Source organism: Micromonospora sp. CPCC 205561 (assembly GCF_036906775.1).
Classification (GTDB): domain Bacteria; phylum Actinomycetota; class Actinomycetes; order Mycobacteriales; family Micromonosporaceae; genus Micromonospora.
Window position 1 is genome coordinate 1 of record NZ_JBAKHV010000030.1, and the last position, 57671, is coordinate 57671.

At 72.7% G+C, this 57671-nt stretch carries 45 protein-coding genes and 1 pseudogene (1 of these 46 running past the window's edge); 31 read left to right on the forward strand and 15 right to left on the reverse strand.

Annotated features, from left to right (window positions below):
* From V6V16_RS17025 to V6V16_RS17040, 4 genes and pseudogenes are all read right to left on the reverse strand, one after another.
* A pseudogene (locus V6V16_RS17025) lies at nt 1–195 on the reverse strand (glycosyltransferase family 4 protein); the annotation flags it as partial.
* 359 nt (nt 196–554) lie between these two features.
* Nucleotides 555–1241, reverse strand: a complete 687-nt coding sequence (locus tag V6V16_RS17030) for a fasciclin domain-containing protein (protein ID WP_334563224.1) — start codon at nt 1239–1241, stop codon at nt 555–557.
* Between the two features lie 95 nt (nt 1242–1336).
* Nucleotides 1337–3457, reverse strand: a complete 2121-nt coding sequence (locus V6V16_RS17035; protein WP_334563225.1) for a M14 family zinc carboxypeptidase — start codon at nt 3455–3457, stop codon at nt 1337–1339.
* A 152-nt stretch (nt 3458–3609) separates the two neighbouring features.
* Nucleotides 3610–4272: a response regulator transcription factor gene (locus tag V6V16_RS17040; protein WP_334563226.1), complete on the reverse strand. Its 663-nt coding sequence runs from the start codon at nt 4270–4272 to the stop codon at nt 3610–3612.
* Nucleotides 4273–4569: 297 nt separating this feature from the next.
* On the opposite strand from V6V16_RS17040, the gene glgX reads away from it, so the two are divergent.
* From glgX to V6V16_RS17065, 5 genes are all read left to right on the forward strand, one after another.
* Nucleotides 4570–6687, forward strand: a complete 2118-nt coding sequence (glgX, locus tag V6V16_RS17045; protein ID WP_334563228.1) for a glycogen debranching protein GlgX — start codon at nt 4570–4572, stop codon at nt 6685–6687.
* Nucleotide 6688: 1 nt separating this feature from the next.
* Complete coding sequence (treY, locus tag V6V16_RS17050; protein WP_334563229.1) at nt 6689–9013, forward strand: malto-oligosyltrehalose synthase; 2325 nt, start codon at nt 6689–6691, stop codon at nt 9011–9013.
* The gene (treZ, locus tag V6V16_RS17055) at nt 9010–10740 is read left to right on the forward strand and encodes a malto-oligosyltrehalose trehalohydrolase (RefSeq protein WP_334563230.1); all 1731 of its coding nucleotides are present in this window, start codon (nt 9010–9012) and stop codon (nt 10738–10740) included. The genes treY and treZ overlap by 4 nt, the downstream gene beginning before the upstream one ends.
* Before the next feature lie 104 nt (nt 10741–10844).
* Nucleotides 10845–11210 (forward strand): dihydrofolate reductase family protein, encoded by a 366-nt coding sequence (locus tag V6V16_RS17060; protein ID WP_334563232.1) that lies wholly within the window; start codon nt 10845–10847, stop codon nt 11208–11210.
* Nucleotides 11207–11398 (forward strand): dihydrofolate reductase family protein, encoded by a 192-nt coding sequence (locus V6V16_RS17065; protein ID WP_334563234.1) that lies wholly within the window; start codon nt 11207–11209, stop codon nt 11396–11398. Before V6V16_RS17060 ends, V6V16_RS17065 begins: the two co-directional genes overlap by 4 nt.
* A 37-nt stretch (nt 11399–11435) precedes the next feature.
* On the opposite strand, the gene V6V16_RS17070 is transcribed toward V6V16_RS17065, so the two are convergent.
* Entirely contained in the window at nt 11436–12311 is an 876-nt protein-coding gene (locus tag V6V16_RS17070) for an alpha/beta fold hydrolase (RefSeq protein WP_334563235.1), read from the reverse strand.
* A gap of 253 nt (nt 12312–12564) precedes the next feature.
* The gene (locus V6V16_RS17075) at nt 12565–13014 is read right to left on the reverse strand and encodes an NUDIX hydrolase (RefSeq protein ID WP_334563237.1); all 450 of its coding nucleotides are present in this window, start codon (nt 13012–13014) and stop codon (nt 12565–12567) included.
* Nucleotides 13015–13145: 131 nt separating this feature from the next.
* On the opposite strand from V6V16_RS17075, the gene V6V16_RS17080 reads away from it, so the two are divergent.
* From V6V16_RS17080 to V6V16_RS17090, 4 genes are all read left to right on the forward strand, one after another.
* Nucleotides 13146–13307 carry a hypothetical protein gene (locus V6V16_RS17080; protein WP_334563238.1) on the forward strand — a complete coding sequence of 54 codons (162 nt, stop codon included), beginning with the start codon at nt 13146–13148 and terminating at the stop codon, nt 13305–13307.
* The gene (locus V6V16_RS17085) at nt 13294–14037 is read left to right on the forward strand and encodes a helix-turn-helix domain-containing protein (RefSeq protein WP_442934096.1); all 744 of its coding nucleotides are present in this window, start codon (nt 13294–13296) and stop codon (nt 14035–14037) included. The genes V6V16_RS17080 and V6V16_RS17085 overlap by 14 nt, the downstream gene beginning before the upstream one ends.
* Nucleotides 14038–14421, forward strand: a complete 384-nt coding sequence (locus tag V6V16_RS27915; RefSeq protein WP_442934097.1) for a hypothetical protein — start codon at nt 14038–14040, stop codon at nt 14419–14421. It begins immediately after the preceding gene.
* Between the two features lie 254 nt (nt 14422–14675).
* Nucleotides 14676–15746 (forward strand): trypsin-like serine peptidase, encoded by a 1071-nt coding sequence (locus V6V16_RS17090; protein WP_334563239.1) that lies wholly within the window; start codon nt 14676–14678, stop codon nt 15744–15746.
* A gap of 135 nt (nt 15747–15881) precedes the next feature.
* Here V6V16_RS17090 and V6V16_RS17095 read toward each other — a convergent pair whose 3' ends face one another.
* On the reverse strand, nt 15882–16727 hold the full coding sequence (locus V6V16_RS17095) for a CHAP domain-containing protein (RefSeq protein ID WP_334563240.1): 846 nt from the start codon (nt 16725–16727) through the stop codon (nt 15882–15884).
* Nucleotides 16728–17180: 453 nt separating this feature from the next.
* Between V6V16_RS17095 and chvE the strand changes: the two genes are divergently transcribed.
* From chvE to V6V16_RS17160, 13 genes are all read left to right on the forward strand, one after another.
* Nucleotides 17181–18320, forward strand: coding sequence for a multiple monosaccharide ABC transporter substrate-binding protein (gene chvE, locus V6V16_RS17100; protein WP_334563241.1), 1140 nt, complete (start codon nt 17181–17183; stop codon nt 18318–18320).
* An 83-nt stretch (nt 18321–18403) separates the two neighbouring features.
* Complete coding sequence (gene mmsA, locus V6V16_RS17105; RefSeq protein WP_334563244.1) at nt 18404–19942, forward strand: multiple monosaccharide ABC transporter ATP-binding protein; 1539 nt, start codon at nt 18404–18406, stop codon at nt 19940–19942.
* The gene (gene mmsB, locus V6V16_RS17110) at nt 19939–21189 is read left to right on the forward strand and encodes a multiple monosaccharide ABC transporter permease (RefSeq protein ID WP_334563246.1); all 1251 of its coding nucleotides are present in this window, start codon (nt 19939–19941) and stop codon (nt 21187–21189) included. The genes mmsA and mmsB overlap by 4 nt, the downstream gene beginning before the upstream one ends.
* Before the next feature lie 601 nt (nt 21190–21790).
* Nucleotides 21791–23476, forward strand: a complete 1686-nt coding sequence (gene araB / locus V6V16_RS17115) for a ribulokinase (protein ID WP_334563248.1) — start codon at nt 21791–21793, stop codon at nt 23474–23476.
* On the forward strand, nt 23473–24156 hold the full coding sequence (locus V6V16_RS17120; protein ID WP_334563249.1) for an L-ribulose-5-phosphate 4-epimerase: 684 nt from the start codon (nt 23473–23475) through the stop codon (nt 24154–24156). The genes araB and V6V16_RS17120 overlap by 4 nt, the downstream gene beginning before the upstream one ends.
* A gap of 133 nt (nt 24157–24289) precedes the next feature.
* Nucleotides 24290–25282 (forward strand): ABC transporter substrate-binding protein, encoded by a 993-nt coding sequence (locus V6V16_RS17125; protein ID WP_334563250.1) that lies wholly within the window; start codon nt 24290–24292, stop codon nt 25280–25282.
* 88 nt (nt 25283–25370) lie between these two features.
* Nucleotides 25371–26909 carry a sugar ABC transporter ATP-binding protein gene (locus V6V16_RS17130; RefSeq protein ID WP_334563252.1) on the forward strand — a complete coding sequence of 513 codons (1539 nt, stop codon included), beginning with the start codon at nt 25371–25373 and terminating at the stop codon, nt 26907–26909.
* A complete protein-coding gene (locus V6V16_RS17135; protein WP_334563254.1) occupies nt 26906–27973 on the forward strand; it encodes an ABC transporter permease in 1068 nt (355 codons plus the stop codon). Before V6V16_RS17130 ends, V6V16_RS17135 begins: the two co-directional genes overlap by 4 nt.
* The gene (gene yjfF / locus V6V16_RS17140) at nt 27970–28962 is read left to right on the forward strand and encodes a galactofuranose ABC transporter, permease protein YjfF (protein WP_334563257.1); all 993 of its coding nucleotides are present in this window, start codon (nt 27970–27972) and stop codon (nt 28960–28962) included. Before V6V16_RS17135 ends, yjfF begins: the two co-directional genes overlap by 4 nt.
* A gap of 26 nt (nt 28963–28988) precedes the next feature.
* Entirely contained in the window at nt 28989–30491 is a 1503-nt protein-coding gene (gene araA / locus V6V16_RS17145) for an L-arabinose isomerase (RefSeq protein WP_334563258.1), read from the forward strand.
* A gap of 339 nt (nt 30492–30830) precedes the next feature.
* Nucleotides 30831–31820, forward strand: coding sequence for a LacI family DNA-binding transcriptional regulator (locus V6V16_RS17150; RefSeq protein WP_334563260.1), 990 nt, complete (start codon nt 30831–30833; stop codon nt 31818–31820).
* 370 nt (nt 31821–32190) lie between these two features.
* On the forward strand, nt 32191–33666 hold the full coding sequence (locus V6V16_RS17155) for a family 43 glycosylhydrolase (protein ID WP_334563263.1): 1476 nt from the start codon (nt 32191–32193) through the stop codon (nt 33664–33666).
* A gap of 141 nt (nt 33667–33807) precedes the next feature.
* On the forward strand, nt 33808–35217 hold the full coding sequence (locus V6V16_RS17160) for a family 43 glycosylhydrolase (RefSeq protein ID WP_334563312.1): 1410 nt from the start codon (nt 33808–33810) through the stop codon (nt 35215–35217).
* A 105-nt stretch (nt 35218–35322) separates the two neighbouring features.
* Here V6V16_RS17160 and V6V16_RS17165 read toward each other — a convergent pair whose 3' ends face one another.
* Together V6V16_RS17165 and V6V16_RS17170 are read right to left on the reverse strand one after the other, a co-directional pair.
* Entirely contained in the window at nt 35323–38070 is a 2748-nt protein-coding gene (locus tag V6V16_RS17165) for a beta-L-arabinofuranosidase domain-containing protein (RefSeq protein ID WP_334563265.1), read from the reverse strand.
* Nucleotides 38071–38151: 81 nt separating this feature from the next.
* Nucleotides 38152–39537, reverse strand: coding sequence for a glycoside hydrolase family 43 protein (locus V6V16_RS17170; RefSeq protein WP_334563266.1), 1386 nt, complete (start codon nt 39535–39537; stop codon nt 38152–38154).
* A gap of 843 nt (nt 39538–40380) precedes the next feature.
* Here V6V16_RS17170 and V6V16_RS17175 point away from each other — a divergent pair.
* The 3 genes from V6V16_RS17175 (at nt 40381) to V6V16_RS17185 (ending at nt 44566) form a co-directional block, all read left to right on the forward strand.
* Nucleotides 40381–41967: a pectate lyase family protein gene (locus tag V6V16_RS17175; RefSeq protein ID WP_334563268.1), complete on the forward strand. Its 1587-nt coding sequence runs from the start codon at nt 40381–40383 to the stop codon at nt 41965–41967.
* A 452-nt stretch (nt 41968–42419) separates the two neighbouring features.
* Nucleotides 42420–43367 carry an SRPBCC family protein gene (locus V6V16_RS17180; RefSeq protein ID WP_334563270.1) on the forward strand — a complete coding sequence of 316 codons (948 nt, stop codon included), beginning with the start codon at nt 42420–42422 and terminating at the stop codon, nt 43365–43367.
* A 26-nt stretch (nt 43368–43393) separates the two neighbouring features.
* Nucleotides 43394–44566 (forward strand): zinc-dependent alcohol dehydrogenase, encoded by a 1173-nt coding sequence (locus V6V16_RS17185; protein WP_334563272.1) that lies wholly within the window; start codon nt 43394–43396, stop codon nt 44564–44566.
* 80 nt (nt 44567–44646) lie between these two features.
* Here the strand turns inward: V6V16_RS17185 and V6V16_RS17190 are convergent, their stop codons facing one another.
* A complete protein-coding gene (locus V6V16_RS17190; protein WP_334563274.1) occupies nt 44647–45465 on the reverse strand; it encodes a hypothetical protein in 819 nt (272 codons plus the stop codon).
* A gap of 676 nt (nt 45466–46141) precedes the next feature.
* Complete coding sequence (locus tag V6V16_RS17195) at nt 46142–47620, reverse strand: glutamate--cysteine ligase (RefSeq protein WP_334563275.1); 1479 nt, start codon at nt 47618–47620, stop codon at nt 46142–46144.
* Between the two features lie 182 nt (nt 47621–47802).
* Between V6V16_RS17195 and V6V16_RS17200 the strand changes: the two genes are divergently transcribed.
* Entirely contained in the window at nt 47803–48141 is a 339-nt protein-coding gene (locus tag V6V16_RS17200) for a DUF3817 domain-containing protein (RefSeq protein ID WP_334563276.1), read from the forward strand.
* A 65-nt stretch (nt 48142–48206) separates the two neighbouring features.
* Here V6V16_RS17200 and V6V16_RS17205 read toward each other — a convergent pair whose 3' ends face one another.
* Nucleotides 48207–49067, reverse strand: coding sequence for an alpha/beta fold hydrolase (locus V6V16_RS17205; protein WP_334563278.1), 861 nt, complete (start codon nt 49065–49067; stop codon nt 48207–48209).
* Between the two features lie 57 nt (nt 49068–49124).
* Nucleotides 49125–49673 (reverse strand): hypothetical protein, encoded by a 549-nt coding sequence (locus tag V6V16_RS17210; protein WP_334563314.1) that lies wholly within the window; start codon nt 49671–49673, stop codon nt 49125–49127.
* A gap of 140 nt (nt 49674–49813) precedes the next feature.
* Here V6V16_RS17210 and V6V16_RS17215 point away from each other — a divergent pair, with 140 nt between their 5' ends.
* Genes V6V16_RS17215 through V6V16_RS17225 form a run of 3 tightly spaced genes read left to right on the forward strand, consistent with a single transcriptional unit; the run spans nt 49814 to nt 53831 of the window.
* Entirely contained in the window at nt 49814–50938 is a 1125-nt protein-coding gene (locus V6V16_RS17215) for a baeRF2 domain-containing protein (protein WP_334563280.1), read from the forward strand.
* Complete coding sequence (locus V6V16_RS17220; protein ID WP_334563282.1) at nt 50931–52691, forward strand: thiamine pyrophosphate-binding protein; 1761 nt, start codon at nt 50931–50933, stop codon at nt 52689–52691. The genes V6V16_RS17215 and V6V16_RS17220 overlap by 8 nt, the downstream gene beginning before the upstream one ends.
* Nucleotides 52692–52742: 51 nt before the next feature.
* Nucleotides 52743–53831, forward strand: a complete 1089-nt coding sequence (locus tag V6V16_RS17225; RefSeq protein ID WP_334563284.1) for an iron-containing redox enzyme family protein — start codon at nt 52743–52745, stop codon at nt 53829–53831.
* 230 nt (nt 53832–54061) lie between these two features.
* Here V6V16_RS17225 and V6V16_RS17230 read toward each other — a convergent pair whose 3' ends face one another.
* Nucleotides 54062–54289, reverse strand: a complete 228-nt coding sequence (locus tag V6V16_RS17230) for a CDGSH iron-sulfur domain-containing protein (RefSeq protein ID WP_334563286.1) — start codon at nt 54287–54289, stop codon at nt 54062–54064.
* Nucleotides 54290–54499: 210 nt separating this feature from the next.
* Here V6V16_RS17230 and V6V16_RS17235 point away from each other — a divergent pair, with 210 nt between their 5' ends.
* Together V6V16_RS17235 and V6V16_RS17240 are read left to right on the forward strand one after the other, a co-directional pair.
* A complete protein-coding gene (locus V6V16_RS17235; protein ID WP_334563316.1) occupies nt 54500–55912 on the forward strand; it encodes a hypothetical protein in 1413 nt (470 codons plus the stop codon).
* Nucleotides 55913–56136: 224 nt separating this feature from the next.
* Nucleotides 56137–57276: a SigB/SigF/SigG family RNA polymerase sigma factor gene (locus V6V16_RS17240; protein WP_334563288.1), complete on the forward strand. Its 1140-nt coding sequence runs from the start codon at nt 56137–56139 to the stop codon at nt 57274–57276.
* 57 nt (nt 57277–57333) lie between these two features.
* Here the strand turns inward: V6V16_RS17240 and ctaD are convergent, their stop codons facing one another.
* Nucleotides 57334–57671, reverse strand: the 3' end of a protein-coding gene (gene ctaD / locus V6V16_RS17245) for an aa3-type cytochrome oxidase subunit I (protein WP_334563290.1). 1666 nt of this gene lie beyond the right edge of the window; 338 of the gene's 2004 nt are visible here — the last part of the coding sequence; its start codon lies off the right edge, out of view; it ends in the stop codon at nt 57334–57336.

Sequence of the window (57671 nt, forward strand, 5' to 3'; positions counted from 1 at the left end):
CAGGGCGTGCACGTGCCGGCCCAGCCCGCCGACCAGCACCGGCGGGTACTCCCAGGAGAGCATGAGGATGCGGCGAGTCTGCGGGGGCGTGCCGGACCCGGCCTGCGTCGGGACGTGGGGCCGGGAGGTGAGGGTGGGCCGGTGGACCCGACCCGGATTGATGGTGGGCTGCTCGCCGACCCGCAGGGTCGTCACATCGATCTCCGTCCATGCGTGGTGGAACGCGCCGGCAGCGGTGACGGCGGAAGGGTGGCGGGGGGTGGCCGAGGGGCCGGGCGGAGGCACGCGGGCGTGCCCCAGGAACAAGCAAAGGGCATCGCGCCCGATACCGCATCTCGAAAGGGGCCAAGGTGACGGAGGACACCCGAAGGTCCGGGTCGGGTCAGTCAGGCGGATTCCGGGCATCGGCCGATCGGCCGACCGGGCGGCGGGTACGGGCGCGGACGTCACCGGCCGCCGGCCCGGGGTGCGGGGTCGGCGGCCGGTGACGTGGGTCGGCCACCCGCGGGGCGGGTCGGCGGCCGGCGCGTCCGGCTGCGGGGCCGGCGGGCCACTCAGTGGTGGTGCTCCTCCTCGTGTGCGGTCACCGGCAGGTCGCCGAGCACCTCGTCGATGACGTGGATGCGGGCCCCGGCGGCCCGGTAGTCGGCGCAGACCGTCTCGGCCCGGTCGGCCACCCGGGCCCCCGAACCGGCGGCGGTGACGGCGAGGGTGCTGCCCGCCCGGGTGGTGACGGTGCCGGCGGCCACCAGTTCGGCGACCGGGCGGGCCCCGGTCGCCAGGTGCTCCCGCAGCAGGGCGCGCAGCGTGTCGGTCTCCTTGAGCAGCAACTGGTCCAGGTTGGCGGTGGAGAACCTGGCCCGGAAGGCGTCGTCGGTCGGGGCGAGGATGGTCACCCCTGCGGTGGCGGACAACTCGCCGGCCATCCCGGTGGCGCGCACCGCCGCCTCGAACGTGGTGAGCACGGGAATCCAGGTGAGGGCCCGGTCGGGGGGCAGACCCACCAGCGAGCCCGGGCTGCCCGGCTCGGCTCCCGAGGGCAGCGCGGCGCAGAGCGGTCCGGTGACCGCGACCGGGGTGGCGTCGCCGGTGGGCTCCGTCGCGGCGGTCCGCTCCCGCGAGCCGGTGCACCCGGTCGCCGCGACCAGCAGGGCCAGGGCCAGCCCGGCCGCCGCCCACCGACGGCGGACGGCCCGGTACGGGGGCCCGGGGCGCGGCCCCGGGACGAGGGTGTCGGACATGGTCTTCTCCACTCCGTGAACCGGTACGGCAGGCGCCGGCGGGTCGGCGGCGAGACCGGCGCCGCCGGCGCCTCGTTCGGGCGGGACTCAGCAGGTCACAGCCGCGCGCACTGGCCGGTCGCCAGGCCCCGCGCGGAGTTGGCGACCTCCAGGTTCACCGGCGCCGGGGAGTTGCCGGCGCAGGCCAGCGGGCCCCGGACGGTGTTGCCGGCGACGAGCGGGGCCACCCCGCTGCTGGCGACCACGCCGACCGGGCCGGTCACGTCGTTGCCGACCAGGACGACCGGGCCCCGGGTGGCGGTGGCGAGCACCGGACCGGCGACCGTGCTGTCGGTGACGACGACCCCGGCGGCCCCGGTGGCGTTCACCGGTCCGCTGATCGAGCTGCCGTTGACGATCAGCGCGGCGCCGGGTTGTACCTGGACCGGGCCCCGGACGGTGGCCCCGTCCAGGCAGGCGAGGCCCGAGACGACCAGCGGCCCGTTGCGGGTGCCGGTCAGGGTGGGTGCGACCCGCTCGCCGGCGACCAGGCCCTCGACGGCCTGCTCGTCGAGGAGCAGCGGGATCAGGCCCCGCTCCGGCTGGGCGAGCGGGACCAGGTAGCCGTCGGCGACCTTGATCACCTTCCAGCCGTGGGCGGCGAGCCGCCGGGCCACGGTGGTGCGCTGGCCGGTCGGGCCGTCGGTGCGCTCACCGTGGTACTGCTCCTCGGTGAGCCGGTACGCGCACGGCGGCTGCTCCAGGATCCGCTCCGGGGTGGGCGCGTCCACGGGCGGCGGGGCCTCGCCCGGGTGCGGGGCCGGGTACGCCTCGATCTCGCGCGAGCCCCGGAACACGATCCGTCCCTCGTTGGCGGACTGCGACGTGATCCCCTCGGCGCGGGCCCTGGTGATGCTCCCGACGTTGGCGCCGTGGTATCGCAGGAACTCGTGGAACGTCCAGAGCGCGGAGTAGGTCTTGCGCCGGCGGTTGTTCGCGGTGTTGGTCTCGTCGGGCCGCGTCGGGCCGCCGGAGCTGCGCAGCTCCAGCAGGGAGTTGACCACGTTCTTCAGGCCGAGGGTGTTGCGCAGGATGGTCTCCTCGCTCAGCCCCACGGTGGCTCCGGCGGTGCACCCGTACGGGCAGGCCCACCAGCCGTCCCGGGCGCCCTGGGTGTACATGTGGCCCTCGATCATCTTCTGCGACTCGTCGAAGACGCCCTGCGCCACGTTCTGGTGCCGTGGCGGCAGCATCGGCAGGTCGCCGGTGTTGCTGTTGCCGTACTCGTGGCCGTCGTAGCCGGCGACCGGCCGGTAGTCGCGGACCATCTCGACCAGCGAGCGGGTCTCCGGCTGGCGGATCAGCGAGTAGTCCCGGTTCAGGTCCTGACCGGTGGAGTTGCCCCGGGTGTTGGCCGCCCGCCCGTCGCCGTTGAGCGTCGGCACGATCAGCATGGTGGTCCTCGACAGCAGGGCGAGGGTCCTGTCGTCCCTGGTGAAGGCCAGCTGCCGGGCCATGATCAGGCAGGCCTCGCGGTCGCCCGGCTCGTTGCCGTGCACGTTGCAGTTGACCATCAGCGGGTTGGTCGCGGCCACCGCCTGCGGGGTCGCCGGCGGCCTGGGGTAGCCGATGACGAGCATGTTGATCGGCCGGTCCTGGAGGGTACGGCCGATCTCCACGACCCGGACCCGGTCGCTGGCGGCGTCGATCGCGGCGGTGTACGCGTACTCGTCGACGTCGCTGGTGTACTGGGCGCCCAGCGTCTCCTCCCACTGGGTGCGCAGGCTCTCACCCGGGGTCCCCGGGTCGCCCCAGTGGCCCCGCGTGGTGCCGCCGACCGGCGCGGAGTAGGGCCGGGTCTCGGTGCCGGAGCGGGCCCGCACCCGCCACCGGAAGTCGTTGCCCGGGGCGAAGCCGGCGTCGGCGAAGGTCGGCTCGTCGTTGTTGACCTGCCGGTTCGGGCGCCACACTCCGGCGATCACCGGTGTGCCGGGCGTACCGTCCGCGGCGAGAGGGGTCCGCTCGATCTGGTAGTCGGTGGCCCCTTCCACCCGGGTCCAGGCCAGCGTGGCGTACCCGTCACCCTGCACGACCGTGAGGTCCTGCACCTGGTTCGGCTCGGCCTGCTGGCGGGCCGTGCCGGGCTGCCCCTGCGCCTGCGCCGGCACCGCCGTCGCCACGAGGGCGGCGGCGAGCAGCGCGGCGAACACACCGGCCGTTGTCCGTCCGTATCTCAAAGGGATCTCCAAACAGGAGGGATGGCTGGATGCGCCCAGCACACCCGCGCCCGGCCCGCCGTTGGCGCTCAACCCGCGATTCTTGAGGATCACCTGAGATTTCCGCTCCGGGTCGGCCGGCCCGGGTCACCCCGGTCGCCCGCCGCCCGTCGTCAGCCCGCGCGCAGCCGGTAGCCGACGCCGCGGACCGTCTGCACCAGACCGGCGTCGTCGAGCTTGCCGCGCAGGGCCGCCACGTGGACGTCGAGGTTGTGCCGGGTGCCCCAGGTGGTCTGCCAGACGTCCAGTTGCAACCGGTCCCGGGGCACCACCGTTCCGGCCTGCCGGGCCAGCGCCACCAGCAGGTCGAACTCCTTGCGGGCCAGCCCGACCTCCCGGTCGCCCAGCCAGGCCCGCCGGGCGTGCACGTCGATGCGCAGCCGGCCGACCCGCAGCTCGCTGGTGGCCCGGACGCTGCGGGCGGTGCGCCGCAGCACCGCCTCGATGCGGGCCTGCAACTCCACCGAGGAGAACGGCTTGACGACGTAGTCGTCCGCGCCGGCGCGCAGGCCGGCCACCCGGTCGTACGCCTCGGCCCGGGCGCTGAGCGCGATGATGGCCACGTCCTCGTCGGCCTGGCGCAGCCGCCGGCAGACCTCCAGTCCGTCGCCGTCGGGCAGGTCGAGGGCCAGCAGGACCAGGTCGACCGCGTCGGCCCGGACCGCCTCGGCGGCCGTCAGCGCCGGCACCACCTCGTGTCCCCGACGGCGCAGGGCCTTGGCGAGGGCGGACGCCACGCGAAGGTCGTCTTCCACCAGGAGTACCCGCACGTCCATCCCCCCGGACCTCGTCCCAGTCGGATCCTGCGAGTCTGTCCGACGATCATCGACTTGACCAGTGCGGACGCGAGACGGTGTCCGCGGCATGACCCGCTGCGGGCCCGGGGGAGGGCCGAGGTGACGGGCATCGCGGGAGCCTTCCGCCGCTACCAGTCGGGGGTGTCCCGGTCATCCACCGATCGGGTGGATTGGTGGCGGAAGTCGCGGGGCAATACCCGCACGCGCGCGCCGGCCCTCGCCGTGTGGTGCGCTCATGGTGCGGTGTGCGCTCATGATCTTGCACGAAGGAGCGACATGCAGGTCTGGCCGGGAGAGCGGTACCCCCTGGGGGCCACCTACGACGGGATGGGCACCAACTTCGCGATCTTCTCGGAGGTGGCCGAGCGGATCGAGCTGTGCCTGTTCGACGAGTGGGACACCGGGGCGGAACGGCGGATCGAGCTGCGCGAGGTCGACGCGTACGTCTGGCACGCGTACATCCCCGGCATCGAGCCGGGGCAGCGGTACGGCTACCGCGTGCACGGGCCGTACGACCCGGCGAACGGGCCGCGCTGCAACCCGGCGAAGCTGCTGCTCGACCCGTACGCCAAGGCGGTCGACGGCGACGTGCGGTGGGACCCGGCCGTCTACGACTACGAGCACGGCGACCCGGAGCGGATGAACACCGCCGACTCGGCGCCGTTCATGCCGAAGTCGGTGGTCGTCAACCCGTACTTCGACTGGGGCAACGACAAGCCGCCCCGCATCCCCTACCACCACTCGGTGATCTACGAGGCGCACGTGCGCGGCCTGACCATGCGCCACCCCGACATCCCCGAGGAGCTGCGCGGCACGTACGCGGGCCTCGCCTCCCCGCCGATGATCGAGCACCTGACGAAGCTCGGGGTGACCGCCATCGAGCTGATGCCGGTGCACCAGTTCGTGCACGACCACCGCCTGACCGACCTGGGGCTGCGCAACTACTGGGGCTACAACACCATCGCCTTCTTCGCCCCGCACCACGGCTATTCGGCGCTCGGGCACCTCGGCCAGCAGGTGCAGGAGTTCCGGGGCATGGTCAAGGCGCTGCACGCCGCCGGCATCGAGGTCATCCTCGACGTGGTCTACAACCACACCGCCGAGGGCAACCACCTCGGTCCGACGCTGAGCTTCAAGGGTGTCGACAACGCCAGCTACTACCGGCTCAGCGAGGAGGACCGGCGCTACCACGTCGACTACACCGGCACCGGCAACAGCCTCAACGTGCGCAGCCCGCACTCCCTGCAACTGATCATGGATTCGCTGCGCTACTGGGTCACCGAGATGCACGTCGACGGGTTCCGCTTCGACCTCGCCGCCACCCTCGCCCGGGAGTTCTACGAGGTCGACCGCCTCTCCACCTTCTTCGAGGTGGTGCAGCAGGACCCGGTGGTCAGCCAGGTCAAGCTGATCGCCGAGCCGTGGGACGTCGGGCCGGGCGGCTACCAGGTGGGCAACTTCCCGCCGGTGTGGACCGAGTGGAACGGCAAGTACCGCGACACGGTGCGCGACTTCTGGCGCGGCGAGCCGGCCACCCTCGCCGAGTTCGCCTCCCGCATCTCCGGCTCCGCCGACCTCTACCAGGACGACGGGCGCCGCCCGTTCCACAGCATCAACTTCGTCACCTGCCACGACGGGTTCACGCTGCACGACCTGGTGTCGTACAACGACAAACACAACGAGGCCAACGGCGAGGAGAACCGCGACGGCGAGAGCCACAACCGGTCCTGGAACTGCGGCGTCGAGGGCGACACCGACGACGAGGCGGTACGCGCCCTGCGGGCCCGTCAGCGACGCAACTTCCTGGCCACCCTGGTGCTCTCCCAGGGCGTGCCGATGATCGGCCACGGCGACGAACTGGGCCGCACCCAGCGCGGCAACAACAACGCCTACTGCCAGGACAGCGAGCTGGCCTGGATCGACTGGGACGACGCCGACACCGAGCTGCTGGAGTTCACCCGCCGGCTGGTCGACTTCCGCCGCCGCCACCAGGTGTTCCGCCGCCGGCGCTTCTTCACCGGCCTGCCGGTGCGCTCCCGGCTGGTCGACGAGCCGCTGCCGGACCTGGCCTGGTACACCCCCGACGGGCGGGAGATGACCGCCGAGGACTGGGGCAACGACTTCGGCCGCTCGGTCGCGCTCTTCGTCAACGGCGAGGGCATCCGCGAACGCGGCCAGTACGGCCAGCGCCACCTGGACGCCTCGTTCCTGCTCTGTTTCAACGCCCACGACGCGGCGCTGGACTTCACCGTGCCCGGCCCCGATTTCGGCCAGCGCTGGGAACTGGTGATCAGCACCGCGGAACCCGAACCGGAGAAGACCACCGTGGTCGAGGCGGGCGGCACCCTGCGCGTCCCCGACCGGTGCGTCGTGGTGCTGGAGAGGACCGCCTGACATGTCGACCACCCCTCGACCCGACGCGCCCCGGGTGGGTGCCACCTACCGGGTGCAGGTGCGCCCCGGATTCGACCTGGACACCACCGCCGAGCTCGCCGACTACCTGGCCGGCCTCGGCGTCACCCACCTCTACAGCGCGCCCCTGCTGACCGCCACCCCCGGCTCGGCGCACGGCTACGACGTGGTCGACCACCGCGCGGTCAACCCCGAGCTGGGCGGCGAGGCGGCCCGGCAGCGGCTGCTGCGGGCACTGCGCGCCGCCGGCCTCGGCCTGGTCGTGGACATCGTGCCCAATCACGCCGGGGTGGCCGTGCCCGCCGCGAACCCGGCCTGGTGGGACGTGCTGCGTCGCGGCCGCGACTCGGCGTACGCGAGCTGGTTCGACATCGACTGGGACCGCGGCCGGCTGCTGCTGCCGGTGCTGGCCGACTCCCCGGACGCCCTCGACGACCTCAAGCTCGCCGACGGTGAGCTGCGCTACCACGAGCACCGCTTCCCGGTCGCCGACGGCACCGGCGACGGCACTCCCCGCCAGGTGCACGACCGGCAGCACTACGAGCTGGTCTCCTGGCGGCGCGGCGACGCCGAGCTGACGTACCGCCGGTTCTTCGCCGTCTCCGACCTGGCCGGGCTGCGGGTGGAGGACCCGGAGGTCTTCGCCGCCACCCACGAGCAGGTCCTGCGGTGGGCGGCGGCCGGGGAGGTCGACGGCATCCGCGTCGACCACCCGGACGGGCTGCGCGACCCCTCCGCCTACCTGGCCCGGCTGCGCGCCGCCGCGCCCGACGCGTGGCTGGTGGTGGAGAAGATCCTGGAGTACGGCGAGGAGCTGCCGGACTGGCCGGTGGACGGCACCACCGGCTACGACGCCCTCGCCGCCGTCTGCGGGCTCTTCGTCGACCCCGACGCGGAGGGCGACCTCACCGCCCTGGACACCCACCTGGTCGGCCGGCACACCTCCTGGCAGGACCTCACCCACGACACGAAGCTCGCCGCCGCGACCCGGCTGCTCTCGGCCGAGCTGACCCGGCTGGCCGCGCTCGCCGGTGACGTCGAGCGCGACGCGGCCCGGGCGGCGCTGGCCGAGCTGGCCGCCGCCTTCGCCGTTTACCGCGGCTACCCGCCGGAGGGCACCCGCCACCTGGCCGCCGCCCGCGCCGAGGCCGGCCGCCGCCGCCCGGACCTCACCGGCACGCTGGACGCGCTCACCCGCCGGCTGCGTGACCCCGACGACGAGCTGGCGAAGCGCTTCCCGCAGTTCACCGGCGCGGTGATGGCCAAGGGCGTCGAGGACACCGCCTTCTACCGGTGGAGCCGCTTCGTCGCGCTCAACGAGGTTGGCGGCAGCCCCGCGCACTTCGGCGTGCCGCCGGCCGAGTTCCACCGGTTCGCCGCCGGCCGGCAGGCGCGCTGGCCGGCCAGCATGACCACGCTCTCCACCCACGACACCAAGCGCTCCGAGGACGTCCGGGCCCGCCTCGCCGTGCTCAGCGAGCTGCCGGGGCGCTGGGCCGACCTGGTGACCCGGTGGACGACCCGCGCGCCGCTGCCCGACCCGGCCTTCGCGCACCTGCTCTGGCAGACCGCCGTCGGCGCCTGGCCGATCGAGCGGGAGCGGCTGCACGCGTACGTCGAGAAGGCCGCCCGGGAGGCGTCGGTGTCGACGAGCTGGGCCGACCCCGACCCCGGGTTCGAGCGGGCCGTGCACGCCGTGGTCGACGCGATGTACGACGACCCGCAACTGCACGCCGAGCTGACCGCCTTCGCCGACGAGATCGCCCCCGCCGGCTGGTCCAACTCGCTCGGGCAGAAGCTCGTGCAGCTCGCCATGCCCGGCGTACCGGACACCTACCAGGGCACCGAGCTGTGGGACAACTCGCTGGTCGACCCGGACAACCGCCGCCCGGTCGACTTCGCCGTACGCCGGGAGCTGCTGGCCCGCCTCGACGCCGGCCCGCGCCCGCCGGTCGACGCGGGCGGGGCGGCGAAGCTGCTCGTGGTGTCGCGGACCCTGCGGCTGCGTCGCGACCGCCCGCGGCTGTTCACCGGCTACCGGCCCTTGCCAACCCACGGGCCCGCCGGGCGGCACGCGTTCGCCTTCGACCGGGGCGGCGCGGTCGTGGTCGCCACCCGGCTGCCGCTCGGGCTGGCCCGCGCCGGCGGCTGGGGCGACACCACCCTGTCACTTCCCGTTCACGAGGTGACCGACCTGTTCACGGGTCGCGCCTACAGTGGCGGGCAGACCCCGCTGGCCGACCTGCTGGCCACCTATCCCGTCGCGCTGCTGGCTCCCACCACCGAGTCCGTGGAGGCCCCGTCATGACCGAGTTCACGGTGTGGGCGCCGCAGGCCGCCCGCGTCCGGCTGCGCCTGCCGGACATCGCCGACCACGAGATGCGCTCCGGCCCCGACGGCTGGTGGCGGGTCGAGGTGCCCGCCGCCGGCCCCGGCACCGACTACGCCTTCCTGCTCGACGACGAGCGGGCGCTGCCCGACCCCCGCTCGGCCTGGCAGCCGGCGGGCGTGCACGGGCCGAGCCGGCGCTACGACCACGCGGCGTTCGAGTGGACGGACCAGGCCTGGACCGGCCGGCAGCTGCCCGGCAGCGTCCTCTACGAGCTGCACGTCGGCACGTTCACCCCCGAGGGCACCTTCGACGCCGCCATCGGCCGCCTCGACCACCTCGTCGGCCTCGGCGTCGACATGATCGAGCTGCTGCCGGTGAACGCCTTCAACGGCGAGCACAACTGGGGCTACGACGGGGTCTGCTGGTATGCCCCGCACCAGCCCTACGGGGGGCCGGACGGCCTGAAACGGCTGGTCGACGCCGCCCACGCCAAGGGGCTGGGGGTGATCCTCGACGTCGTCTACAACCATTTCGGGCCCTCCGGGGCCTACGCGCCGATGTTCGCGCCGTACCTCACCGAGCAGAGCAACACCTGGGGCCGCACCGTCAACCTCGACGGCCCGCACTCCGACGGCGTACGCCGCTACATCACCGACAGCGTGCTGATGTGGCTGCGCGACTACCACGTCGACGGGCTGCGCCTCGACGCCGTGCACGCGATGCCGGACTCGCGCGCCACGCACCTGCTGGAGGAGGTGGCGGCGGAGGTCGAGTCCCTCTCCACCCACCTCGGCCGGCCGCTGTCGCTGATCGCCGAGTCGGATCTCAACGACCCCCGGCTGATCACACCCCGGGAGGCCGGCGGCTACGGCCTGCACGCCCAGTGGAACGACGACGCCCACCACGCGCTGCACACGCTGCTCACCGGCGAGCGGCAGGGCTACTACGGCGACTTCGGCTCCCTCGACTGCCTCACCGACGTGCTGACCGGCGGCTTCTTCCACGCCGGCACCTGGTCCAGCTTCCGCAACCGGCAGCACGGCCGACCCGTGGACCGGCAGCGCACGCCGGGCCACCGGTTCGTCGCCTACCTGCAGAACCACGACCAGATCGGCAACCGGGCCACCGGCGACCGGATCTCCGCCACCCTCTCCCCGGGGCTGCTGCGGGTCGGCGCGACGCTGCTGTTCACCGCGCCCTTCACCCCCATGCTCTTCATGGGCGAGGAGTGGGCGGCCAGCACCCCGTGGCAGTTCTTCACCAGCCACCCGGAGCCGGAGCTGGCGACCGCCGTGGCCACCGGCCGCCGGCGCGAGTTCGCCGCGCACGGCTGGCCGGAGGGGGACGTGCCGGACCCGCAGGACCCGCAGACCTTCACCCGCTCCCGGCTCGACTGGGCCGAGCTGGACAAGCCCGAACACCGCGAGATGTACGAGTTCCACAAGCGGCTCATCGCGTTGCGCAAGAGCCACCCCGACCTGTCCGACCCGCGGCTGCACGCCGTCGACGTCCGCCACGGCGACCGGTTCCTGGTGATGCGCCGGGGCGGGTGCCTGGTGGCGGCGAACCTGGCCGCCAAGCCGCAGCGGATCACCCTGCCAGGAGTGGCGCGGCGGGTGCTGCTGGCCACGGGGGAGGGGGTCACGGTGACCCGCGACCGGATCGACCTGCCGGCGGAGACCGCGGCGATCGTGTCGCTGTGAGGGCGGCCCCCACCGAGGGGCCGCCCCCATGCACCGCTCCGGCCGCTCAGTCGCGGATACTTCGAGCGCCCGACAGTCCACCCAGGAAGCGGGGTAGCCAGGCGATGAGCAGGTTGCAGTACCAGTGCGCCATGTCTCTCGACGGCTTCATCGCCGGCCCCGACGGCGACATGTCCTGGCTCAGCGGCCGCTACGCGTCCGCTGACACCCCGACCGACGTGTCCGAGGCCGGAACCACCAATCCCCTCGTGGCGCAGGTCGGTGCGGTACTCACCGGAAACCGCACCTACCGTGGCGACGATCCGAACGCCGGCACCGAGAGGGAAGGCGGCTACGACGGTCAGTACGTCGGCCCGACCGTCGTGCTCACCCACCACGTACCGGAGGTCGCCGAAGTCGGCGTCACCTTCGTCAACGACCTCGAACAGGCCATCTCCGTGGCGAAGAGGCCGCCGGGGGCAGGTTGGTGAGCGTGCTCGGCGCCGACGTCGCCCGCCAGTGCATCGAGATCGGCGCGCTCGACGAGATCCTCGTCTACATCACGCCGGTGCTCCTCGGCGACGGCGTGCGGCTCTTCGACCGCCCTGGCGGCTCCCTCGTCCGGCTCGAAGTGCTGGAGGCGGAGAACCTGAGCATCCGCAGCCGCATCGTCTACTGATCCGCCGCCGAGCCGCAGCGGATCAGCCCGGCGACGGTCAGCTGGCGTCCAGCACCTCGCGCAGCCGCGCCGCGAACTCGGCGGGCTTGCCCGCGTAGCCGTACTCGCCGCCGAGGAACCCGCCGTGGTGGCTCGGGAAGACCACGGCCTCCCGGCCGAGCAGCGCCGCGGTGGCGACGGCCGTACGGGCGGTGTACGTCCCCGCCGACTCCTCGCCGACCGCGATCACGATCCGGGTCGGTGCGGCGGTGAGCACCGCCGCGTCGGGGCGGTAGTCGCTCACCGCCCAGGAGACCTTCGACAGCAGCGGGTCGTCGCGGGAGCCGTCGTCGTCGGTCGGCAGACCGAACGCCGCCGGATCGGGCGCGGGCTGGGCGAAGTAGTCGTCGGTGAACTCGCCCTGCCAGGACGTCATCGCGATGAACGCGGCCATGCCGGCACCGGGGCCCTTCGCCTGATACGCCTCGTGGAAGGCCGCGCGGGCGCGCTCGGCCGCCTCGGCGTCGGGGAGCACGGCGTTGATCGGCGGCTCGTGCGCCACCAGCGTGCCGACGTCGCCGGAGTGGGCCGCGACCAGTTCGAGCCCGGTCACCGCACCGCCGCTGCTGCCGAACACGTCGACCGGGCCGGCGCCGAGCGCCTCGATCAGCAGGTGCAGGTCGGCCGCCTGCTGCTGCGGCGTGTGCTCCGACCGGCCGTCGGTGCGCACACTGCGGCCCAGACCCCGCGGGTCGTAGGTGACGACCGCGCGGTCGGTGAAGTGGGCGGCGAGCGCGTCGAAGCCCTCCGCGGTCATCGGCTGACCGATCATGAGCAACGTGCGGTGCCCGGGGGAGCCGGCGAGCGGCTCGCGGACGTCGTAGACCAGGTCGACGCCGGGCGCGGCGAGGGTGCGCGTCTGCTTCTCCGTCATGTCGGCGAGCCTACGGCCGACGGGTGACAGATTGCGCGTCACGCGCCTTCGACGAGCCCAGCTCCCGGATTTGGCGCTCGGCCTCGGCGCGAGGCAGGCCGCCGAGCCGGACGTCAGCCCGGACGAGGACGGACCTGATCGCGTACGGGCCGCTGCGTCCGTCGACGGCGAGAGCGCCCTGACCTGTCCGGCCGAGGACGCCTACGTGGACGTATGCCACGGTGTCGTGGTGGCCGGTCGTTGGTCGTTCGCCTCAACGGTGCGGCGCGGTGCCGCTGGCGAGATACACCGGGGTTTGTCGGGCGCGGGCGCGTATCGCCGCGTGCGCCCGGGGAGCGACGTCGACCGGAAGGCGCCGCTCAGCCTCCTGAAGGGTGAAGAAGCCAACGTCCTCCAGCTCATGTCCGGGCAGGTCGATGCCCTCAAGACCGACGAGTGTCCCGCAGTCGAAGGTGAAGTGGACCAAGGCGCGTGGCCGCTGTCCCGCGGAAGGTGCCCAGTCAACGACGAGCAGGTCACCTGAAGCGACAGCCAGGCCCAGCTCCTCACGGACCTCACGGGTGCAGGCGTGGTGCGGATACTCGTTCTCTTCCACGTATCCGCCCGGGAAGGCCCAGTGGTCGCGGTACGTGGGCTTCACGAGCAGAACGCTTCCTGCCGGGTCGGTGATGAGCGCTCCTGCGGCGGCGTGGAAGGCGGGCACGGCCGCGCCATGGATGAGCCTCCGGGTATCGAGCGACTACCAGCGGTGACGAGCCTATGCGGAGACCGTGGGCGCGGCGACACGGGTGCTTCAGGCCCTGTCGTCGCGCTCCTCGATCGATGGAGGTGCGGATGGGGACCGACGGGTCGGCGAGCCGGGGTGAGCAGGTCGAGGCGGCCGAGCGGGAGGCAGCCAGGCAACGCCTGCGGGAACGGGCCGAGGCGGAGCGCGTACCGGTGGGGGAGATCACCCGGGCGGTGCCGGACCGGCGGTGGCGGCGTGACCAGCGCTGACGGGCCGATCGGCCGCCGCGTGGCGCGCTGGCGGACGCGGCGGCGGATGACCCAGCAGATGTTCGCCGACCGGCTCGGCAGATCGAAGAGCTGGGTGGACAAGACCGAGCGGGGCGTACGGCCGCTGGACCGCTACCCGGTGATCCAGGAGATCGCCCGGGTGCTGCGGGTCGACCCGCTGGTGCTGCTCGGCGAGCACCACCCGACGCCGACCGGGGTCAGCCTGGTGGACGGGGTGGACGGCATCCGGGCCGCCCTCGCCCGCTACGACGATCCCCGGGCGACGGCGTCCGTGGCGGAGACGGGCCGGCACCTCGCGCACGCCTGGCTGGGCTACCAGCACGCGCACTACGCCCAGGTGGTGCGGCTGCTGCCGGGGCTGCTGCACGCCGCGCGGGGCCTGCGGACGGGGAAGCCGGGGCTGTTGGTGCAGGCGTACCGGGTCGCCTCGTCGACGCTGGTGAAACTCGGCGAGCCGGACCTCGGGTGGCTGGCCGCCGATCGTGCGATGGCGGCGGCCGGCGGCGATCCGGCGCTGGCGGGGGCGGCGGCCGTGTCTGTCGGCCAGGCACTGCGGGCGCTGGGCCGGGATCGGCTGGCGACGGTCGCCGCCGCGCGTCGTGTCGCGCCGGCGCCGGTGTACGGGACGCTGCTGCTCCAGGCCGCGCTGGCCGCCGCCGGTTGCGGCGACGGCCACCGGGCCGAGGAACTGACCGAGCGGGCCGTCTAGGTGGCGGCGCGGGTCGCCGGGGACGACCCGCACCGGACGGGCTTCGGGCCGGCCGCCGTCGAGCTGGCCCGGGTGGTGGCGGCGGTCGAGCTGGGGGACGCCGGGGAGGCGGTGCGCCGGCACGAGCGGGCGGTGCGGAGGGAGGAGTGGCGGCGGCTGCCGGCCGAGCACCGGGCCGCCTACCTGGTGGACGCCGCGCGGGCGTACCTCCGGGTCGGCGACCTGCCCGGGGCCGGGCGCGCGTTGGTCGACGCGGACGGCGTCGCGCCGGCCGAGGTCCGGTGCCGGCCGCTGGCGCGTACGGTCCTCGCCGAGGTCGCCCGCGGGAACCCGGCGCCGGCCGGCGTGGCGCGGCTGGCGACGCTGGTCGGCCTGACCCGCTGACGGGTTGCCGGTACGCGGCCGGCCGTCGCGGCCCGTGCCGGAGTTCGCCGGCTGGCGGAAGCGCAATTCCCGCTGCCGACAAGAGAAGCGTTCTCAAGCTGATAAATCGAATTCGCGGGCCATGGGATTTGCGCGTCAATAGCGCCGTCTCTGTTCGATCTGGCCACGGTTTGTCCGTCGCAGTCGTACGGTTGGCGCCTCCGGTCAACGGAAAGGCGGTGTCAGCTACCCGCCAATTCAATGCGTTGCGATGAATGGGAATCTGTCGATACCTTTTTGTGGCCCAGATCGGGCACCTACGACAAGGGGGAACCTTGAGATCATCCCTGCGCTGGTCCGCGATGACCAGCCTGGCGCTGGCGCTGGTCGTGACCGGCCCGGCGGCCGCCGAGGCGAAGCCGGCTCCGGTCGAGAAGAACGGCAACACCACCACGGTCGCCCGCACCAGCGACGGTCGAGCGATCACCAACGAGGCCGTCGCCAGAGAGGTCGCGGCGTTCTGGACGCCGCAACGGATGGCGAGCGCCGTCGACCTGGACATCGCGAAGCCCGCGGGCGCCACCGAGGCGCCGAGCCGGGCGACGAAGCCGGACGGGCCGGCGGGCTCGGTCGCGCCGGTGCAGCCTCGCGTCGCCAGCCGCGACGGAGTCGGCATCCAGCTCAACGAGTCGGCGACCGTCGGCAAGGTCTACTTCACCACCCCCAACGGCGGCACGGCCTCGTGCTCGGCGAGCGCGGTCGCCAGTGGCAAGGCGCGACTGGTCATGACCGCGGGGCACTGCGTGCACCAGGGCGCCGGCGGGCAGTGGTACAGCAACTGGCAGTTCGTGCCGCGCTACCGCGACGGCGCGCGCCCGTTCGGCACGTTCGTGGCCTACCAGCTCGCGGCCCGCACCGCGTGGATCAACAGCAGCAGCTACGACGAGGACATGGCCATCGCCATCATGCACAACGGCGGCAACTGGGGCCTGAAGGTCGTCGAGACGGTCGGCGGCCACGGAATGCGCTGGAACTGGGGTTACAGCGTTCCCCTGATGACCGCCCTCGGTTATCCGTCCAACCTCGGCGGTGGCGAGAGCCAGTACTTCTGCCAGAGCGGCACCTGGCACGCCGGCGCCCAGCAGATCCGGATGTACTGCAACATGACCTACGGCTCCAGTGGCGGTCCCTGGTTGCAGGAATACAACGACCAGAACGGTCTCGGATTCATCAACAGCGTCGTGAGCCACGGTGACAATCCGGGCAACGGCCAATTCGACGGCCCGTACTTCGACAACGACATCAAGAGCCTCTACGACTTCGTCGAGGGTCTCTCCCCGGCGTAAGGCGTCCTGACCAGCAGAGCCCCGGCCACCGGCCGGGGCTCTGCCCAGGTCGTGGAGCTGACGGCCTGCCCGCGACGTGGGCACGCTCAACCCGTCGGGTGCTGGCGTGCCCACGTCCTCAGTCGGGGCGACAGGTCACTTGAAGCGGATGAACTTGGAGAACTGGCTGTTGGCGGTCCCCACCGACACCGTGCGGTGGCTGTACCGGTCGGCCTGGACGTAGTTGTACTCGTCGATCTCGAAGGTGCCGTTCGGGTTCACCCTGGTGACGAAGGCGACGTGCCCGTAGGTGCCGCCCAGGCGGACCGCGATGTCACCGGCCTTCGGGGTGTTGTGGACCGGCACCCCCGCGCGTCCGGCCGCGGCGACCCACTCCTTGGCGTTGCCCCACCGCGCCTGGCCGAGGTACTGGTTGTGGAAGGGCACGCCGACCCGGCTCCGCAGCGCCCAGGCCGCGAAACTGGTGCACTGCCCCTTGTAGAAGTTCCAGGGGTCGATGCCGGTGCCCTGGCCCTTGTACGGGTAGTCGTCCCTGGCCGGATAGGTCGTCCCGGCGGAGAGCAGCTGGTGGGAGGCGTTGTTGTTCTTCAGCGTGGCGTTCAGGTTCGCCTTCGCGCCGGGCGCGAGGTTCTGGTAGGCGTGGGAACCGTCGTAGCCGCTGTTGTAGTAGACCCGCACCGTCTTGCCGGTGCGGTTCCACGCGGAGGCGGCGTTGTTCTTGACGCACTGGCCCCGGCCGCTGCCGGCACCCTTGAACTCGTAGCAGCCCGGCTGCGTCGACCCGTAGTCGGCCAGCGAGCCCGCGTGGTCGGAGATCGATCCGGTGTGGCCGCTGTTGTAGTAGTAGCAGAACTCGCCGGCGTCGCAGATCCCGTCGCGGGACGCCGCCTGGGCGGGCGCGGTGACCGTCAGGAGGCCGAGGGTCGCGCCGAGTACGCTCGCGCCGAGGGCGCCGAGCACGCGAACGGTGAGTCTGGGCATGTCCACTTCCCTTCCGGGGTCGGGTGACGACGGGCCCACCCTACAATTCATTGATCAATCCGGATGCGTCCACGCGGCGCCGCGGCGCCACCGTGGATCCAGTCCGGGCCCACCCGCTCGGCACTGCGGGGTCATGGAACTCCGCCGCCTCCCGTCGCCGATCCGCGGTGCGCCGCTGGGCGGCGTCACCCGGCGGGGGTGGCCCGCCGTGCCGACTTCGGCCGGTCCGGCTCCCCGCAGCCATTGACGTAACCTGCTGTTAACGTTAACATGCGGCATCACGACCTGGCCGACCGATGGCGGACCCCGTTGTCGCGGCCAGGGCGGGGGACGCCGGTAGCCGCCGGGGAGCGCGACGGCTGCGGCGCGGCACGGGCGGGAGGGCGAGGTCGCGCCGACGCCCTCGTGCGTCGGGACCGGCTCTTCATCCAGGAGTACGGAGGGGAGAAAGCTGTGCGCAGACGAATTCTGGCCGCTCTCGGTGGGACGGTGCTCGCGATCGGCCTGGCCGCCTGCGGCGGCGAGGGAGCCGGCGGCGGCGACACCGCGGGGGAGCGGCCCACCGAGTTGACGATCGGCGTCTCGATGCCGACGCAGACCTCGGAGCGGTGGATCGCGGACGGCAAGGCCGTGAAGGAGAAGCTGGAGGCCAAGGGATACCGGGTGGACCTCCAGTACGCGGGGGACGACATCCCGACACAGTCGCAGCAGGTCGACCAGATGATCACACAGGGCGCGGACGTGTTGATCATCGCGGCGATCGACGGCACCGCCCTCAGCGGCCAACTCCAGGCGGCGGCGGACGCGAAGATCCCCGTCGTCGCGTACGACCGGCTCATCCGGGGCAGCTCCCACGTCGACTTCTACGTCAGCTTCGACAACTACAAGGTCGGCGTGGCCCAGGCCGACGCGCTGTTGGTCGGCCTCGGGCTCAAGAAGAAGGACGGCTCGAAGGGCACCGCGACCGGCCCGTTCAACGTGGAACTCTTCGCCGGCTCGCTGGACGACAACAACGCCCACTTCTTCTTCGACGGCGCGATGGACACACTCAAGCCGTTCGTGGACGCCGGCACGCTCAAGGTCAGGTCCGGACAGGTGAAGATCGAGCAGGCGGCGATCCTGCGCTGGCAGCAGGAGACGGCGCAGAAGCGCATGGAGGACCTGCTCACCTCCAGCTACAACGACGGCGGCAAGGTCGACGGGGTGCTCTCGCCGTACGACGGACTGTCGCGCGGCATCATCACCGCCCTGCAGAACGCCGGCTACGGCGCCGGGGGCAGGAAGATGCCGGTGGTGACCGGTCAGGACGCCGAGATCGCGTCGGCCAAGCTGATCAACGACGGCGTCCAGAACTCCACCATCTTCAAGGACACCCGCCTGCTGGCCGAGCAGGCCGTGGTCGTGGCCGAGGCGTTCCTGCAGAAGAAGGAACCACAGGCCAACGACACCAGGACGTACGACAACGGGGTCAAGGTCGTGCCCTCCTTCCTGTTGCCGGTCCAGACCGTCTACAAGGACGACATCAAGCCCGTGCTGGTCGACTCCGGCTACTGGACGGCCGAGGAGGTCGCCGCCGGGCAGGCGAAGGGCTGAACCGCCGTCCGGGCCCGGCGGTGCGACGAACGCCGCCGGGCCCGCCGGCATCGCTGACGACGGCCACGAGCAGGACGGTTCCCATGCGCGAGAACATCCTCGAAATGCACAGGATCACGAAGACCTTTCCCGGCGTGACGGCCCTGCGCGACGTCTCGCTCGCCGTGCGGCGCGGGGAGATCCACGCGATCTGCGGCGAGAACGGTGCCGGCAAGTCCACCCTGATGAAGGTCCTGTCCGGGGTGCACCCGGCGGGTGACTACGAGGGCCGGATCGTCTTCGACGGCGAGCCGGTCCACTTCCGTGGCATCCGTGACAGCGAGTCGCGCGGCATCGTCATCATCCACCAGGAACTGGCGCTGGTGCCGCACCTGTCGATCGCGGAGAACATCTTCCTCGGCCACGAGCGGCGCGGGCCGGGCGGGCTGATCGACTGGAACCGGACCAACGCCGAGGCGGCACGCCTGCTGGAGACGGTCGGCCTGATGGAGAACCCGGTGACGCCCGTCGTGCAGCTCGGCGTGGGCAAGCAGCAACTGGTCGAGATCGCCAAGGCGCTGTCGAAGAAGGTGCGGCTGCTGATCCTGGACGAGCCGACCGCCGCGCTCAACGACAACGACTCGGCGTACCTGCTGGACCTGATGCGCCGGCTGCGGGATCAGGGCATCACCTGCATCATGATCTCCCACAAGCTCGGTGAGATCACCTCGGTCGCCGACTCGACCACCGTGATCCGGGACGGCCGGACCGTCGAGACGCTCGACATGAACGACGACACGGCCACCCAGGAACGGATCATCCGTGGCATGGTCGGCCGGGACCTCGCCGCCTTCTACCCCGACCGGGTGTCCTCCCCGGGCAGCGAGGTGCTCCGCATCGAGGACTGGTCGGTGCGGCACCCCGTCCAGGACCGGTTCGTGGTGCACGGCGCCTCGCTGCACGTCCGCGCGGGCGAGGTCGTCGGCATCGCCGGGCTGATGGGGGCCGGCCGCACCGAGCTGGCGATGAGCGTGTTCGGCCGCTCGTACGGTCGGTACGTCTCCGGCCGGCTGTTCGTGCGCGGACGGGAGGTCAGGGCCCGCACGGTGGCCGAGGCGATCGGGCACGGCATCGCGTACGCGACCGAGGACCGGAAGCGCTACGGCCTCAACCTGATCGACGACATCCGGCGCAACATCTCGGCCGCGGCGCTGGGCAAGCTCGCCAGGCTCGGCTGGATCGACGGCAACGAGGAGATCAAGGTCGCCGAGCGGGGCCGGCGCGACATGAACATCAAGGCCCCGACGGTGATGGCGGTGGTCGGCAGGCTCTCCGGCGGCAACCAGCAGAAGGTCGTCCTGTCGAAGTGGCTCTTCACCGATCCGGACGTGCTGATCCTGGACGAGCCGACCCGGGGCATCGACGTCGGCGCGAAGTTCGAGATATACACGATCATCAACCGCCTCGTCGCCGGCGGCAAGGCCGTCATCATCATCTCCTCCGAGCTCCCCGAACTGCTCGGGATGTGTGACCGCATCTACACCCTCGCGGCCGGCCGGATGACCGGCGAGCTGCCGGTGGGCGCGGCCACCCAGGAGAACCTCATGGAACTCATGACGAAGGACAGGGACCGCGTCGGATGACCAGCACGAAACCCCCCAGCACCCCGAAGAGCGGCCCGACCGACGCGGCCCCCGCCGCCGCCCTGCACACCGGGACCAGCGATCCGCGGACGCTGATCCTCGGCAACCTGCGGCAGAGCGGCATCTACCTCGCCCTCGTGGTGATCGTCGCGCTGTTCGCGGTACTCACCGACGGCGTCTCGCTCAGCCCGGGCAACATCACCAACGTCGTCCTGCAGTACTCCTACATCCTGGTGCTCGCCATCGGCATGGTCATCGTGATCATCGGCGGGCACATCGACCTCTCCGTCGGCTCGGTGGTGGCGCTCACCGGTGCGGTCTCCGCCGTGCTCGTCATCCGGGAGGGCCAGCCCTGGTGGGTCGGCGTCCTCGCCGCGCTCGCCGTGGGCCTGGCGGTCGGTGCCTGGCACGGTCTCTGGGTCGCGTACGCCGGGATCCCGGCATTCATCGTCACCCTGGCGGGCATGCTCCTGTTCCGTGGTCTCACCCTGCGGGTGCTGGACAACATCTCGCTGTCGCCGTTTCCGGCCGAGTACCAGCGGGTCGCCGCCGGCTTCCTCAACGGGCTCCTCGGCGGGCAGGGCTTCGACGCGTTCACGCTCTTCATCGGCGCGTTCGCGGTGGTCGGCTACGCGGTGAGCGTCTTCCGGACCCGGGTGGCGCGCATCCGCTACGCGCAGCCCGTGGAGTCCTTCCCGCTCTTCGTGGCGCGGGTGGTGGCGGTCGGCGCCGTGGTCATGTACTTCGCCTGGCAGCTGGCGCACGCGCGAGGGCTGCCGATCGTGCTGATCATCCTGGCCGTACTCGTGCTGGGCTACGGCCTGCTCACCCGGCGTACGGTCTTCGGCCGCCAGGTCTACGCGATCGGCGGCAATCTCCCGGCGGCGGCGCTCTCCGGGATCCGGGTGAAGACGGTCAACTTCTGGATCTTCGTCAACATGGGCTTCCTCTCCGCGGTCGCGGGCGTGATCTACTCGTCGCGTTCCAACGGCGCCCAGCCCGCCGCCGGCAACATGTTCGAGCTGGACGCCATCGCGGCGGCGTTCATCGGCGGTGCGGCGGTGACCGGCGGCGTCGGCACGGTCGTCGGCGCCATGGTGGGTGGTCTGATCATGGCCGTGATGAGCAACGGCATGCAGCTCATGGGTGTCGACCAGTCGGTCCAGTCGGTGGTGAAGGGCCTGGTGCTCCTCGTCGCCGTGGCGTTCGACGTCTACAACAAGCGGCGCGCCGCCGGCGACCGTTGACCGGGTGGCCGGCCGGGTGGGGGAGCGCCTCCACCCGACGGTCGGTCACCGTGGCCTCGGCTGGCGGCGTGCCCGGTCATGTCGTCGTGGCCCGCCCGGCGTCCCGGTCCGGTTCCGGCCGGCCGGGCTGTCGGGGCGAGCGCGGGGGCGATCATGTTATCGCTGACATCCGTAGCTGTGGATCCCGATCGGCGATGTCGTTCGCTGCGCGCGCCCGGCGGATGCCGGGGCGGCACTCGTCCATGCCCGCCTGCCCGCAGCTCAGATCGTCGGAGGCGGCGACGGTTCGCCCGGTGTCGAGCGGGTGTGCCGAACGGAAGTTGGCGCGCAGGGAGATCCCGCCGGATAGATCATGTTTACGTTAACATAGCCGCTTCCGCCGGGCCGGCGTCCTCGGTGTCGCCGCCGCCGCCGTTCTCCGGTGCGCGGCCGTTCCGTGCCCGTGTGCGCCGGGTGGCCCACCGACCGTCACCCGTCGTGACGGCTCGGTTCGGGTCCGGCCCGGCGGTCCGGCCTCCGTTACGTAGCTGTTTCCGGTCAGCGTCTTGACGCGCATGTATGTGAGCGTTAACACTAGGCCGGTCATCGCGTGGAGGTGGTCATGGGCAGTGTCGACGGCGTGAACGAGCGGTACGTCGTGGGGGTCGACTACGGCACCCTTTCCGGGCGGGCTCTGGTGGTCCGGGTCCACGACGGGGCCGAGGTCGGCACGGCCACGCACGAGTACCGCAACGGCGTGATCGAGGCGGCGCTCCCCGACGGCGGTGCGGCGCTGCCTCCCGACTGGGCGCTGCAGGACCCCGAGGACTACCGTGACGTCCTGCGCCACGCCGTCCCCGCCGCCCTGGCCGACGCCGGAGTCGACCCGTCGCGGGTGATCGGCATCGGCGTCGACTTCACCGCCTGCACGGTCCTGCCGACGCTCGCCGACGGCACCCCGCTGTGCGAGCTGCCGGGGCTGCGTCACCGCCCGCACGCCTGGGTGAAGCTGTGGAAGCACCACGCCGCGCAGTCGCACGCCGACCGGATCAACGCGTTGGCCCACGCCCGGCGCGAACCCTGGATCGGCCGTTACGGCGGCAGGATCTCCGCCGAGTGGCAGTTCGCCAAGGGGTTGCAGATCCTCGAGGAGGACCCGGAGACCTACCGGCGTGCCGAGCGTTTCATCGAGGCGGCCGACTGGATCGTGTGGCAGTTGTGCGGTGCGGAGACCCGCAACGTCTGCACCGCCGGGTACAAGGGCATCCGGCAGGACGGCCGGTACCCGTCGGCGGACTTCCTCGGCCAGCTCAACCCCGGTTTCACCGACTTCGTGTCCAAGCTGGACGGCCCGCTGCTGCCCCTGGGCGCCCGGGCCGGCGCCCTGGGCGCCCGGGCCGCCGCCTGGACCGGCCTGCCGCAGGGCGTCGCGGTCGCGGCAGGCAACGTCGACGCGCACGTCACCGCCGCCGCCGCCCGGGCCCTCGACCCCGGCCGCCTGGTCGCCATCATGGGTACCTCGACCTGTCACGTCGTCAACGGCACCCACCCGGCGGAGGTGCCGGGCATGTGCGGCGTCGTCGACGGCGGCATCAGCTCCGGCAGCTGGGGCTACGAGGCCGGGCAGAGCGGCGTGGGCGACATCTTCGCCTGGTTCGTCAACCACGCCGCACCGGCCGGGCTGGACTCGCACGAGCGGCTGACCGAGCTGGCCGCCGCCCAGCCGGTCGGCGCCCACGGCCTGGTGGCGCTGGACTGGTGGAACGGCAACCGGTCGGTGCTGGTCAACCACGACCTGAGCGGCCTGGTCGTCGGCCTGACGCTGGCCACCCGGCCGCCCGACATCTACCGCGCGCTGCTGGAGTCCACCGCGTTCGGCACCCGGATGATCATCGAGGCGTTCGTGGCCGCCGGGGTGCCGGTCACCGACCTGGTCGTCGCCGGCGGCCTCACCTCGAACCGGCTGCTGATGCAGATCTACGCCGACGTGACCAACCGGCCGTTGGGCATCATCGGCTCCGCCCAGGGGCCGGCGCTGGGGTCGGCGATCCACGCGGCGGTGGCCGCCGGCGCGTACCGGACCGTCCACGACGCCTCGGCGGCGATGGGCCGGGTGGACGAGGGCGTCTACCGGCCGGACCCGGCCAACGTGCGGGCGTACGACGCCCTGTACGCCGAGTACCGCGCGCTGCACGACCATTTCGGCCGGGGTGCCACCGACGCCATGCTCCGGCTACGGGCGATCCGCAACGCGGCGGTGCAGGCCACCGCCAGCGCGACCGACACGATCCTGGAGGTGGTCCGATGAACCCCGAGACGGCCCGGCAGGTGAGCGCCCTGCGGCGCACGGTGGCCCACCTGCACGGCGAACTGACCCGGTACGCGCTGGTGGCGTGGACGGCCGGCAACGTCTCGGCGCGGGTCCCCGGGCAGGACCTCCTGGTGATCAAACCCAGCGGGGTCGACTACGACGACCTGACGGCGGAGAGCATGGTCGTCTGCGACCTGAACGGGACCGTGGTCGACGGCGGCGGCTCGCCGTCCAGCGACACCGCCGCCCACGCCTACGTCTACCGGGCGATGCCCGAGGTCGGCGGCGTCGTGCACACGCACAGCCGCTACGCCACCGCCTGGGCGGCCCGGGGCGAGGCGATCCCGTGCTGGCTGACCGCCCAGGCCGACGAGTTCGGCGGGGAGATCCCGGTCGGGCCGTTCGCGCTGATCGGCGGCGACGACATCGGCAAGGGGATCGTCGGCACCCTCTCCGGGCACCGTTCGCCGGCGGTGCTCATGCGCAACCACGGGGTCTTCACGATCGGCAGGGACGCCCGCGCGGCGGTCAAGGCGGCGGTGATGTGCGAGGACGTCGCCCGCACCGCGCACCTGGCCCGCGCGCTCGGGCAGCCGCTGACGATCGCGCAGGCCGACGTCGACGCGCTTCACCAGCGGTACCAGAACGTCTACGGCCAACGCCCGACGTCCGGGTGACCCGACGACGGCCACCTCCCGACGGGCGCCACCCGTCCGGCGGAGCCCTCCTGTCGTACCAACTCCCACCACCACCGCCGGGCCGCACGTTCCCGCAGTACGGCGGTCCGGATCACCCAACCGAGGAGAACCGATGAGAACCAGGAGAACAGCGCGCACCGTCGTGGCGGCCTTCGCCGCCGTACTGCTCGCGGGCAGCGTGGCGGCCTGCGGCAACAGCGACACCGGCGGCGACTCCGGCGGCGACGACAAGATCGTCCTGGGCTTCTCCCAGGTCGGCGCCGAGAGCGGCTGGCGGACGGCGAACAGCATCTCGATCAAGGAGGCCGCCAGCCAGGCGGGGATCGAGCTCAAGTTCGACGACGCGCAGCAGAAGCAGGAGAACCAGATCAAGGCGATCCGGAACTTCATCCAGCAGAAGGTCGACGTGATCGCCTTCTCGCCGGTGGTGGAGTCCGGGTGGGACACGGTTCTCAAGGAGGCGAAGGACGCCGGAATTCCGGTCATCCTGACCGACCGGTCGGTCGACTCGGCCGACAAGACGCTCTACAAGACGTTCCTCGGCTCGGACTTCGTCAAGGAGGGCCGCCTCGCCGGCGAGTGGCTGGTGGAGCAGACCAAGACCGCCAGCGGCCCGGTGAACATCGTCGAATTGCAGGGAACGACCGGCTCGGCGCCGGCCAACGACCGCAAGGAGGGCTTCGCCAAGGCGATCGCCGGCAACCCGAACCTGAAGATCGTCGCGTCCCAGTCGGGTGACTTCAAGCGGGCCGACGGCAAGCAGGTCATGGAGCAGTTCCTCAAGGCCAACCCGGACATCGACGTGCTCTTCGCGCACAACGACGACATGGGTCTCGGCGCACTGGAGGCGATCACCGCCGCCGGCAAGGTGCCCGGCAAGGACATCACCATCATCACCATCGACGCGGTGAAGGACGGGATGCAGGCCCTCGCGGACGGCAAGTTCAACTTCATCGCGGAGTGCAGCCCGCTGCTCGGCCCGCAGCTGATGGACCTGGTGAAGAAGGTCAAGGCCGGCGAGGAGGTGCCCGCCCGCATCGAGACCGAGGAGACCACCTTCACCCAGGAGCAGGCCAAGGCGGCCCTGCCCAACCGCAAGTACTGACCGACGCCGGGGTCGCCGTCCTCGGACGACGACCCCGACACGTCGCTCGCTCGTTTTTACCGACACCATCCAGAAGAGGTCCGATGGGATGACGGGTAGCCGTCCGGTCCTGACCATGACCGGGATCAGCAAGACCTTCCCCGGGGTACGCGCCCTGCACGACGTCGACTTCCGGCTCTTCCCCGGCGAGGTCCACGCCCTGATGGGCGAGAACGGTGCCGGCAAGTCGACCCTGATCAAGGTGCTGACCGGGGTCTACGGAACCGACGAGGGCACGATCACCCTCGACGGTGAGCAGGTCGCCTTCCGCGGCCCGATGCAGGCCGCCGCGTCCGGCGTGAGCACCGTCTACCAGGAGGTCAACCTCTGCACCAACCTGTCGGTGGCGGAGAACGTCTTCATCGGCCGGGAACCCCGCCGTCTCGGCGCGATCCGCTGGGGCGAGATGCGCCGACGGGCACGCCAACTCCTGGCCCGGCTGGACCTCGACATCGACGTGACCGCCCAGCTCGGAACGTACTCGCTGGCCGTGCAGCAGATGGTCGCCATCGCCCGGGCGATCGACGTGCGTGCCCGCGTGCTGGTCCTGGACGAACCGACGTCCAGCCTGGACGCCGGCGAGGTCGCGCAGCTGTTCCGGGTAATGCGGCAGCTGCGCGACGAGGGCATCGCCATCCTCTTCGTGACGCACTTCCTCGACCAGGTCTACGGCATCGCCGACCGCATCACGGTGCTGCGCAACGGCACCCTGGTCGGCGAGTACCGGACCGAGGAGCTGCCGCAGTTCAGTCTCGTCGAGAAGATGATCGGCAAGGAACTCGACGTGCTGGAGCGGCTCGACGAGCAGCAGAAGCGGGTCGGCTCCACTCCGGCCGGCGCGACCCCACTGGTGGACACGGCGGAACTCGGGCGCAAGGGCGCGGTCGCCGCGTTCAGCCTGCGCGTGCACGCCGGTGAGGTGGTCGGCCTGGCCGGCCTGCTCGGCTCCGGCAGGACCGAGGTGGCCCGGCTCCTGTTCGGCGCCGACCGCGCCGACCAGGGCCAGGTCCGCGTCGACGGCGGCAGGACGGCGCTGCGCAACCCGGTCCAGGCCATCGACCACGGCTTCGGGTTCTGCTCGGAGAACCGCCGCGCGGAAGGCATCGTGCCCGATCTCTCCGTGCGCGAGAACATGATGCTGGCGATGCAGGCCGCCCGTGGCTGGCTGCGGCCGATTCCCCGCCGCCGGCAGGACGAGCTGGTCGAGAAGTACATGAAGGCGCTCAGCATCCGGCCGGCGGATCCCGACCTGCCGGTGCGCAACCTCTCCGGCGGCAACCAGCAGAAGGTCCTCCTGGCCCGCTGGCTCATCACCGAGCCGCGGCTGCTGATCCTCGACGAGCCCACCCGCGGCATCGACGTCGGCGCCAAGGCCGAGATCCAGAAGCTGGTGGTGGAACTCTCCGACGGCGGCATGGCGGTGCTGTTCATCTCCGCCGAACTGGAGGAGGTGCTCCGGCTGAGCCACCGGGTCGCCGTGATGCGCGACCGCGCGATGGTCGCCCAGCTCACCAACGACGACACCCTCGACGCCGACCGGGTGATGCAGACCATCGCCAGCGGAACCCACGAGGAGGTGAACCGATGAGCGCCCGCACCGACCGCCTCCGTCCGCTGACCGGCCACCGGCTGTTCTGGCCCGCCCTCGTGCTCGTGGCCATGATCGCCGCCAACACGGTCTACCGGCCCGGCTTCCTCTCGGTGGAGGTGAAGGAAGGTCACCTGTACGGCACCCCGGTCGACATCCTCCGGCTGAGCGCGCCGCTGATCCTCGTCGCGCTCGGCATGACCCTCGTGATCGCCACCGGCGGCATCGACCTCTCCGTCGGCTCGCTCTGCGCCATCAGCGGCGCCATCGCCTGCCTCTACATCAGCGAGGCCCCCGACCAGAACAGCCTCTCCACCGTGTGTACGGCGCTCGCGCTGACCTTCGGCGTCGCGCTCGTGCTCGGCGCCTGGAACGGGGTGCTGGTCGCCGTCATCGGCATCCAGCCCATCATCGCCACGCTGATCCTGATGGTGGCCGGACGCGGGCTCGCCCAGCTGATCACCGAGGGCCAGATCATCACGATCAACTCCGGCCCGTACCGGGCGATCGGGCTCGGGCACGTGTTGACGCTGCCCCTGGCCGTCGTCATCGCCCTCGCGGCGGCCCTGCTGGTCGCCGCGTTCACCCGCCGCACCGCCCTCGGCCTGATCGTCGAGTCCGTCGGCGGCAACGCCGAGGCCAGCCGGCTGGCCGGCATCCGCTCCGGCCGGATCGTCTTCCTGGTCTACGTCGCCAGCGCCGCCTGTGCCGCGCTCGCCGGGTTCATGATGACCGCCAACGTCTCCAGCGCCGACGGCAACGCCGCCGGCCTGTGGATCGAACTGGACGCGATCCTCGCGGTGGTCATCGGCGGCACGTCCCTCGCCGGCGGCCGGTTCTCGCTCGGCGGCACCGTCCTCGGCGCGCTGATCATCCAGACCCTCACCACCACGGTGTACGCCATGAACATCTCGCCGCAGACGTCGCTGTTGTTCAAGGCGGTCGTCGTCATCGCCGTCTGCCTCATCCAGTCACCGGCGTTCCGGGCCAGGTTCAGCCGTCGGCGTGGGAGCACGGCGAGGCCCGCGCCGAAGCAGCGGGAGAAGGAGCAGGTGCCGGCATGAGCAGCACGTCGTTGACCACCGGCCGCGCCTGGCGCCCCACGCTGGCGCGGCGGCACGTCCCCGTCCTGGCCACCCTCGCCCTGCTGCTGGTGATGTACGCCGTCGGCGTCTCCCAGTACCGCGCGTTCTCCAACGTCCAGGTCGTCTTCAACGTCCTCATCGACAACGGCTTCCTGCTGGTCGTCGCGGTCGGGATGACCTTCGTGATCCTCACCGGCGGCATCGACCTGTCGGTCGGGGCGGTGGTCGCCATGACCGCGATGGTGTCGGCCTCCCTGCTCCAGGGCGGGACGCCCGCCGCCCTGGTGCTCGTCGTCGCCCTGCTGATCGGCCCGACGCTCGGGTTCCTCATGGGCTGCGCGATCCACTTCTTCGACATCCAGCCGTTCATCGCCACCCTCGCGGGCATGTTCTTCGCCCGGGGCATGTGCACGTTCATCAGCGACGCGTCCATCCCCATCACCGACGGGTTCTGGACCACCATGTCGCAGGAGCGCATCGGCGACCCGCGCGGCAACTTCGTGTCGATCAGCGTGCTGATCGCGTTCGCGGTGGTGCTCGTCGCGGCGTACGTGCTCACGTACACCCGCTTCGGCCGCAACGTGTACGCGATCGGCGGCAACCCGCAGTCGGCGCTGCTGATGGGCCTGCCGGTGGGACGCACCCGGATCGCCGTGTACACGGTCAGCGGGCTCTGTTCGGCCGTCGGCGGCATCCTGCTGTCGTTCTACACCCTGTCCGGCGCGCCCCTGATCGCCATCGGCATGGAACTGGACGTGATCGCGGCCGTCGTCATCGGCGGCACCGTGCTCACCGGCGGGTCGGGCTACGTGTTCGGCACCGTGCTCGGCGTGCTGGTCCTGGGCGTGATCCAGACCCTGATCACGTTCGACGGCAGCCTCAACTCCTGGTGGACCAGGATCGTCATCGGCGGGCTGCTCTTCGCCTTCATCCTGCTCCAACGCCTCATCGGCATCCGCTTCAAGTGACCGCCCTTCTCGCGGAAGGCAATTCCATGGCAACGCACGCTGAACCCGAGGTCTGGTTCCTCACCGGGAGCCAGGGCCTGTACGGCGAGGACACCCTCCGGCAGGTCGCCGACCAGTCCCGGCAGATCGCCGCGCAGCTCGACGCCTCTCCCGGCATTCCCGTCCGGGTGGTCTGGAAGCCGGTCCTCACCTCCAGCGCCGACATCCTCACGGCGTGCCGGGACGCCGCCGTGCAGGGCGCGGTCGGGGTGATCGCCTGGATGCACACCTTTTCGCCGGCCAAGATGTGGATCTCCGGCCTGGACGCCCTGCGGACACCGCTGCTGCACCTGCACACCCAGGCCAACGTCCTGCTGCCCTGGGACGACATCGACATGGACTTCATGAACCTCAACCAGGCCGCCCACGGCGACCGCGAGTTCGGCTACATCCAGACCCGCCTCGGCGTCGCCCGCAAGACCGTCGCCGGGCACGTCAGCGACCCACGGGTGACCGCCCGGATCGGCTCCTGGGCCCGCGCCGCCCTCGGCTACTCGGCGATGCGCTCGCTGCGGCTGGCCCGCTTCGGCGACAACATGCGCGACGTGGCCGTGACCGAGGGCGACAAGGTCGAGGCGGAGCTGCGCTTCGGCGTCTCGGTCAACACCTACGGGGTCAACGACCTGGTCACGGTCGTCGACCAGGTGACCGGGGCGCAGGTCGACGACCTGGTCAAGGAGTACGAAGACAGCTACCGGACCGACCCGCGGCTACGGCCCGGCGGTGCCCGGCACGACGCCCTGCGCTACGCCGCGCGCCTGGAGCTGGGGCTGCGCACCTTCCTCGACGAGGGCGGCTTCCGGGCCTTCACCACGAACTTCGAGGACCTCGGCGGCCTGCGCCAACTGCCCGGCATCGCCGTGCAACGGCTGATGGCCGACGGCTACGGCTTCGGCGGCGAGGGCGACTGGAAGACCTCCGTCCTGGTCCACACCCTCAAGGCGATGGCGGTCGGCGTCGAGGGGGGCACCTCCTTCATGGAGGACTACACCTATGACCTCACCCCGGGCGAGGAGCTCGTCCTCGGCGCCCACATGCTCGAGGTGTGCCCGACGATCGCGGGAGACACGCCGACCGTCGAGATCCACCCGCTGAGCATCGGTGGTCGGGAGGACCCGGTGCGGCTGGTGTTCGACGCCGCGCCCGGCCCGGCGGTGGTGCTCGGCATGGCGGACATGGGCGACCGCTTCCGCCTGGTGGCCAACGAGGTCGACGTGGTGACGCCGCCGCACCCGCTGCGGAAGCTGCCGGTGGCCCGCGCCGTGTGGCGGCCCCGCCCGCACCTGGCCGGTTCGGCGGAGGCGTGGATCACCGCCGGCGCGCCCCACCACACCGTCCTGTCCCAGGCGGTGGGCGTGGACGAGCTGCACGACCTGGCCGAGATGACCCGCACCGAGCTGGTGGTCATCGACGCCGACACCGAGCCGCGTCGCTTCGCCAACGAGATCCGGTGGAACCAGGCGTACCACCGCCTCGCCCGGGGGTTCTGACCGTCCCGTTCGCGTGGACGCCGGTCCGGGGTTCCCACCGGAGCGGGCGAGCGCCGGCGGAGGGTGTCCCGCCGGCCGCGCACCTGCCGGAGGATCCGCCGCGTGCCCACCCCGGCCCCGCGGCCGCCTCCGGTGTGGCAGGTCGCGGGCGGTGTCCGCCCGGTGGTGCGCGGCGGCTGACGTAGACTGGCCGCGATCCGGCGTCGGCCAGCGGGGCACCTCCGTGGCGGCTGCGAGAGCGACGTCGTGCCCAACCGGGCCGATCCAGCCGACGCCGACCGGGCGCGGCCGTCGACGGGGCCGGTGGGGAAGGGTGAGGTGGCGGTGCGCGCTCCTGCGATGACGGATGTGGCGCGCCTCGCCGGCGTCTCCCACCAGACGGTGTCGCGGGTCCTGAACGGTCATCCCAACGTACGCGAGCAGACCCGCCTGCGGGTCCAGGCCGCGATCGCCGAACTCGGCTACCGCCCCAACCGGGCCGCCCGGGCGCTGGTCACCGGCCGGTCCCAGGTGATCGGCGTGGTCGCGCAGAACACCACCCTCTACGGCCCGGCGTCCCTGCTCGCGGCCCTCGAACAGACGGCCGCCGAGGCGGGGTTCGCCGTCAGCGTCGGCAGCGTGCGCGACCTCGACCACCAGTCGATCTCGGCGGCGGTCGAGCGGCACCTCGCGCACCGGGTCGCCGGCATCGTGGTGATCGCGCCGGTCGAGTCGGCGGGGGAGGCCCTCGAACGGCTCCCCAAAGACGTTCCGCTGGTCACGGTCGACGGCGATCCGCGCAGTCCGGTGCCCCTGGTGACGGTCGATCAGGTCGCGGGCGCCCGGGCCGCCACGCAGCACCTCCTCGATGCCGGGCACCGGACGGTGTGGCACGTCTCCGGGCCGTCGGACTGGTTCGACAGCGCGGGCCGGATCGACGGGTGGCGGGAGACCCTGCGGGCGGCCGGCGCCGAGGTGCCGCCGCTGCTGCCGGCGGACTGGTCGGCGGCGGCCGGGTACCGGTGCGGGCAGATGCTGGCCCGGATGCCCGAGGTCACGGCCGTCTTCACCGCCAACGACCACCTGGCGCTCGGGGTGCTGCGGGCCTTGCACGAGCATGGCCTGCGGGTACCGGACGACATCAGCGTGGTCGGCTTCGACGACGTGCCGGAGGCGGCCTACTTCATTCCGCCGCTGACCACGGTGCGACCCGACTTCGCCGCGGTCGCCCGCGCGAGCCTCGACCTGCTGCTGGCCCAGCTGGAGACGGACGCCGCCGGCCCCCTGCGGCGGACCATCGCACCCTCGCTGGTCGCCCGCCGCAGCGTCGCCGCCCCACCACGGCGCTGATCGACGGCGGCCTTGCCGCCCGGATCGCCGACGCTGTCGGGATCCTCCGCCCGTGCTTGTGAGCGATCACACCGTTCGGTCGAGCCGGTCCGGCGAGCCGTCCGCCCGGCCGGTTCGTCCGGGTGGCTTCGTCGCGGTAGATCACCCTGCCGATCCGGGAGGCGCGGCAGACTGAAGTTCGAGAGACCTCTTGACAGACGTCGATGTTAACGCAAACATTGCCTTGTTTCGCGCAGGTAAACGCCGTCGCATGTGTCTCGGTTCGCCCGTGCTCCCCTCCGGACGAGCCGCCGGCCGCCACGCCGCGGCGTCGTCACGCTGGTGTCGCGACCCGCTCGTCCGGCGTCGGCCCGACCAACGGAGGAACTCGGTGGAACTGGCGGACGAGATGCGGTGGTGGCGCGGCTGGCGGTGGTTGTCGGCTGCGGTGGTGGCGGTGGCGACGCTGGCGGCTTCGGGTGCGCTGGTGGGGTTGCCGTCGGCGTGGGCGGCGGTGGTCGACCCGCAGGCGACGTACGTGTTCGTGAATCGGCACAGCGGCAAGGCGATGGATGTCTTCGACTGGTCGACGGCTGATGGCGCGCCGGTGAATCAGTGGGCGCGTAACGATCTGGCGGTGCAGCAGTGGCAGTTCGTGGACGCGGGCGGTGGTTTCTACAAGGTTCGTTCGCGGCACAGTGGGAAGGTGCTGGACCTGCCGGACGCGGCGGATGGTGGGCGGTTGGTGCAGCGGGGCGACGGTGGGGTGGCGTCGCAGCAGTTCCGGTTGCAGGATTCGGCGGGCGGGTTCGTGCGGTTCGTGAACCGGGCCAGTGGCAAGGTCATCGACGGGTGGGACTGGTCCACGGCCGATGGCGCGATGCTGGCCGGCTACCGGGATCTCGACGGCGCCAACCAGCAGTGGCAGCTCGTCCGCCTCGGCGGCGAACCGCCCACGACCGCGCCGCCGACCGGCACGCCCCCGGCGTCCTATCCACAGCCCGGCAGGGTGTCCGGCGACATCGGCGTGCACGATCCGACGGTGGTCAAGCGGCCCGGGGGCGGCTACCTCGTCGCCCACACCGGCACCGACATCGCGCTGAAGACCTCCACCGACCGGGTCACCTTCCGCAACGCCGGCTCGGTCTTCCCCGGCGGAGCGCCGTGGACCACCACCTACACCGGCGGTGCGCGTAACCTCTGGGCGCCCGACCTGTCGTACCACGACGGCCGCTACCACCTGTACTACTCGGCGTCGACCTTCGGCTCGAACCGGTCGGCCATCTTCCTGGCCACCAGCACCACCGGCGCGTCGGGCAGCTGGACGAACCAGGGCCTGGTCGTCGAGTCACGCACCACCGACACCTTCAACGCCATCGACCCGAACCTGGTCGTCGACGACCAGGGCCGCTGGTGGCTGAGCTTCGGCTCGTTCTGGTCCGGCATCAGGATGATCGAGCTGGACCCGACCACCGGGCGCCGGCTGGGTACCGCGATGCACAGCCTCGCCAGCTACGGGCCCGGGATCGAGGCACCCGTCATCGTCAAACGCGGCGCCTGGTACTACCTGTACGTCTCGTTCGACCGCTGCTGCCAGGGTGCCAGCAGCACCTACCGCGTGATGGTCGGCCGCTCCGCCGTGGTGACCGGGCCGTTCGTCGACCGCGCCGGCCGCGACATGCGCTCCGGCGGCGGCACGCAGCTCCTGGCCTCGCACGGCGCAGTCCACGGCCCCGGACACCAGGCCGTGCTCGCCGACACCGACGGCGACCACCTCTTCTACCACTACTACGCCGACAACGGCGCGTCGCTGCTCGGCATCAACCGGATCGGGTATGACGCGGCCGGCTGGCCCTACCTCTACTGACCGGCGGTCGCCCAACCTCACGGAGGACAGATGCAACCATCCCCACCGCCCAAGCCCCGCGACCGTGTCACCCGCCGCCCCGTCGACGGGCAGCGCACCGGCCGTCGTGCCCCACGGTGCCTGCGGTCACTCCTGACCGTCATGTCGGTGCTGCTCGTCGTGTCGGCGGGCCTGCCGCCGGCCGAGCCGGCGCTCGCCGCACCGGCGGTGAACTACACCAACCCGCTGGCGAACCAGCGGGCCGACCCGCACATCGTCAAGCACACCGACGGCTACTACTACATGACCGCCACGGTGCCGCAGTACGACCGGATCGTGCTGCGCCGGGCCACCACGCTGCAAGGGCTGGCGACGGCGGCGGAGACGACGATCTGGCACCGGCACACCACCGGGGAGATGGGCGCCCACATCTGGGCGCCGGAGATCCACTTCATCAACAACCGGTGGTACGTCTACTTCGCCGCCGGCCGGACCGACGACGTGTGGCGGATCCGGATGTATGTGCTGGAGAACGCGAGCCCGAACCCGCTGACCGGCTCGTGGACCGAACGCGGGCGGATCACGACCCCGTGGGACACCTTCAGCCTGGACGCCTCGACCTTCGTGGCCAACGGCGTGCGCTATCTGACCTGGGCGCAGCAGGAGCCCGGCATCTCCACCAACTCCAACGTCTACCTCGCCCGGATGGGCAGCAATCCGTGGCAGATCACGGGCCCGGTGACCCGGCTCGTCGTGCCGACGTACGACTGGGAGACCCGCGGCTACCGGGTCGCCGAGGGCCCGGCCGTCATCCAGCGCAACGGCCGGCTCTTCCTGACCTACTCGGCCAGCGCCACGGACGCCAACTACTGCCTCGGCATGCTGAGCGCCTCGGCCACGGCGAACCTGCTCGACGCCGCCTCCTGGCGCAAGAGCCCGACCCCGGTGTTCGCCAGCAACGCGGCCACCGGGCAGTACGGTCCCGGCCACAACTCGTTCACCGTCTCGGAGGACGGGCAGAGCGACATCCTGGTCTACCACGACCGCAACTACCGCGACATCGTCGGCGACCCGCTCGACGACCCGAACCGGCGGACCAGGATCCAGAAGGTCTACTGGAACGCCGACGGCACCCCGAATTTCGGCATTCCGGTGCCGGACGGCGCCACACCGGTCCGGTTGCGCTCGCACGACCTGAGCACCAGCTACATCCGGCACTACGACCACCGGGCCCGCGTCGAGCCGAACGTGACCGTGCTGGCCGACTCGCAGTTCCGCATCGTCACCGGGCTCGCCGGTGCCGGCACCGTGTCGCTGGAGTCGACCAACTTCCCGGGTCACTACCTGCGCCACCGTGACTTCGGCCTCTACGTGGAGCGGGACGACGGCTCGGCCCTCTTCCGCGGCGACGCGAGCTTCCACCGCCGGGCCGGCCTGGCCGCCGGCGCCGGGATCTCCCTGGAGGCGCAGAACTTCCCGGGCCGCTACGTGCGCCACCGGGATGGCCTGCTCCAGTTGGAGGCGGTGAGTTCGACCGCCGAGCGTGCCTCCGCCACCTTCCACCTGGAGTAGCCGCCCAGGGCGGACGGCGTCCGGTGGGAGCAGCGGGTCGGCCGGGTGGCCGACCCGCTGCGCCGGTTGCGGCCGGGTGCGGGCCGGCGGCCCGCACCCGGCCGGTCAGATGAAGCGCCAGCGTTGGTCGGCGGCACCGCTGTCCGCGGCGAGGACGACCTGCGCGCCCTGGCTGCCGGAGCCGCCGCTGACGCCGAGGACCCGGCCACCGTTGGCGCACTGGACGCGGAAGTAGCCGTTGCCGCCGTGGCGCAGCCGCCACCGGTGGTCGGTCGTACCGTTGTCGGCCCACTGGACGATCCGGGCCCCGGCCGTGCCGACGCCGCCCTCGACGCCGAGCACCTTGCCGCTGTGCGCGTTGCGCAGCCGCAGGTAGCCGCCGGTGTCGACGATCGCGGTCCAGAGGTGGTCGGCGGTGCCGCTGTCGCCCCACTGGATGACGAGCCCGCCGTCGGCGGTGGACATGTTCTGTACGCCGAGCACCAGCCCGCTGGCCAGGTTCTGGATGCGGCGGCTGCCGTTCGGCACGAACCGCCACTGGTTGTCCGGGCTGCCGTTGTCCGGGTCCTGCACCGCCGGGGCGCCCTGCGCGGTGGAGCCACCGGAGATGCCGAGCAGCTTGCCGGTGTGCACGTTGCGCAGCTTGTGACCGCCGTCGCCCACGTCGACGACCGTCCAGAGGTGGTCGGCGGTGCCGTTGTCCGCCCACTGGAGGACGCGCGCGCCGTCGGCGGTGGACATGTTCTCCACGCCGAGCACCTTGCCGCTGTGGACGTTGCGCAGCCGGATCGCCGACCCGTCGACCAGGATCTGCCAGTCGTGGTCCGCGGTGCCGGTGTCGCCCCACTGCAGGGCGGGTCCGCCGTCGGCCGTGGACATGTCCTGGATGCCGAGCACGAGCCCGCTGGCCGCGTTGGCCAGGCGGAAGCTCGCCCCGCCACCGCCACCGCCGGTCCTCCAGTACACGGTGTAGTTGTGTCCGTGGGCGTCGTGGAACGGCCCGAGGCCGACGGTGGTGCCGTCGGCGACGGCGGTGAACGCCAGGGTGTCGCCGCCGGTCCGCCGGATCGAGCCGGTGTCCAGCGAGGGAAGCCCGGCCAGGGTGGTGTTGCCGTAGTTGCCGGCCAGCACCACCGGGCCGTACGTGATCGCCTGCACGGCCGTGTCGTCGTTGGCGGCCACCATGGCGACCCGCATCGGCAGCCGGATCGTGACCACGTCGCCGGAGGTCCAGGCGCGGGTCAGGGCGGCGTAGCCGCCCGGCGTCGGGGAGACGATCTGCGGCGTGCCGTTGACACTGACGGTCGCCCCGCTCGTCCACGCCGGGATCCGGATCCGCATCGTCCAGGTGCCGGCCGCGGAGCCGGTGACGGTCAGGGTGGTGGTGTCGCTGACCGGGTACGAGGTGGCCTGGGTGACGGTGATCCCGCGGCTCGTCCAGTTGAGCACCGAGGGCATGAACAGGTTCACCGTCAACGTGGTGCCGTCGCGGAAGTAGATGGAGTCCATCAGGGTGGTGTTGGTCTCCAGGCCGGTGCCCTGGCAGCACCAGAAGGAGTGGTAGTCGGTGCTCCAGGTGCCGCCGCCCCAGGCCGGGCCCACGCCGCGCCGTCCGCCCGGGTTGAGCGGCGTGAAGTAGGTGACGTGGCCGTGGCCGTCTGCCGGGTTCTGCTGGCCGATCATGTGGTTGAGCAGGGCCCGTTCGTAGAAGTCGAAGTACGCGGCCCGGTTCGGCTCCAGCGTCCACAGCTCCCTGGTCAGCTTGAGCATGTTGTACGTGTTGCACGCCTCGCAGGTGTCGGTACGCAGGTATCCGGCGATGGCGTCGGGGGCCCGGAAGTGTTCCGCCTGGCTGTTGCCGCCGATCACGTAGGTGTGCGCGTCGACGGTGATGTTCCACGCGTTGGTGGCGATGTCCCGGTAGCGGGTCGTGCCGGTGGCCTTGAACTCCCGGGCGGCGCCGATCCACTTCGGCACCTGCGTGTTCGCGTGCAGCCCGTTGAGCTGGTCGGAGTTGGCGGCGAGCGGGTTGAACACGGCGCTGTGGTCGAACCGCTGGGCGACGGTGAGCCACCGGACGGTGCCGGTCTGCTGGTACAGGTCGGTCAGTACGGCGTTCATGCCGCCGAACTCGGTGCCCAGCATGGCCTGTGTCTGCGTCGCGGTGAGCCGGCTGGTGCGCAGGTCGACCCAGCCGGCGAGCGCCAGCAGCACGTCGCGGGCCTGCGTACTGCCGATGAGGCGCCACACGTCGAGCAGGCCGGCGAGGGTCTTGTGGACGCAGTAGTACGGCACGTTGCCGTTGCTCAGCGTCCGGGCTTCGAGGGCGGCGAAGTCGGACTCCGGGAACCCGGACAGGTATCCGGCGTTGAAGCCGGCCGCACCGTTGTTCGCCTGACACTTCGCCAGCTCGGCGACCATGTGCTCGGCCTTGTTCCGGCAGGCGGTGTCGCCGAGCACCGCCCAGGCGTGCGCCCAGGCGGTGAGGAAGTGCCCCTGCACGTGGGTGCGGAACGGAAACGTCGGCGCGTCCCAGCCGCCGGTCGCGGCGGCGCCGGCGGTGGAGATGCGGTGATTGGCGCGGAAGTTGTAGAGCAGCCGGTCGACGTCGACGAACCGCAGGTAGTTCAGGGTGCGGTTCTGGTTGTCCAGCCAGCGGCTGGCGGTCAGCCGGACCTGGCCGGGCTCGAACGGGTGGGCGGAGACGCCGATGTCGGGCCGGACCGGCGGGAGCGCGGCGCTGGCGGCGCTCCCGGCGGCGAGGGACCCGACGGCGGAGCCGGCTACGGAGGCGACGGCTGTCGCGCCGGCGGTTCGCAGGAGTAGTCGACGGTTCAGCGGGGGGACGGGCATCACGGTCTCCTAGCTGGGGGGATGGCCTCCGGTCGGGGACGGACCGGACGAGTCGGCGGGACCGGTCGCGCCGCCGGGACGTCAGGAGGTGATCCGGAAGGTGGCGTCCTGCCGGTCGGTGACGGCGGAGGACGCGCTCAGCGGGTCGATGCGCAGCAGGTAGCCGGCGTGGCGCAGGTAGCGGTCCGGGTAGTTGTGCGAGCGGAAGGACGTCCACGACGGGTCGGCGAGCCCGGCGGTTCGGTGGAAGGTGGCGTCGGCCCGGAAGGTCGCGGTGTTGTCGTTCGGGTCCAGGCGGAGCGCGTAGCCGCTGTGGCGCAGGTAGTTGCCGGGGCGGTTCACCGATTCGAAGGACACCCCGCCGGCGTCGGCGAGGCCGGGGACCAGCCGCCACATCTGGTCCTGGTACGGGTCGAACGGGTACGCGTCGATCCGGGCCACGCCGTCGAGGTGCCGTACGAAGCGGTCCGGGAAGTTGGACGACTTCAGCCGCACCCAGTTCGGCGCTCCCCACCGGCTGAGCAGGCCGGCGTACTCGGCCTCGGTGACGCCCAGGACCGAGCCGTGCTTCGAGTTCAGTGGCGGGCAGTAGTCACGCTGGTGGAGCACCGACCACGAGTTGCCGCCGAGGTTGCCGGTCGACCACAGGTAGAAGTCGTTGTTGACCGGGCTGAACGAGTCTCCCCACAGCCACCAGCCGGCGCCGTCGTTGCGTTTGACCAGGTGCGCTCCCTCGATGGCGTTGCCCTGGCGCAGGCCGCCGGTGTAGGTGGTGAAGCTCTGCGGGGCGCCCGTGCTCGATCGGGCGCCGTACAGGTTTCCGTCAGCGAGGTTCTTGTAGTAGAGGTAGGTCAGACCGCCGTCGACGTGGATGTCCGCGTCGAGTACCGGGTACCCGGGGCTGAAGTAGGTCTGTGGGGCGCTCACGGTGCGAAAGTCGCTCGTGTAGTTCACCAGGAACAGGTCCGTGGTGGTGTCGGCCGAGTAGACGATGCCGTACTGGCCGCGCCCGGCGTCCCAGAAGACGGTCGGCGCCCAGGTGTGCGCGTTGTACGTGTGCATCCGGAGTCGGCGGTAGCCGGTGAAGCTGGTCAGGTTCGCGGAGTCCCAGACGTGCAGGTACTGGCTCTTCAGGCCGAAGTCGGTGCCGTGCAGGTCCGTGGCGACGACGACGAAGGTGCCGTCGAGCTTGCGGTGGACGAACGGGTCCCGCAGGCCGAGGGTGCCGGCGGTGGGGGTGGCGACCGGGTTGTTCTGGTTCAGTGGGCTCCAGTGCAGACCGTCCCGGCTCACCGCGAGGTGCAGGCCGTAGTCGGCTCCCTGGAACTGCGGCGACTCGGTGAAGTAGGCCTTGACGTACCCGCTGTAGGTCGCGGCCGGGGCCGCCCGGGCGGGGAGCGTCAGCCCGCTGGCGGCGGCGCCGGCCGCCACCGCGCCCAGGGTGAAGGCTCGTCGGGTCAGGAGCATCTTATTGACCTCTCTCGATGACGGTGGTTCGCCGAAGGCGATGAGGTGGCGGCGCGGCGCGGTCGGGGCCTTGGCGGTGGTGCGCTAGGTGACGCCCGCCCGGCGGCTCCGGGCGGAATGGCCGGCGTCGATCGGCTTATGCAGGAGCGTCGATGTTATCGCTAACATAGCCGGCGTCGGTCTGGGTCGCAAGGTTCTCGACTCCGGCGCGGCGCGCGGCGGTCGGCCCGGCGCCGTCGGCGGCGCGGCGGATCGGGTGGGGTCGGGTGGCCTGCTCGCCCTCGCCCCGGCGCCGGTGGCGCGCGTCCGCCGGTGCCCGGCGTGGGGAGGGCTCGGCTGGTCCGGCCGCCCAGCCCCGGCGCCTGGCGCGGCCTTCGGATCTTCGCGGACACCGCACCGCAATCCGGGCACGTCCTTGCGTGGTGATAGACGTCTCCCTATGCTCGCTCTTGGAAAGCGCTTTCCACGAAGACGAAGCGTCCTGACGAGGGCCGACCCGTCACCGCGTCCCGTGGTGACGGTCCGCGCGAGTCATCGCCGGCCGGACGGGTTCGGGTCCCCTGCGGGACCGTCCGGCGGGGCGGCACGTCCGGGGCCGGCGCGCACGACCGCGTCCGGGCGCCGGGACGCGCCGGGGCGGCGGCCGCGCGCCGACGCAGTGGGCGCCGTCGGCCGGGGCGCGGCGACGGCGCCGTCATTGGAGAAGGAGCACCACGTCGGGGTCGACCGGCACCCGGGCGGCCCGGGGACGGGCCGCCGCGAGGGGCCGCCGGGGCGACCGCGGTGTGTGACGACCGCAGCACCACCACCACCACCACGCAGTAGCAGACGAAGGTAGGCGAGATGAGACGACCAGGCGCACTGAGACTCCAGGCCGCGCTGGCCACGATGGCCGTCGGGGCCGTGATCGGCGTGGCGCTGCAGGTGCCGCAGGCCTCGGCGGCGGCCGGCGGCGCGAGCGGCTACGCGACCCTCAACGGCGGGACCACCGGCGGCGCGGGCGGGCAGACGGTACGGGCCAGCACGGGGACCGCGATCCACGCGGCCCTGTGCGGCCGGGCCAGCAGCAGCACCCCGATCGTCATCGAGGTCCAGGGCACCATCAACCACGGCAACACCAGCAAGGTGTCGGGCACGAGCTGCAACACCGCCGACGGCGTGATCGAGCTCAAGCAGATCAGCAACGTCACGATCATCGGCGTCGGCACCGGAGCCGTCTTCGACCAGCTGGGCATCCACATCCGCGAGGCCAGCAACATCGTCATCCGGAACGTGACCATCCGCAACGTCAAGAAGTCGGGCTCTCCGACCTCCAACGGCGGCGACGCCATCAGCATGGAGAGCGACGTCCGCAACGTCTGGGTCGACCACACGACCCTGGAGGCCTCGGGTGGGGAGTCGGAGGGCTTCGACGGCCTCTTCGACATGAAGGACAACACCCAGTACGTGACGCTGTCCTACAGCATCCTGCGCAACTCCGGCCGGGGCGGCCTCATCGGGTCCAGTGAGAGCGACCGCTCGAACGGCTTCGTCACCTTCCACCACAACCTGTACGAGAACATCGATTCGCGTACGCCCCTGCTGCGCGGCGGCATCGCGCACATCTACAACAACACGTACGTGAACCTGCACGAGTCCGGCATCAACTCCCGGGCCGGGGCCAGGGCCAAGGTGGAGAACAACCACTTCAAGGACTCCAAGGACGTGCTGGGCACGTTCTACACCAGCGAGGCCGGCTACTGGCAGGTCGCCGGCAACATCTTCGACAACGTGACCTGGTCCAGCCCCGGCACCGACACCAACCCCGCCGGGCCCAACCCGCAGTCCAACACCAGCGTCAGCATCCCGTACTCCTACCGCCTCGACGGGGCAGCCTGCGTGCCGGACATCGTCCGCCAGACGGCGGGTGCGAACAAGGGCCTGCAGGAGTCGAACGGCAACTGCTCGCCGCAGACCCCGGCGCCGACCACCCCGGGACCCGGGCCGACCGGCCCGACCCCGGGACCGACCGGCAGCCCCACCCCGGGGCCGACCGGCAGCCCCACCCCCGGGCCGACGCAGCCCGGCGGGACCAACCTCAGCCTCGGTGCCGGCTCCGACGGCTCCAGCAAGGCCAGCGGGACGAGCTACGGAAACGTCCGCGACGGCAACCTGGGCACGCACTGGTCGCCGGCCGGTCCGACCGGTGTCATCTCCATCAAGTGGGGTTCCGCCACCCGGGTGTCCAGGGTCGTCATCCGGGAGGCTCCGGGATCCGCCGGCGCCATCGGCTCGTGGCAGCTCGTCAACCACGACACCGGTGCCGTCCTGGTCTCCGGCAGCGGGGCGGGTGCCGTGACCTTCCCCGCGTCCTCGCTTACCAAGATCACCTACAGGATCACCGGCTCGACCGGTACGCCGAAGGTCGCGGAGTTCGAGACCTACGCGTAGCGGCGCGGCCCGCCGCCCGGTCCGGGGCGGCGGCCGGCCCGACCGCCCGGTGCCGGGGCCGTGGCCGCCGTCACAGGGTGACCGCCGGGAACGAGGGCCGGGGCCGTCGGCATGACGGCTCCGGCCCTCCGCCGTCCGCCCGGACCCGACGTCCCGGATCGTCCGCGGGCGCGGCCGACCGACGCTGACGCCCGCCCGGTTGCCGTCAGGCGCGCCGGGCGCGCCGGCGCGGGGAGCAACGTCCGGCCCGGGTCCCGTCCGGCCCGGGGTCCGTCCCCGGACCGGCCGCCGGTCGGCTTGGACCCCGGCACGCCCGATCCGGCGCTGTCTCGCCGGGTTCTGTCTGGATTCGGGGTTCATGCGGCGATCGGCGGGCATAGCGTCAGGCGTGGCGGCTCCCGCCGCCGGGCCGCCCCCCGAGGGCGGTCAGGACGACCTGACGGTGGTGCGACGTGGACGATACCGATCCGACGATGCTGGATCAGCGGGAACGACGTGGCCAGGGGCTGCCCCGAGTGCTGGGCGTGGTGAGCCTCGCCCTCGGCGCGGGCGGGCTGCTCGCCCCGCGTACGGTGGCCCGGCTCTCCGGTGTGGACGACTCACCCGTCGCGTGCACGGTGATCCGGGCCGTGGGGGCCCGCGAACTCGGCCACGCGGCGGGACTGCTCGGCGGCCGTCGGCCGGCCGGTTGGACGTGGACCCGGGTCGCCGGGGACGCCGTCGACCTGGCCGTGCTCGGGCGGGCGCTGGCCGACCGGCGCGGCGAGCGTCGCCGCCGGGTCGCCGTCACCACCGCCGTGATCGGCGGGATCGCGGCCGTCGACCTCTTCGCCGCCGTTCGCGCCGGCCAGGCCCGCCGTGCCCGTGGGCGGGTCATCGACATGGAACTCGCGGTCACCGTGAACCGGTCCCCGACCGAGGCGTACCGGTTCTGGCGCGACCTGGAGAACCTGCCCACGTTCATGTCCCACCTGGAGTCGGTGCGCGCCGAGGACCTGCGCCGCTCGCACTGGACGGCGCGGGGGCCGGCCGGACGCCGGATCGAGTGGGACGCGGAGATCGTCGACGACCAGCCGAACCGGTCGATCGCCTGGCGCTCGCTGCCCGGCACCCGGGTGCCCAACGCCGGCCGGGTCCGGTTCGTGCCCGCGCCCGGCGACCGGGGGACCGAGGTCCGGGTGCGGCTGCGGTACGCACCCCCGGCCGGCGCGCTCGGCCGGGCCGTGGCGAAGCTCTTCGGCGAGGAACCCGAGCAGCAGGTCCGCGACGACCTGCGCCGGTTCAAGCAGGTGGTGGAGACCGGTGAGGTGGTCCGCTCCGAGGGCAGCCCGGACGGCATCTCACTGCGCCAGCAGGTCATGCAGCGACCCGCGCAGCCGCTGCCGATCGCCCACCGCTGACCGCCCACCACCCGAGAGGAGAGACGATGAAGGCCACCGCCTGGATGGGCAAGGACAGCGTCAAGGTCGTCGACGTGCCCGACCCGACCATCATGAACGCCCGCGACGCGATCGTGCGGATCACCTCGACCGCGATCTGCGGCTCCGACCTGCACCTCTACCACGGCTACATCCCCGCGATGCGCAAGGGCGACATCCTCGGCCACGAGTTCATGGGCGAGGTGGTGGAGGTCGGCCCGCAGGTGCGCAACCTGCGCCCCGGCGACCGGGTCGTGGTGCCGTTCCCGATCGCCTGTGGGCACTGCTCGGCCTGCCAGCGCGGGCTCTACTCGGTCTGTGAGAACTCCAACCCCAACGCCGGGGTGGCCGAGAAGATCATGGGTCACTCGCCCGCCGGCATCTTCGGCTACTCCCACCTGCTCGGCGGCTACGCCGGCGGCCAGGCCGAGTACGCCCGGGTGCCGTTCGCCGACGTGGGGCCGATCAAGGTGCCGGAGGAGGTGCCGGACGACCAGGCGGTGATGCTCGCCGACGTGTTCCCCACCGGCTACATGGGCGCGGAGATGTGCGACATCAAGCCGGGCGACGTGATCGCCGTCTGGGGCGCCGGCCCGGTCGGGCTGCTCGCCGCCGCCAGCGCCCGGATGCTCGGCGCGGAGCGGGTGATCGTCATCGACCGGTACCCGTACCGGCTGCGGCTGGCCGAGGAGCACGCCGGCGCGGAGACCCTCAACTACGAGGACACCGACGTGCTCGACGCGCTCAACGAGATGACCGCCGGCCGGGGGCCGGACGCCTGCATCGACGCGGTCGGGCTGGAGGGGCACCACGGCAACACCGCCGTGTACGCGTACGACCGGGCGAAGCAGGCCACCCGTACCGAGACCGAACGGCCCTTCGCGCTGCGCCAGGCGATCCTGGCCTGCCGCAGCGGCGGCGTGGTCTCGGTGGTGGGCGCGTACGGCGGGTTCGTCGACAAGTTCCCGATGGGCGCGTTCATGAACCGGTCGTTGATCATGCGTACGGGCCAGTGTCACGTCCAGCGCTACACCCGCCCGCTGCTCGAGCGCATCCAGCGCGGCGAGATCGACCCCAGCTTCATCGTCAGCCACCGGATGCCGCTGAAGGACGCGGCCAAGGGCTACAAGATCTTCCAGAAGAAGCAGGACGAGTGCACCAAGGTCGTGCTCAAGGTCTGAGCCGGCCGGGGCCCGGCTTGACCGGCCGACGCCGGGGGACGGCGGGTGACCGCCGTCCCCCGGCGCGTCCCGGGCAAGGGTCAGGCCCAGGGGGCGGTGGGGTACCAGGGAATGATCTCGCGGCGGGCGAGCAGCCGCACGTCCCAGTAGAGGAACGTAAAGGCGCCCGCGACGATGAACGCGACCGCGGTCAGCGTCGCCAGGCGGCCCGGCCGGGCGCTGAACCAGCGTTGCAGGCGGGAACCGGCGAGCCAGGAGAGCAGCAGGAAGAGCACCGCCATGATGACGATGTTCCCGAGCGACTGGAGGGTGAACGCCGCCGCGCCGTAGAGCGGGTTGCCGCTCTCGGCGGCGTCGCGGAACATCTGCCGGAACAGCGCGAAGGGGCGACCGATCAGGAAACCGGCGATCAGCGCGCCCATGAAGACCATCGGGGCGTTGGGGAACCGGCGGGCGACGCGGGCGAACGGGTCCGGCACGACGCCGAGCGCGGCCAGGCCGAGATAGATCATGATGAGCCCGATCACGCCGAACACCACCATGGACTGGATGCTCCTCGGCGACAGCCCGCCGGGCGTGTTCGGCGCGGTGGAGAACTGCGGCATCGACGTGCCGACGACCCCGACGACCGCCCCGTAGGCGGCCGACACCGCGACCATGCCGGCCGACATCCAGCCCAGCGGCTTCAGCGGGGCGACGAACCGGCTGAGGCGGCTCCCCGCGGTGCCCGTGAGCGGGGCGAGGGCGCCGAAGGCGGCGATGTTGCAGGCGGTGAAGGTGCCCGCGACGCCGGAGACGAACGCGAACAGGACACCGGCCGCCACGCCCTGGATGGGCGTCTCCTTCGCGTCGTGCCCGAGCAGCGTGTCGGCGACGTTGTCGCCGATGGTCTGGTCCACGAACTCGGCCGACCAGACGACCGTCAGCAGGAACCCGCCGAGGACGCCGAGGAGGATGATCAGCCCTCGTCGCCGGGGGAAGTGCCCGTCGACGAACGTCGACGTCCCGACCCGCGCGGGATGCTCGAGCCGGACGGTCGGTCGGTGCGCGGGACGGACCTGTGGGTCTGCGTCACAGGGGCTCCTCGGGGTGGCAGGGAACCGGAGGGGGAGCGGGGCGGGCGCCGCGTCGACGCTGACGGCGACGCCCGCGACCGGCGTCGATCGCGCCGGCCGACGCGGACACGCCCGCGCGCCCCCGCCGCGGGGCCGTCGAGTCATGCGAGTCGATGTCCGCGTTTCATCATGGGATGGCAGCCCGCGCGCCGTTTCTTCGATCGTGCTCACTTCGCGGCTCCGGCCGGCCCGCCGGGGGTCCGTCACCTGCCGGCGGGCCCGCCCGGGGTCCGTCCCAACGGACGGCCCGACGGCCCGGACCCCCGAAGGGCTCGATCGCCGCCGGCGGCCGACCGGGGGCTCCCGGCGCTCGGTACCGGGTCTTCCGGGGGTGTCCCCCGGCGGTCGGTACGGGGTCAGCCCGAAGGTGTCGTCCGGCGGTCGCCGCCGGACCGACCGGGAGGTGCCGCCCGGCGGTCGACAGCCGGGCGCCTCGCCCCGTGGCCGGCGGGACGCGCCGTCAGGGGATCGGCCACTCGTGGACCGGCCGGTTGGTGTGCATCAGCGCCACGTAGTGACGTACCACCTCGCGCAGCGCCTCCGGCCGGTCGAGGTGGTCGGCGGACTCCAGCCGGTGCAGGGTCTCCACCTGCCAGGTCGCGCCGTTGCGCCCGGTCAGGCAGCGCTGCTCGATGATCCCGAGCAGCCGGTCCCGCTCGGCCGGGTCCAGGCCCCACCGGTCCAGCCCCTGGTGGGCCAGCGGCAGCAGCCGGCGCAGCACCAGCTCGGTGACCGGGAGGTAGCCCAGGCCGGGCCAGAAGACCTGGGCGTCGATGCCGTGCCGGGCGCAGGCGGTGAAGTTCTCCTCGGCCGCGCTGAACGACATCTGCGACCACAGCGGCCGGTCGGCCTCGGCGAGCGCCCGGACGAGGCCGAAGTAGAAGGCGCCGTTGGCGACGGTGTCGAGCACCGTCGGCCCGGCCGGCAACACCCGGTTCTCCACCCGCAGGTGCGGCCGGCCCTTGAGCACGTCGTAGACGGGACGGTTCCAGCGGTAGACGGTGCCGTTGTGCAGCCGCAGCTCGGCGAGCCTCGGCACGTCGCCCCGGGCGAGCGCCTCGGCCGGGTCCTCCGGGTCGCAGACCGGCAGCAGCGCCGGGAAGTAGCGGACATTCTCCTCGAACAGGTCGAAGACCGTGGTGATCCACCGCTCGCCGAACCACACCCGCGGGCGTACGCCCTGGGCCTTGATCTCCTCCGGCCGGGTGTCGGTGGCCTGTTGGAACAGGGGGATGCGGGTCTCGCGCCACAGCTCCCGGCCGAAGAGCAGCGGCGAGTTCGCGCCCAGGGCCACCTGGATGCCCGCGACCACCTGCGCGGCGTTCCAGTAGTCGGCGAACTGGGCCGGGCTGACCTGGAGGTGGAACTGGGTGCTGGTGCAGGCCGCCTCCGGGGTGATGGTGTCGGCGGTGACCGCCAGCCGTTCCACCCCGTTGATCGCGATCCGCAGGTCCTCCCCGCGGGCGGCGAATATCTGTTCGTTGAGCAGCGCGTAGCGCGGGTTGGCCGACAGCGTCGAGGCGGTCAGGTGCTCCGGCCGCAGCGTCGGCAGGATGCCGATCATGACCATGTGGGCGCCGACGCCCCGGGCCTTCTCCTCCGCGGCGTTGAGGCTGGCCCGCACGTTCTCCTCGAAGGCGGCGGTGCCGGTGCCGGCCAGCCGGCGCGGCGCCACGTTGATCTCGACGTTGAACTGTCCCAGCTCGGTCTGGAAACTCGGGTCGGCGATGGCGGCGAGCACGTCGGCGTTGCGCATGACCGGCATCGACCGGTCGTCGACCAGGTTCAGCTCGATCTCCAGCCCGGTCATCGGGCGCTCCACGTCGAACCGGGACTCCCGGAGCATCTCGGCGAAGACGTCCAGACACCGTCGCACCTTCTCGCGGTAGCGGGCCCGATCCTCGCGACTGAAGGTCCGTACGCCCACGTCCTCGCCCATGGTCACCGCCTTGTCACCGTTGGTTCCCCTAACCTCGCACGACCTCGGCCGGCCGGGGAAGACCCGAAGGTCCCTTACGTACCCAGCCGCGGCCCGAGTGATCCCCATCGCCTCCGCCGATCGCCGAACCGGCGCGGCCGGGCGGGTGGCTAGCATGTGCGGCAACCGGCGGGGGAGGGGCGATGCGCGAGAAGATCACCAGGTTGTTCGTGGCGGCGGCGATCGCCGAGGCCTGCTCCTGGCTGGCCCTGCTGATCGGAATGGCCGTCAAGTACGGTCCGCCGGGCAACGAGATCGGCGTGAAGATCTTCGGCCCGATCCACGGCGGGCTCTTCGTCGCGTACGGCCTGCTGGTCCTCGCGGTGGCCCGGCTGCACCGGTGGCGGCCGTGGCCGACGCTCGCGGCGCTCGCCTGCGCCGTGCCGCCGTTCGCCACCCTCTTCTTCGAGCGCTGGGCCGCCCGGCGGGGGATGCTGCGCGCCGATGGCGAGCCGGAACGGCCGCTGACCCCCGTCGCCTGACCGCCCGGCCGGCGATCCGTGCGCCGCCCTGGCGAGGTGCGCCGACGGGATGGCCCGGGGGTGGGTCAGCCGGCGAGGAAGTCGGCCAGCACGGCGGCGAGCCGCTCGGGGGCCTCCTCGGCCATGTGGTGACCGGAGTCGACCGAGGCCACCCGCACGTCGTCGGCCCAGTCCCGCCAGATCGCCGCCGGGTCGCCGTACAGGTCGACCATGTCGTCCCGCTCCGAGAAGCAGAACAGCACCGGGCAGGAGATCCGTCGGCCGGCGGCCCGGTCGGCGTCGTCGGCCGCCCGGTCCGGGCCGAGCCCGGCCCGGTAGTCCTCGCACATCGCGTGCACCGTCGCCGGGTCGTGGATCGCCCGGCGGTAGTCGGCGTACGCCTGCTCGCCCATGGTGGCCGGCGACCCCCCGTACCAGGCGTCCGGGTCGGCGTTGATCACCCGCTCCGCGGGCTCATCGGACTGGCCGAGGAAGAACCAGTGCCACCAGCGGGCGGCGAACCGGGCGTCCGCGCGCGCCAGCGCCTCCCCGATCGGCACCCCGTCGAGCACGCCCAGCCGGCTGACCCGGTCCGGGTGGTCCAGCGCGGTGCGCATCGCGACGTAGCAGCCCCGGTCGTGCCCCACCACCGCCGCGCGGTCGTGGCCGAGCGCGTCGAGCAGGCCGACCACGTCGCGGGCCATCGCCCGCTTGGCGTACGCGCGGTGCCCGGGGTCGCTCGGCGGCTTCGACGAGCCGCCGTAGCCGCGCAGGTCCGGGCAGATCACCGTGTGCTCGCGGGCCAGCAGCGGCGCGACCCGGTGCCAGGTCGCGTGGGTACGCGGATGCCCGTGCAGCAGCACCACGGGTGGGCCCGAACCGCCGTGGCGTACCCGTAGCCGGACCTCGCCGACGTCGACGTGCTCCAGCGCGAACCCCTCGAACATGGCCCCCACGGTGCCCGCCCGCGCGACGCCGGAAACCGCGCCGGGCGATCCCGGCTGTCAGGTCAGCGCGGACCAGGCCACCAGGGCGGCGACCAGCAGCGCGCCCAGCACGGCCTGGAGCAGCAGCGGCGGCCCGAGGTGCGACCAGAGGGTGGCGGTGCGCGGGGTGAGCAGCTGACCCGTCGTCAGGTTGACGATCCGCTCGATCTTCGGCGGCAGGTCCGGGTCGCCCTGCCGGCGCAGCGTGAGCTGCACATGGTCGGCGGGGTGCAGGGCGCTCTGCGGCAGGTGCCCGTGCAGCTCGACCTCGCAGAGCCGCCCGGCGGTGTCGCGCACGCGCACGGGGGTGACCAGGTATTCCGGGCCCTTCTTCAGGTCCTTGAACCGGCGGCGGGCCCCGCCGGAGCCGGCGGAGAGCAGGGAGCGGGCCAGCGCCACCAGCAGCCCCACCACCCCGGCCGCGGCAAGCACCGCGACCAGCACCGGCTGGCCGATGCGCACCTCGCGCGGATAGCCGTCCATCAGCCGGACGATCCGCCCGGTGACGATCCGGTCGGTCGGGTGGAGGATCCGCGGTACGTGCAGGTCGCTGCTCATCTCCACCACCCAGGGTTCCGATGCGTTCACTCATGGTATCGGCCGTTCGGGTTCAACGACGTGAATGAAACCCGCTCACGCGCTCACGCGCCAGGTGACAACCGCACCGGCGCGGGTAAGCGGGGGGCCGAGCTGGAAAGGGGTCGAGCATGCAGCTGTCCTTCCTGCGCCCGCTCTACGACCGGCCGGGACCGTGGGTCTCGGTGTACCTGGACGCCTCCGCCAACACCGAGGACGCCCACCCGGCGCTCGACCTGCGCTGGCGGGCGTTGCGCCAGCGACTCCAGGAGCAGCGCGCGGACCTGGCCACCATCGAGGCGGTCGAACGGGTCGTGCGCGAGCACGACCCGATGCCCGGGGACTACGGGCTGGCCGTCTTCGGTGCCCGGGGCCGGGTGGTGCTGTCGGAGTACCTCTCCGCGCCGCCGCTGCGCGACCTCGGCGCGTTCACCTCGCTGCCGCACGTGATGCCACTGCTGGCACAGCGCGGCGAGCGGGTGGCCTGGGTGCGGGTGCTGGCCGACCGCACCGGCGCCGACGCCGTGGCGATCAGCGCCGGCGGGGTGCCCCGCCGCGCCCACGTGACCGGCCGCGAGACCTTCCCGCTGCGCCGCGTGCAACCCGGTGGCTGGTCGCAGTCGATCTACCAGAAGGCCGCGATGGAGGCCTGGCACCACAACGCGGGCGACGTCACCGCCGCGACGGTGGAGCTGGCCGAGAAGGTCGGCGCCGAGGTGGTGGTGGTCGCCGGGGACGTGCGGGCGACCGGCATGATCGCCGCCCAGATGCCGGAGCGCTGGCAGGACCTGATGGTCCGCACCGACGCCGGGTCCCGGGCCGCGGGCGCCGACCAGAGCCTGCTCGACGACCTCACCGTGCAGACCATCGCCGAGGTGGCCGACCAGCGGGTCAGCGCCGCGCTCGACCGGTTCGGCATGCAGGAGGACGTCGGCGCCGGGCTGGACGCCGTGGTCACCGCCCTGCAACGCAACCAGGTCGAGACGATGCTCATCGTCGACGACCCGTCGGCGACCGGGGAACTCTGGATCGGCCCGGAGCCCACCGAGATCGCCACCGACCCGGGGCAGCTCGCCGCCATGTCCGTACGCGACCCGGAGAAGGTCCGGGCGGATGCCGCGCTCGTTCGCGCGCTGGTCGGCACCGACGCCGAGCTGACCGTGCTCGGCCCGGACGAGGCGCCGGAGCTGGCCGACGGCGTCGGGGCGGTCCTGCGCTACGTCGACGCCGGCACACCGGGACGCGGCGATGACTGAGCGGACGGTGGCCGACCTGGTGGTCGAGCGACTGCGCGCCTGGCGGGTGCCGCGGGTCTTCGGCTATCCCGGGGAGGCCGTCGCCCCGCTGGTCGAGGCGTTGGACGCCTCGGGCGGCGACCCGGCGTTCGTGCCGGCCCGGCACGAGGAGACCGCCTCGTACATGGCCACCGGGCACGCCAAGTTCACCGGCGGCATCGGGGTCTGCCTGGCCACCCAGGGACCGAGCGCGGTGCAACTGCTCAATGGCCTCTACGACGCCAAGCTGGACAGCAAGCCGGTGGTGGCGATCGTCGGGGAGGACATCACCGGTCCGCTCGGCGGCGCCCACCAGGAGATCGGGCTGAGCCGGCTCTTCGCCGACGCGTGCAACCAGTTCGTCCGGTACGGCCGTACCCCCGACGGGGTGCCGGCCCTGCTGGACCAGGCGTTCCGGACGGCCGCCGCCACCCGCAGCCCGGTCTGCGTGGTGCTGCCCCGGCAGTTGCAGGAGGCGGTCGTGCCCGACCTGCAGGCGTACGCGGCCGGGGTGCTCGCGGCGACGCCGGGGGAGCCGCTGGCCCGGGTGCTGCCGCACGAGGTGGACCTGGACGCGGCCGCCCAGGTGCTCGGCAACGGCCGGCGGACCGCGATCCTGGTGGGACAGGGCGGCCGGGGCGCGGCTGACGAGATCGTCGCCCTCGCCGACCGGCTCGGCGCCGGGATCGCGGCGTCGCTGCTGGGCAAGCCGGTGCTCGACGAGCGGCTGCCCTTCCACGCGGGCGTCCTCGGCGAGGTCGGCACGCCGGCCGCTGCCGAGCTGATGGGTGGCTGCGACACGCTGCTGCTGGTCGGCACGAACAACCCGTGGACGGACTACTTCCCGATGCCCGGCCAGGTCCGCGCCGTGCAGATCGACATCGACGGGCGGCGGATCGGTAACCGCTACCCGGTCGACGTCCCGCTGGTGGGCGACGCCCAGGAGACGTTGCGGGCGTTGCTGGCGCGGGTGCCGGACCGCCCGAACGCGCGCTGGCGGGAGACCGTGCAGGGCTCGGTCGACAGGTGGCGGGCCGAGCGGGCCGACCGGGCCGGCGCCCCCGCCCAGCCGGTGAACCCCCAGCTGGTGCTCCAGGAGCTCTCCGCCCGGGTCCCGCGCCGCGGGGCGGTGGCGGTGGACGTCGGCTCGGTCATCTACTGGTACGCGCGGCACCTGGAGCTGCCACCGGGGGTCAACGCGCAGCTCTGCGGCACCCTCGGCTCGATGGGCTGTGCCCTGCCGTACGCGGTGTCGGCCAAGCTCGCCGCCCCGGACCAGCCGGTGATCGCCCTGCTCGGCGACGGCGCGATGCAGCTCAACGGCCTGGCCGAGCTGGTCACCGTGGCGCACCACTGGCGGGAGTGGCGCGACCCCCGCCTGGTGGTGCTGGTGCTCAACAACCGGGACCGGTCCGGCATGGGTGGGGGCCGTGCGCCGATGGACCCGACGCACCGCCGGCCCGACGTGCCGTACGCCGGCTGGGCGCGCCTGCTCGGCCTGCACGGCGTGCGGGTCGACCGGCCGGAGCTGGTGGGGGCGGCCTGGGACGAGGCACTGGCCGCGGACCGGCCCTGCGTGCTGGAGGCCGTGGTCGACCCGGCGGTGCGGCTCGCGCCGCCCGAACCGGCGTTCGCGGACCTGCGCGAGGTGTTCGCCCAGGGCGACGCGGCCCGCCGCGTGCGCGACCGGATGCTCGCCGCCGGGGTGCCCGTGGACTCCGACGGCCTCGTTTAGCCGCCCGCTCGCCGGGCACTGAGGTCCCGCAGTACGACGCTGGAGGTCACCTTGTCCGAGTCCACCGATCGCCGGTACGGTCCCGCGCCCCTGCCGCAGCCCCGCGGGCCCGTCTCGGCGGCACTGCTGGACGCGCTGCGGCGGGCGCCGCACGACCTGCCGGCGAGGCTCGGCGCCCGGCTGGGTCCGGCCGACCCGGTCACCGACGAGGATCTCCAGCTCACCCTCTTCTGCTGCTACGAGCTGCACTACCGGGGCTGGCGGAGCGTCGACGAGGAGTGGGAGTGGCAGCCGTCCCTGCTGGCCCTGCGCGCGCGGGCCGAACGGCGCTTCGAGGCGGCGCTGCGGGAACTCGTGGGGCCGCTGCCGGTGGCGCTGCCCGGCGGGGTGCCGGCGGCCCTGGCCGACGTGGTCGCCGCCGACGACGGGCCGTCGCTCGCCGGCCACCTGCAACGCCGGGCGACGCTGGCCCAGTTCCGGGAGTTCGTCACCCACCGCTCGATCTACCACCTGCGCGAGGCCGACCCGCACAGCTGGGCCCTGCCGCGCCTCGGCGGTCCCGCCAAGGCCGCCCTGGTCGAGATCCAGATGGACGAGTACGGCAACGGGCGGCTGGACCGGATGCACGCCGAACTGTTCCGGGTCACCCTGGCCCGGCTGGGGCTCGACACCGGCTACGCCGCCCACCTGGACGCCGTGCCCGCGGTCACCCTGGCCACCAACAACCTGATGTCGCTGTTCGGGCTGCACCGGCGGCTGCGCGGGGCGCTGCTGGGACACCTCGCCGCCTACGAGATGACCTCGTCGTTGCCGAACCGCCGCTACGGCAACGGGCTGCGCCGCCTCGGGCTGGACGAGGTGGCCACCCGCTTCTACGACGAGCACGTCGAGGCGGACGCGGTGCACGAGCAGATCGCCGCGTACGACCTCTGCGGGGGACTGGTCCGGGTGGAGCCCGACCTCGCCCCGGACGTGCTCTTCGGCGCCGCCGCCGCGCTCGCGGTGGACCGGCTCTTCGCGGCGCACCTGCTGGACGCCTGGACCGCCGGGCGCACCTCCCTGCGCGAGGCCGCCGGCCCGATCCGGGTGACCCTCCGCGAACGCCCCCGCGGCGGCGAGATCCCCACCGCCGTAGCCTGACCCCGCCCCCGCCCGCCCCCGCCCGCCTGCCCCGCCCCGCCCCGCCCCGCCCCGCCCCGCCCCCCACCGCGCGCCGATCTTGCGGTTTCGGTCCCCGACGAGGGGCATTCGGGCGGATCGTCCGGGCGGAAAGTGCAAGATCGCGGCGGCGAGGGGCGGCGAGGGGCGGCGAGGGGCGGCGAGGGGCGAGGGGCGGGCGGCGAGGGGCGGGCGGCGGGGAGAGGGGTGGGTCAGGAGTCGCGGTTGGTGCCGGCGCGGAAGTTGACGGCCTTGTGGGTGCCGTCGCAGAACGGCTTGAGGGCGGACTTTCCGCAGCGGCAGAGCGCCACCGTGCCCCGCCTCGCGTCGATGGTCTCCCCGTCGGGGGTGACCAGGGCGAAGTCGCCCCGCACCAGCAGCGGTCCGTCCCGGTACGGGGTGATGGTGGCCGCCGCCGGGGTCTCGTCGTCTGTGCCCATGTGCGCTGATGTGCCCCTCGTGCCGGCGACGAAACCCCGGCTCGCCGGGGCGTGAACCGGCTCGTAGCCCGGTGCGGCGCGGCGGCGACAGCGCGCCCGGGATCTTCTGATTACTCCCGCCCGGTGGGGGATGCCCCGTTTGAACCCCATCGGGACGGGAAGCCGGGCCGCGTGGTGAGCGAACGAGGCAAGGTGGGGCCGGTGCGCAAGGTGCGCGAGGGGCTCACGGCCAACGGTGCCGGACTGGCGGGCGACCGGGTCGTGGCGGCGGGCAGCGCCGCGCGCGTCCTGGTCGCCGCCACCGCCCGCGCGCTGCGCGGAACCGACTGCGCCGACCTCGGGCACCCGGGGCATCCGGGGCCGCTGTCGCGGTTCACCGGGGCGCCCGAGCCGGTACGCCGGGCCGCGGTGCTCCGGGCGGCCGGGCGGGTGGCGCTCACCCCCGGGCAGACGGCCGAGGTCGACGCCTCCCGGGTCGCCCGGTGGTTCGCCGACCAGTACCCGCAGCGCCGCTATCCGGGCGCCCTGATCGGCTCCCCGCACGGCGCTGCCGCGCACCTGGCGATGGCGCTGGGCGTGCCCTGGCTGCCCGCCGGCTTCGAGATGACCGCCCACTGGGCGCAGGGGGCCGTCGACCGGCCCGGGGCCGCCCTGGACCACGGCGCCGCGCTCACCGCCCGCCTGCTCGGCGGCAACCCCGACCTGCACGTACGTCAGGTGCACTGCCCCGCCAGCCGCGGCGCGCTGGCCGGTGCCACGGTGTCGCTCGCGGCCCGGTGGCGGTCCCTGCCGGGCGCGTACGCGCGGTTCCTGGCCGACCGCCTGGAGCCGGGCGCCCCGCTGGTGCTGCTGCGCGACGCGCGCACCTGGCCGGTCTTCGACTCCGCGCCCGGGCACAGTTTCCAGGTCGGCTGCCCGGGCAGCGGCCTGGACCCGGTCGACTTCCACCCCGACAGCCACGCCCTGCGGCAGGTGCTCCGCTCGGCGGGCGGGGACGGCGCGCGGTGGGAGGTCCCGGAGGTCACCTCGCCGCCCGGGCCGGCGGAACACGGCGTGGAGGCCGGCTTCGAGACCAGCCTCCGGGAGTGGACCGGCCGGCAAGGGCATCCGCTGCACCGGCTCCTCGTGCCGCGCCCGGAGGCGCTCAGCGCCGCCACCGCCGACCTGTACCGGCGCTGGCTGCGCGCCGCCGGCAAGACCGGGGACCGGCTGGTGGTGGAGTGCGGCCGGCTGCTCGACCCGTGGCAGGTGGTCCGCGCCGGAATGGTGCCGTACTGGTGCGAGAACGCCACCCGGCGCAGCGTGGAGGGGGTGGAGTGGTGGCTCGCCGGGAGCGAGCCGTTCAGTTCCGTGGACGTGCTGCCCGAGCCGCCGGGCCTGCGCTCGCCGGCGCTGGCCGGCCTGCCGCAGTGGCTGGCCGTCGCCGGCTTCGGGCGCCGCCGGCGCGCACTGGACCGCACCTCGGCGCGCGGCTACCCGGTCACCTCGGTGCCCACCCGGCGCGCCACCGAGGTGCTGCGGGCGCAGCCGTACGACCTGCCGACGCCGCCGGCGCTGACGATCGCCGACGCCCTCGCGGCGCTCCGTGACAGTGGCGCCCACCAGGGATTACTCGTCTGCTGAGCCGGCCTCTCGAAACATCCTCGCGAACCCGCGGTCCCGTGATTGAGTACCTACGGAGCGGGAACACCGCTGGCTGCGACGGCCTGATCACGCCGTCCGGCGGCGTGTCGCCCGCTGACATCCCAGTCATGTGACCCACTTTCCGGCCCGGGCGTGGTGCGACCACGCGCGCGCACGACCGGTTTCCTGATTCCGGGCGGGGGACCTTCCTGAGGGAGGCGCGGATGTTCGGACAGACCACCACCACACCACCACCTCCGACCGAACGGGGCCTGGAGGACCTGGACGCGGCGGCACTGGCGTACGCGGCCCGGATCGAGGGCCTACCGCCCGAACGGCGCCAGGAGGCGCGCGACGACCTGGTCCGCTTCGCCCTGCCGTTCGCGGGCCGGCTGGCCCGCCGCTACCGGGGGCGGGGGGAGCCGCTGGAGGACCTGGAGCAGGTCGCCCGCCTCGGACTGGTCAACGCCGTCGACCGGTACGACCCGGAGCGGGGCTCGTTCACCGCGTACGCCGCGATCACCATCGTCGGCGAGATCAAGCGGCACTTCCGCGACCGCACCTGGGGCGTGCACGTACCGCGCCGGCTGCGCGACCTGATCCTGGAGGTGGGGCAGGCGACCTCCGCGCTGACCAGCGAGCTGTCCCGCGCCCCGTCGGTCGCCGAGCTGGCGGAGCGGCTGGAGACGCCGCAGGAGGAGATCCTCGCCGCGCTGGAGTCGGCCGCCGGCTACAGCCCGGCCTCGCTGAACGCGCCCGTCGGCGGGGAGAGTTCCGCCGAGTTCGGCGACCTGGTCGGCGAGTCCGACAACGCGCTCGAATCCGTCGACGACCGGGTGACGGTCAGCGGGCTGCTGCACCGGCTGCCCTGGCGGGAGCGGCGCATCCTGGCCATGCGCTTCTACGGCAACCAGACGCAGGCCGAGATCGCGGCCCGGTTCGGCATCTCCCAGATGCACGTCTCCCGGCTGCTGTCGCGGGCGCTGACCTGGCTGCGCCAGGCGATGCTCGCGGACGCCCCGCCGCCGTGGCAGAGCGGCGCGGCCGAGTCCGAGCCGCCGAAGACCAGGATCTCGGTCCGGCACAACGGCGACCGGGTGGTCGTGGAGGTCGGCGGGGAGGTCGACCGCAACGGCGCGGACCAGCTGCGCCGCGCCATGCTGGAGGCGGTGACCGGGCAGCCCGCCGAGGTGGTGGTCGACCTGGTCGGCGCGGGCGGCTTCGACGCCGGCGGCATCGCCGCGCTGATGGCCGGGCGCGAGGCCGCCGCCCGCACGGGGGTGCCGCTGCGGCTGACCCGCGTGCAGCCGGCCGTGCGGCGCTCGCTCACCGCGGCGGGTCTCGCACCGGCCCGCGAGGGCTGACGGCCGTCGGGGAGGGGCCGGCACCGTGGGGTGCCGGCCCCTCCTGGCGTACGCCGCTCAGTGCTCCGGGGTGTCGCCGGGGCTGCGCGGGTGCCGCCAGCGGTCGTTCTCCTGCGGCTCCCGCTGCGCCCCGAGGTTGCTCTCCTCCGGCTCGTCGGTCTGCTCGAAGGCGGGCCGGCGGATGTCGTCGGGCTCCGGTACGTCCACCGGCCGGGCCCCGGACTGCGCCGCGGGCTGGTAGTCGGCGGCCTCCCGTGCGCCGTGCGCCCCCTCGGCGGACGGCGCCTCGGGCACGTGCTTCTCGCGGTGCAGCTCCTCGCGGAAGTCCTGCGGCGGCTTGGTGGCGCGCTGGGGCAGGTCCCGGCCGAGGTCGGCGACGAGCGGGCCGTACTTGG

Bases quoted from the DNA above. Each gene is read 5' to 3' on its own strand.
- V6V16_RS17030 (WP_334563224.1), bottom strand. From the start codon at position 1,241: ATGTCCGACACCCTCGTCCCGGGGCCGCGCCCCGGGCCCCCGTACCGG.
- V6V16_RS17040 (WP_334563226.1), bottom strand. From the start codon at position 4,272: ATGGACGTGCGGGTACTCCTGGTGGAAGACGACCTTCGCGTGGCGTCC.
- glgX (WP_334563228.1), top strand. From the start codon at position 4,570: ATGCAGGTCTGGCCGGGAGAGCGGTACCCCCTGGGGGCCACCTACGAC.
- treY (WP_334563229.1), top strand. From the start codon at position 6,689: ATGTCGACCACCCCTCGACCCGACGCGCCCCGGGTGGGTGCCACCTAC.
- treZ (WP_334563230.1), top strand. From the start codon at position 9,010: ATGACCGAGTTCACGGTGTGGGCGCCGCAGGCCGCCCGCGTCCGGCTG.
- V6V16_RS17060 (WP_334563232.1), top strand. From the start codon at position 10,845: ATGAGCAGGTTGCAGTACCAGTGCGCCATGTCTCTCGACGGCTTCATC.
- V6V16_RS17070 (WP_334563235.1), bottom strand. From the start codon at position 12,311: ATGACGGAGAAGCAGACGCGCACCCTCGCCGCGCCCGGCGTCGACCTG.
- V6V16_RS17080 (WP_334563238.1), top strand. From the start codon at position 13,146: ATGGGGACCGACGGGTCGGCGAGCCGGGGTGAGCAGGTCGAGGCGGCC.
- V6V16_RS17090 (WP_334563239.1), top strand. From the start codon at position 14,676: ATGGGAATCTGTCGATACCTTTTTGTGGCCCAGATCGGGCACCTACGA.
- V6V16_RS17095 (WP_334563240.1), bottom strand. From the start codon at position 16,727: ATGCCCAGACTCACCGTTCGCGTGCTCGGCGCCCTCGGCGCGAGCGTA.
- mmsA (WP_334563244.1), top strand. From the start codon at position 18,404: ATGCGCGAGAACATCCTCGAAATGCACAGGATCACGAAGACCTTTCCC.
- mmsB (WP_334563246.1), top strand. From the start codon at position 19,939: ATGACCAGCACGAAACCCCCCAGCACCCCGAAGAGCGGCCCGACCGAC.
- araB (WP_334563248.1), top strand. From the start codon at position 21,791: ATGGGCAGTGTCGACGGCGTGAACGAGCGGTACGTCGTGGGGGTCGAC.
- V6V16_RS17120 (WP_334563249.1), top strand. From the start codon at position 23,473: ATGAACCCCGAGACGGCCCGGCAGGTGAGCGCCCTGCGGCGCACGGTG.
- V6V16_RS17125 (WP_334563250.1), top strand. From the start codon at position 24,290: ATGAGAACCAGGAGAACAGCGCGCACCGTCGTGGCGGCCTTCGCCGCC.
- V6V16_RS17130 (WP_334563252.1), top strand. From the start codon at position 25,371: ATGACGGGTAGCCGTCCGGTCCTGACCATGACCGGGATCAGCAAGACC.
- V6V16_RS17135 (WP_334563254.1), top strand. From the start codon at position 26,906: ATGAGCGCCCGCACCGACCGCCTCCGTCCGCTGACCGGCCACCGGCTG.
- yjfF (WP_334563257.1), top strand. From the start codon at position 27,970: ATGAGCAGCACGTCGTTGACCACCGGCCGCGCCTGGCGCCCCACGCTG.
- araA (WP_334563258.1), top strand. From the start codon at position 28,989: ATGGCAACGCACGCTGAACCCGAGGTCTGGTTCCTCACCGGGAGCCAG.
- V6V16_RS17150 (WP_334563260.1), top strand. From the start codon at position 30,831: ATGACGGATGTGGCGCGCCTCGCCGGCGTCTCCCACCAGACGGTGTCG.
- V6V16_RS17160 (WP_334563312.1), top strand. From the start codon at position 33,808: ATGTCGGTGCTGCTCGTCGTGTCGGCGGGCCTGCCGCCGGCCGAGCCG.
- V6V16_RS17165 (WP_334563265.1), bottom strand. From the start codon at position 38,070: ATGCCCGTCCCCCCGCTGAACCGTCGACTACTCCTGCGAACCGCCGGC.
- V6V16_RS17170 (WP_334563266.1), bottom strand. From the start codon at position 39,537: ATGCTCCTGACCCGACGAGCCTTCACCCTGGGCGCGGTGGCGGCCGGC.
- V6V16_RS17175 (WP_334563268.1), top strand. From the start codon at position 40,381: ATGAGACGACCAGGCGCACTGAGACTCCAGGCCGCGCTGGCCACGATG.
- V6V16_RS17185 (WP_334563272.1), top strand. From the start codon at position 43,394: ATGAAGGCCACCGCCTGGATGGGCAAGGACAGCGTCAAGGTCGTCGAC.
- V6V16_RS17195 (WP_334563275.1), bottom strand. From the start codon at position 47,620: ATGGGCGAGGACGTGGGCGTACGGACCTTCAGTCGCGAGGATCGGGCC.
- V6V16_RS17200 (WP_334563276.1), top strand. From the start codon at position 47,803: ATGCGCGAGAAGATCACCAGGTTGTTCGTGGCGGCGGCGATCGCCGAG.
- V6V16_RS17205 (WP_334563278.1), bottom strand. From the start codon at position 49,067: ATGTTCGAGGGGTTCGCGCTGGAGCACGTCGACGTCGGCGAGGTCCGG.
- V6V16_RS17215 (WP_334563280.1), top strand. From the start codon at position 49,814: ATGCAGCTGTCCTTCCTGCGCCCGCTCTACGACCGGCCGGGACCGTGG.
- V6V16_RS17220 (WP_334563282.1), top strand. From the start codon at position 50,931: ATGACTGAGCGGACGGTGGCCGACCTGGTGGTCGAGCGACTGCGCGCC.
- V6V16_RS17230 (WP_334563286.1), bottom strand. From the start codon at position 54,289: ATGGGCACAGACGACGAGACCCCGGCGGCGGCCACCATCACCCCGTAC.
- V6V16_RS17240 (WP_334563288.1), top strand. From the start codon at position 56,137: ATGTTCGGACAGACCACCACCACACCACCACCTCCGACCGAACGGGGC.